Origin of the sequence: Pseudomonas sp. MWU12-2319 (assembly GCF_023242525.1) — a bacterium.
In the GTDB taxonomy this organism is placed as follows: Bacteria; Pseudomonadota; Gammaproteobacteria; order Pseudomonadales; family Pseudomonadaceae; genus Aquipseudomonas; species Aquipseudomonas gingeri_D.
In genome coordinates this window covers 171,583-229,253 of the sequence record NZ_JALJES010000003.1, presented here as the reverse complement: position 1 = coordinate 229,253, position 57,671 = coordinate 171,583, and the positions used below count along the sequence as shown (strand labels likewise).

The following is a 57,671-nucleotide window of genomic DNA, read 5'->3' as shown; positions in this document are numbered from 1 at the left end:
GTCGGAAAACGAGCTGATGCCGACTGAGCCGGTAACGGTCGTTTTGTCGGAAAAAGGTTGGGTTCGCTGTGCAAAAGGCCATGATATTGATGCCACGGGCCTTTCCTACAAGGCCGGTGATGGCTTCAAGACCTCGGCGGCGGGGCGCTCCAACCAGTTCGCGGTGTTTATCGACTCCACCGGGCGCAGCTACTCGGTGGCGGCCCATACCTTGCCTTCGGCCCGTGGCCAGGGCGAGCCGCTGACCGGTCGTCTGACGCCGCCGCCAGGGGCCAGCTTCGAATGCGTGCTGCTGCCTGAAGACGAGGCCTTGTATGTCATCGCTTCCGATGCCGGGTATGGTTTCGTGGTCAAGGGTGAAGACCTGCAGGCCAAGAACAAGGCGGGCAAGACCCTGCTGAGTCTGCCCAACGGCTCCAAGGTGATGCCACCCAAGTCGGTGGCCGACCGTGAGCAGAACTGGCTGGCGGCGGTGACCACCGAAGGCCGGCTGCTGATCTTCAAGGTCAGCGACCTGCCGCAACTGGGCAAGGGCAAGGGCAACAAGATCATCGGCATTCCCGGTGAGCGCGTGGCCAGCCGCGAGGAATACGTCACTGACCTGGCGGTGATCCCGGACGGTGCGACCCTGGTGTTGCAGGCGGGCAAGCGTACCTTGTCGCTCAAGGCCGATGACCTGGAGCACTACAAGGGCGAGCGTGGCCGGCGTGGCAACAAGCTGCCACGGGGCTTCCAGCGGGTTGACGCGTTGTTGGTAGAAGGCCTCGGTTAAAGCGGTTTAGAGCGTTCGTCCAGCGTTTTAGCAGGAAGAACGCTACCGTGGCACTGGAGTCATGGCGCATATTCACGGATGATATGCGCCACTTGCGGCACCCGCGTGGCGGCGTGCCCAAACGAATTTTTGGATCAGACTGTGGCAGGGCCTTATGGCGGCCACCTGGATGGGATGATGACTGTTCTGCGCCTTCCTTTTATTCTGCTGCTGACGGGCCTGCTCGGCCTGGCCGGCTGCAGCGTGCACCAGCCGGTGTCCTTGTATCAGCTGGACAGCGGCACGCCGGGCCAGCCTCAGCAGAGCTCGGGGATGTCGGTGGTGCTCGGGCCGATTTCCCTGGCCGATTACCTGCAACGCGAAACCCTGCTGCAGCGCCAACCTGATGGCAGCCTGACCGCGGCGACCGACGGTCGCTGGGCTGGCAGCCTGTCGTCCGATATCAATCAGTTGCTGGTTCGCCAGCTGGCCTGGCGCCTGGACAGCCAGCGCGTGGTCCTGGCCCCGGCGATTGCCGGGAGCACCCCGGATGTGCAGGTGTTGTTGTCGATTACCCGACTGGATTCCGGCACCCATCAACCGGCGATTCTCGACGCGCAGTGGCGTTTGCTCGACCGTCGTGGGCAGGTACGGGATAACCGCATCGTCCACTTGGAACAGCAGCACACCGGCACCTCGGCGGCACAGGTCCAGGCCCAGGGCGAGCTGTTGCAGCGCCTGGCCGAGCAACTGAGCGTGGCGCTCAAGCCATTGGCCAATCAAGCGCCGCTGGTTGAAAACCGCAAGGCGGCGGCTCCGGCACCGGCCAAACAGGCCGGGCCGGAGAAGCCGAAGATCCCGATGGCTTCGCCGATTCGTACGGATATGGAAGTGTTTCGCTTCTGATTCGACACTTGGTCAGAGCCTCCGCGCCTGGCTGTCAGTGCCAGCCGCCCTCGCTACCAGTAGTCCGGTTTGATGATGGCGGGTTTCTTTGGTAGCGGGACTTTTGGCGGTAGCTGACAAGCCGTTAATTCAGTATCGCTTATAGATCGGCGTATCCAGTGCGAATGGAGTTTGAGTGATCCGGGGGCTTCCCGGGCCAACTCACCATTCTCGCTCCTGTGGGGCACGATCACTCCCAGCGCGAGCTGTGCAAAATCTGTTCTGATGGCGGCTAACGCTGGCGCGAGATCGGTATCTCCTGACACTAGAACGATTTGTCCGATTTGTAGCGGCTCTGCTTGGCAGGCCGCTCGATACATGCCCAGTGCCAGGTTCACATCCGTCTCTTTTTCCTCAAGCTGCCAGATAGCCACTTGGTCAGAGCGTGACGCTTTTTGTCCTTTGACGAATCTGGGGGCGAACCCTCTGGCAAGGCGATGATTACCGAGTACGACCGTGACCCCTTTTGTTTGCAGTGCTCGGATATAGCGGCTTTGAGCGTCATTGGATGCCTGGCCACGGGTTGCCAGTCGAGCAATGACAGGAGAGGTATAGTAATGAACCGACGCCGTTTCACAGGCCGGGTTCTGAGCCTGCAGAATGTGGGAGAGGATGGCCGGCAGGTCCAGCCACTTATAGGGCGAGCCGTGAAGAGCTCCGTAGTAGAGGTTGTACCCGTCTACGAAAAAAGCGGTACGCACAAATTCAGATCCTTGAAAACGAAAAAACCGGCTATTGGGCCGGTTTTTTCACCTGAGGCTGAGGCTGAACTTAATCGGCCCGCCAGAGGTTGAGTCGTGCGCTCAGACTACTCATTTTCAAGCAGTGGAGCAACAGCGCTTGAATCCAGGAGTGATTCAAGTTTTTTCACTGCGTCTTGGCCCGCGTCTCGTGCATCCGCGCCAGTTGCCGTTCCAGCATCGACGGATACGGCTCCATCAAGCGTTCCACGCAGCAGGCACCCTCGGGGCTGGCAATCGGCCGAATACGCGCACGCTGGCGAATCAGCGGGTCATCGCTGATGCGTCGTTCCACCAGCAGCAGGTTGCGGCTGTGTTGCGACAGCGCCAGGGCGTCCTGGGCGGTTTCCGTCAGCAGCAGGTCGATCTGGCTCAGGCCGAACAACTCATCGCCCAACGTAAGACCCAGCTGCAGTTGCAAGGTAATGCCACTGTCGGCCACCTCGATCTGCAACTGATGGCCCAGGGCCCGGAGCAGCTCGCCACAGCAGATGGCGTTGGTCAGGTAGTCATCACCGCTGTCTTCGGTGTGGAAGAGCATCAGGGTGCTGCCGTCGTTCAGCGTGTGCAGATCGCTCTCATACAACGAGGCGGCTTGGTCCAGGCAGTCGCGGTAACGGTCCAGCAGTTCCGTCAGGCGCGCGCGTGGCAGGCGCCGCAACTGGTCCTGGGCACCCAGCTGTACCGCCAGCACCGCGCTGTGCTGTGGCTGGCTCGGTGCTACCGGCTGTGGCTTCACTGCCGCGCCGCTCGCGGGCCGTGGGCTTTCCCGCAGGTCGGCGAACGGGTCTTCGTCGTCGTCCAGTTCGTCTTCCACGTTGCTGACAATATGCCGCGGAGCCGGCTTGGGTGTCGGCGCCGCCGCGGTCTCGTCGAAGCTCGGGTCGCGCAGGTTGCGGACCTGGAACGCCGGCTCGACGTCCTCTTCTTCCTCGACGTAGTCATTCTCGTCGTAGTCGATTTCCGGCTCCGGCTCGGGCTCCGGTTTGACCGGGGCGAAGCGCGAATGCAACTGGCGCGCGAGATCGCCGATTTCATCCTGGCGCTGGGTCGCCGGGGTGTGTTCGTCCATGTCCCGCAGCCAGACCCGCAATTGCAGCAGCGGCGTGGAGATATGCCGGCCCAGGCGCAGGCTCAAGGCCAGGGCCAAGGCCAGCAGGATCGCACTGAGAATGCCCATGCTTTGCAGGCTGATGGTCATCGGCTGTTGGAATTGCGCCATGTCCAGGCTGATGCGCAGATGCCCGGCGGTCACGTCCTGGAAGGTGATCTTGGTCTGGTACAACCCTTCGGCTTCACCCAGCAGGCCGTTTTTCGGACGCTGGCCGGCTTCGGCGAGGATGCGGTTATCCACGCTGTAGATAGCCGCGTGGGCCACCAGCGGGTTCTTCGTCAGGTTGTTCAGCAGCACGTTGAGGCTGAGGATGTCGTTGGACACCAGCAGTTCCGTGGCAGAGGTGGCCGTCTGGGTGGTCAGGCTCTGGCCGAGGGCATCGGCCTGCTGGTGCATGGCTTCCTTGAACTGCAATCCCATCACGCAGGCGTAGATGACCAGCGCCAGCGCGACGAGGATCACGTTGTGGCTGGCGATGCGCAAGGCGAGCGGTACACGGCGGTGACGCAAGGCCCGGAAGATCAGCAGGAAGAAGTTATCGGTTTTGACTGGCGTGGGCCGGTTCACTGAGCGCGGCTCTTTTGTCCGTGAAGTTGACGCGCAGTATAGCGAGAGGCCCTAGACCGGCAAAGCGCTGGCTGTGCCCGATGGTCAGTGAAAGTGGGTAGAATGCGTTTTTTTTAACGAGCGGGGGTGCGCTTTGCGCGAAATCGTCCTGATCAGCATCACCGGAGAGGACCGTCCGGGTCTGACCGCAGCCATTACTGGCGTGCTGGCACAAGGTGCTGTGAACATTCTCGATATCCGCCAGGCGGCTATCCACGGCAGTCTGGCGTTCGGCATCCTGGTCGAGTTTGCGGACGCCGCGCGGGCCGCGTCGATACACCTGGACATTGAGGCCAGCCTTCCCGGGCGCGCGCAGCAGGTGCGTTTCAGTCGGTTTTCCGAGGCTGAGCATCAGGACTGGTTGGCGACATCGGGCGGCAAGCGCCATGTCGCGACCCTGATGAGCCGCCAGGTCACCGCCGAGCAGTTGCAGCGGGTGATTGCGATCACGGCGCGCCACGGTCTGGAAGTCGAGCGGATCGACCGTTTGTCGGCGCACACGCCGTCCGCCGCACCATCGGCCCTGAGCAAGAGCTGCTTCGAAGTCTCTCTGAACGGCGAACTGACCGATCCGCAGGCCTTGCGCCGCGAGTTCCTGAACGCGGCCCAGGAGCTGAATGCCGATATCGCCCTCCAGGAAGACTCGCTGTTCCGTCGCCACCGTCGCCTGGCGGTGTTCGACATGGACTCGACCCTGATCGAGGCCGAAGTGATCGACGAACTGGCCAAGGCGGCCGGCGTGGGCGAGCTGGTCTCGGCCATCACCGAGCGGGCCATGGCCGGCGAGCTGGATTTTCGCGCCAGCTTCAAGGAGCGCCTGGCGCTGCTCAAGGGCCTCGACGTCAGTGTGCTGGACGCCATCGGCGCCTCGCTGCGCCTGACCGAAGGCGCCGAAGTGCTGTTCGCCGAGTTGAAGCGCCTGGGCTACAAGACCGCAATCCTGTCGGGGGGCTTCACCTATTTCGCCAGGCAATTGCAGGCGAAGCTGGGTATCGATTATGTCTTCGCCAACGAGCTGGAAGTGGTGGACGGCAAATGCACGGGCGTGGCCATCGAGCCGATTGTCGATGCCCAGCGCAAGGCCGATCTGCTGCGTGAGCTGGCCGAGAAGGAAGGCCTGAGCCTGGAGCAGACCATCGCGGTCGGTGACGGCGCCAATGACCTGCCGATGCTGGCGATTGCCGGATTGGGCGTGGCGTTCCGCGCCAAGCCGCTGGTCAGGCATTCGGCCAAACAGGCGATCTCGACACTGGGCTTGGATGGGGTGTTGTATCTGCTGGGCGTGCGGGATCGCTGAAGCCGGCTACAGGATTTTCCACAGCGAGCCGAAGTCGTCTTCGGCAACGCCCAGGCCACCGGCACTCGGATCGGTCTTGGGTGTCACCGGCTGTTCGAGCAGGCGGTACTCGAACTGATTGAAGCTGCCGGTGCTGGCCAGACGCTTGTTCAGCCCGGCCCGGCGTTCTTCACCGTTGCTGTTGATGATCACCTTGTGTCCTTCCTGGAACGGCAGGCGTGGCGCCAGCAGCGTGGCCGGTACGCCGATGGCGCTGATTTCCGGCAATAGCAGGGCCCGCAGGTACTGACTGTGGCCTTCGCCGCCGCGCAACAGTTGCAGGCCGCAAGGCTGGGCATGGGGCGCCACCAGCTCGATGCCCATCTGCGTGCCGCCGCTGCGCACCTGGCGGATCCAGCGCACCACGGCGACACTCCAGCCCTGGCTTGAGGGGTCCTGGACCCCGACCATTTCCCCTGCCTGCAATTGCGCGGGTACTTCCTTGGGCCAGGCCAGGCAGTAGCCGCCGGGGCTGTGGTTGATGATCTGCAGGCCATGGGTCGGGAAATCTTCGGCGCTATTGAAAGCGGCCTGGCTGCTGTCGGCATCACTGACGTGATACTGGATTTCCTCGTAAGGCAGCAGGGTGTCGGCGCTGCCGGCGCGCTGGGCGTCGAAGGCGTGGTTCCAGGCATCCTTTTCCGCGCTGTTGGATAACTGCACGGTGAATTGCGCGGCCTTGCTGGCCGTCGGGATCTTGAGGATATCGCTGAAGGAGCGCTGGCCGCCGAGGTAAAAGTGCAGCGCGCTCATGCCGACACACAGGGTCACGGTGCCCTGGCCCGGGGTGCGCTGGAAGGTCCGTTCGGCGGCTTCGCCCCAGGCGGCGCTGAGGTGTTGCAGTACGTCGAGGCTCAAACCGCTGGGGACTTGCAGGCGCGACTGGCCGCGCAGGTCGGCGGGCAGCGCGAGGTAGTCCTTGATGGCCTCGACCAGGGGCAGCGTGTCGATGCCGATCAGGTTCGGCAGTTGCTCGACCGCGAACAGCGACGTGTAGCGTGGCGGCGCGTCGCTTCCGGGGGCGACGGAGAACAGGCTGGACGCCTGCTCGGCACCTTGCAGCCGGACCTGGGCGCTCCAGGGTTCGAGCACCTCTGCCAGGCGGGCAATGTTGTTCTGGCGCATCTGGTTACTGCGCGCGCACCCCAGCAGCAGGGCGACAATATAGGTATTCTCGACGCTCAGGGGCAGCGGCTGACTGGCCTGTTCGTCGAACACCGGCGTGTTTTGCACTTGATGGGCAAGGGCCACCTGATAGAGCTGGTGCACCTCGAACCAGAGGCCTTCCGGTACCGGGCAATAGAGTTGGCTGGCGCGCACCAGCGGGCCGTTGAGGCAATGCAGCGCCCGTTGCAGGGCGGTGGTCAGCAGGGTGCGGTCCTTGCCACCCTTTGAGGCCACGCGCATGGCGATCTGCTTGTAGCCGATGGCCAGGTGGTTTTGCAGGGCCTGGCAGAGATTGGCGACTTTTCTCGGGCGTTCGTCGAGGACGATGGACTGGTTGAGAAAGTGTCGTTCCAGGTGCTTGCAGACGTAGTACACCTCGGGGCGCAGCAGTTCCAGCAGCTGCAGGCGGTTTTCGCTGGGGGTGAGCAACAGGTTGAGTTCGCCCAGGCCCTGATACAGCAGGCGAGCGGTTTCCCCGAGATTGGCTTTCGGCAGGCCGGCGATCCAGCGCTTGAGGTCGCGCGGTGTCGCATCGCAGAAAGACAGGCTCAACTGCGTAGGCGTCGGTGCGCGCAACAACAGATGGGGACTCGGATTGCTCATGTAGCGGTCCAGCTCCGGCAGCGAAACAACCCGGGCCCACTACAGGCCAGGATGACAAAAAAACGATAGCAAAATAATGCCACACCTCTAGCAGGGCCGCGGGACATTTGCAGCCTTACCGGTCCAATCCGACTGTGACCCGTTGTCCCTGACCTGGTCTTTCGGGCTTGCGAAGGCAGCTCGCAAGCCGTAAAGATCCAGTGTACATCAGGCCTGGACGGGAGCGCCGAGGCCTTGGCCCATGCGCACGGGCGAGCCCGCGACCAGCCCTTCAGTCCATTGTACCTGCTGTGGCCCGAACAGCACGATGGCGGTGGAGCCCAGTTTGAAACGACCCAGTTCGGCGCCTTTTTCCAGATGAATGGGCTGGCGCGCGGCTTCGTCGTAGCGCACGGTTTTCAGTTCGCGCTTGGGCGGTGTGACCAACCCGGCCCAGACGGTTTCGATCGAGGCGACGATCATCGCACCGACCAGGACCACGGCCATCGGCCCGCGCTCGGTATCGAACAGGCAGACCACACGTTCATTACGGGCGAACAGCTCCGGGACGTTTTCCGCCGTGGTCTGGTTGACCGAGAAAATCCGGCCCGGCACGTAGACCATTTCCCGCAGAGTGCCGGCCAGGGGCATATGCACCCGGTGGTAGTCCTTCGGTGACAGATAGATGGTGGCGAAGTCGCCGCCCATGAACGGTGCGGCGGCGACCGCGTCGCCACCGAGCAGTTCCAGCACGCTGTAGCTGTGGCCCTTGGCCTGGAACACCCGGCCGTGTTCGATCGGACCGAGCTGGCTGACCGCACCGTCCGCCGGGCAGAGAATCGCCCCCGGGGTTTCATCCAGCGGCCGCGCGCCGTCTTTCAAGGCGCGGGTGAAGAACGCATTGAAGTGCTCGTAGGCGGTCAGGTCTTCGACCAGCGCCTGGGACATGTCCACCTGATAGCGCTTGGCGAACCAGGCGGTAAAGGCGTTCTTGAACCAGCGCACGCGGCATTCGGCGATGCAGCCGGCCAGGCGCGACAGCAGGTGATGGGGCAGCAGGTACTGGCTGAGGATGAACAAACGCTTTTTCATCAAGAATCCTTGGAAATTTCAAATCTCTACGGGGGTGTCGGGGTGGTTGCCCCATTCGCCCCAGGAGCCGGCATAACCTTTGACGCGCGGGTAACCGAGCGACTTGGCGACCAGGTAGGTAAAGCCAGAGCGATGGTGGGTCTGGCAGTGGGTGATCACTTCCTTGTCCGGGGTGATACCCAGGTCGGTGAGGATCTGCGGCATGTCGCGGCGGATGCGCAACTGGCGCTCCTTGTCCATGCCGGCGGTCCATTCGAAGTTCACCGCGCCGGGGATGTGCCCACCCTTGGCCGCGAGGACTTTCTCGCCGCTGTATTCCAGCGGGCCGCGGGCGTCCCAGATGGCCAGGTCGGCGGCACCGAGGCGGCTTTGCAGGTAGTCGCGGGTGGCGGTGGGTTCGTCGTGCAGGGTCAGGGTGACGGGGCCGCCGACGCTCGCGGGGATGTCGCTGTCGACGGGCAGGCCTTCGCCCAACCAGGCGTGCAGGCCGCCATCCAGATAGTGGTAACGGCTGTGACCGATCACGTCCAGCAGCCAGATAAAGCGTCCGGCCCAGCCGCCGCCTTCGTCGTCATAGACCACGTAGACCGCGTTCGGGTTATGCCCCAGTTCGCCGAACAGCGCTTCGAGCAGTGCCTGCGGCGGCATCAGGCCGGGGGCCGGTGGCTGGCCCAGTTGGGTGCGCTTGGGATCGACGAAACGGGCACCGGGAATATGCCCGCTGGCATAACGGGCGCTGCTGGTCAGGTCCACCAGGATCAGCTCGGGGGCGCCGAGGCGGGGCAGCAGGTCGCCGGGCTCGATCACCAACGGCAAGCCAGAGAAGTCAGGCATGTGAGGTCTCCAGGGCGCAAAAAAGGGAAGATTGTAACGCAGCGTCAGGCGCCACGGTTGGTAAAGGCGTGCAGCGCCTTCTCGATGCACTGTGCGGTTTTGCCGAAGGCCTGCACGGTCATTTCCGAGAAGGGCCCGCCGCCCTGGTCGGCCACCACCAGCATGATCACCCGGCCATTGTTGCTCAGGGAGCGTAGCAGCAGGTGTTCGCCGGGAAACTGTGCCCGCAGGTTGCCGGGCAGCAGGGCGGAGAACTGGGCGTTATTGGCCGGGGTCAGGCGAATCTGCGCCGGCTGGCTCAGCAGTCGTTGCAGGACCGGGCTCGAGCTGACCTGCAGCACCAGGCTGGCCGACTCTTTCGCCAACCCGGCGATCTGGTGCACCCGCAGGGTGCTCTGGGTCCGGTCGGCCATCAGGATCATTACCCGGCGCATGCCGCAGGTGCTCAGGGCGTCGCGGGCGATGCCGGTCAGGTGCATGGCATTGGTGAACCGGCTGGGTTCGGCGAGCAGTTCGGCACAATGTTTGCGCCAGAGGGCCAGGGCTTCGGGCGAAGGATCCACTGCCGGTAGCAGGCCGCTGTGGACGCGGCGCATGCTGCCGCGCCAGATCAGGGCTTCGGCCGGGTGCCAGAGATCCGGCATGCTGTGCTGGTTGGCGCTTTGTGCCGCCTGCTGGTGCAGTTGTTGCTGCAACTCATCCATGGGCTGTTGCAGGTACAGGCTGGTCAGGTATTGCCAGCGCAGATGGTGCGGACTGTCCCAGGCCTGTTGCGCCGAAAGGGCCAGGCCGTTGGCCAGCAGCACTGTATTGGCGGGTTGGTTCAGCCAGCGACGCAGCTCCGGATCGGCGTCGAGCTGCTGTTGCTGGTGCAGGCGGTGCTCGCTGTCACGGGCGATGTGCAGCGCCCTGGCCAGGGTACGCAATTCGGTTTTCAGCAGATGATAGCCCTGGGTCACCCAGTTCGGCAGGCGCCAGATATCAGCCATTGCCTGGCACAGGTCGAGCAGGCGTACGCCGAACAGTTCCTGTTCGACGGCCGCGGCCGATTCATTCTTGTGAATCACCCGCAGTTCCCAGTCTTCGAGCAGGTTGGGATGCGTCAGGGCCAATGGCCAGAGGGGCGAGAGAAACAACAGGCTGCCCCAATGGATGTCCTGCCAGAGCCGCGCCAGGCGCGCGGCGAACAGGCCGTTGGCCTGTTGGCTGGCGTGCTGGCTGATCAGTTGGAGCTGACGCAAGGCGATGGGAATCTCTTCCGGTGCCTTGGCCGGCAGGCGCGCCAGCAGCTCCTCGGTGCGTTTCAGGCCCAGGCGATTGATCGCCACCTCAAGGTTTTCCGCAGGCTCGGTCATGCTGCCATGGGTGTGCTGGTTGGCCTCGCAGATCACACTCAGCGCCAGGGCCGGGCTGTCCTGCATAAGCTCGGCGATATCGCGCAATGAGCTGCGATTGTCGCGGATGGCGCGGCAGACCCGGTCGTGACTGTCCTGGGGGACGGGCAAACGCACGGCTTGCAGCAGCTTGACCCAGCCCTGCAGCGTGTTGGGTTTTTGTGTGGAGACAGTCGTTTCGTTAGCCATATTCGAGCGCGATCATCATCACTGTTAACGGGCCCGTAATGGGCTGGGTAGGCGCCGCGCAATCGACCGTGCAAGCTGGCACATGGCCGGTTTTCTGGCTTTTCGCCTGAACTGGCTATAGTCTGGCGCAGATTCGCCGATAAGGAGAAGAAGAGATTTATTAACTTCCGAATATGACCTTGAACCCGACTCAGTAAGTGCTCTCTACCTATGGCTAAAATTATCGGCATCATCGTCGTATTCGCGAGCGTGCTCGGCGGGTACGTGCTTTCCCACGGCAAGATTGCCGCGCTGATCCAACCCTTCGAGGTGATGATCATCGGCGGTGCGGCCTTCGGTGCGTTCCTGCAGGCCAACCCGGGCTACATGACGATGCACGTGGTCAAGAAATCCTTGAGCATGTTCAGTTCGCGGTTTACCCACACCTTCTACCTCGAGGTCCTGGGGCTGATCTACGAGATCCTCAACAAGAGCCGTCGCGAAGGCATGATGGCGATTGAAGGCGATATCGAAGACGCCGCCGCCAGCCCGATCTTCGCCAAGTATCCGGCGGTGCTCAAAGACGAGCGCATGACCGCGTACATCTGCGACTACTTGCGGATCATGTCTTCCGGCAACATGGCGCCCCATGAACTCGAAGGGCTGTTCGACATGGAGCTGTTCTCCATGAAGGAAGAACTCGAGCATCCGGCCCATGCCGTGACCGGCGTCGCCGATGCCATGCCCGGCTTCGGTATCGTCGCGGCGGTACTGGGGATCGTGGTGACCATGGCCTCGCTCGGTGAGGGCGACCAGAAGTCCATCGGCCTGCACGTGGGCGCGGCACTGGTGGGTACCTTCTTCGGTATTCTCGCCGCCTATGGTTTCTTCGGCCCCTTGGCGACTTCCCTGACCCACGACGCCAAGGAAGAGCTGAACATCTACGAAGCGATCAAGGCTTCCCTGGTGGCCTCGGCTTCCGGCATGCCGCCGTCGCTGGCGGTGGAGTTCGGGCGCAAGGTCCTGTATCCGAAGCACCGTCCCAGCTTCGCCGAGCTGGAACAAGCGGTTCGCGGTCGCTGAGTCATGGAAAACAATCAGCCGATCATAATCAAGCGCGTCAAGCGCTTTGCCGGTGGGCATCACGGCGGCGCCTGGAAAATCGCCTTCGCCGACTTCGCGACGGCGATGATGGCGTTCTTCCTGGTGCTGTGGCTGCTGTCCACCGCGACCCCGGAACAGAAGATCGCCATCGCCGGCTATTTCAAGGACCCGATCGGCTTCTCCGAGAGCGGTACGCCCTACATCATCGACCTGGGTGGTTCGCCGGTGCTGGCACCGGACAAGACCCTCAACCCGGAAGTCAAATCCCAGCCGCAACCGGACAAGGTCACGGTCGACACCGATCAGGTCGAGAGCATGGCCGAGCAGGTGGAGAAAGAGCGCCTGGAATTGCTGATGCAGGAGCTGCATAAAAAGGTTGATGAGAGCCCTGAACTGCAGAAGTTCAAGGACCAGATCAAGTTCGAGATCACTCCGGATGGCTTGCGTATCCAGATCATGGACGCGGAAAACCGGCCGATGTTCGACTCCGGCAGCGCGCGCCTGAAGCCTTACTTCGAAGACATCCTGCTGGCCATGGCCGACACCATCAAGGCGGTGCCGAACAAGATCAGCGTCAGCGGTCACACCGATGCCAAACCCTACGCCGGCACCGGCGACTTCGGTAACTGGGAGTTGTCGGCCAACCGTGCCAACGCGGCCCGGCGTGCCCTGGTGGCCGGCAGTTATCCGGACACGCAAGTGGCGCGGGTGGTGGGTTACGGTTCGTCGACGCTGTTCGACAAGGCCAATCCATTCAATCCGGTCAACCGCCGTATCGATATCGTGGTCCTGACCAAGAAGGCCCAGAAGGCCATCGAAGGCGAGCAGGGCTCGGATGATGCCCCGCCGGCCACGACCCCGACCGAGGGCCAGGGCGCACCGGGTGAAGTGCCCGCCGATCCGAACGCGTTGCCGGCGGACAAGCAACCGCTACCGGCTCATGAGCTGCGGCAACGCTTGAACATCTTCGAGGACGGTGTGCTGAAGATGGATGAGCCGGGCAAGCCCAAGACAGGCTCATAAGTCAGACAACAAGGCCGCGATGATCGCGGCCTTGTTGTTTCGGTCAACTCAATAGCTGTCTTGCGGCAGGCTGGCGATGATCGAGCGGTAGCTGTTCATCCGCTGCTGCTGCACACGGCCGTCTTCCAGGGCCTTGAGCAGGGCACAGCCGGGTTCGCGATCATGTTTGCAATCGCGGAAGCGGCAGGTGCCGATCAGGTCGTTGAACTCGATAAAACCCGCTTCGACATCGGCACGGCTGACGTGACCCAGGCCGAATTCGCGAATTCCCGGGGAGTCGATCAGTTCACCGCCGCCGGGGAAGTGGAACAGCCGCGCGGTGGTGGTGGTGTGGGTGCCCTGGCCGGACAGCTCGGAGAGCGGGCCGACGCGGGTGCCCACCTCGGGCAGCAGGCTGTTGACCAGCGAGGACTTGCCGACCCCGGACTGGCCGACGAATACGCTGATGCGCCCGTCCAACTGCTGCTGGAGTTGTTCCATGCCGTTGCCATGGTGGGCCGACACTTCCAGCAGCGGGTAGCCCAACTGCCGGTAGACCGCCAGCAACGCATTCAGCGCCGGGGCATTCTGCTCGTCGATCAGGTCGAACTTGTTCAGCAGCAGCAACGGTCGGATACCGGCATGCTCGGCCGCCACCAGGTAGCGGTCGATCAGGTTGGCATGGGGCTCGGGCAGCGGCGCGAAGACAATCACGATCATGTCGACGTTGGCCGCCACCGGCTTGAGCTGGCCACGGCTGTCCGGGCGCTTCAGTTCGGTGGTGCGCGGCAGTTGCGCGACGATCACGCCGATGCCCTGGTTGCCGGCACGCCAGACCACCTGGTCGCCGGTGACCAGCGCCGGCAGGTTGGCCCGCAGGTGGCAGCGGAAAACCTGGCCCTTGAGCTCGCCTTCCAGCGCCTCGACTTCGACCTGCACGCCGAAGTGCGCGATCACCAGGCCCGTCTGCTCGGCCCCCAGGTCGCCGCCTTCCAGTGCCTCGACGGCCTGGGATTCGCGTTTGGCGGCGCGTGAGGCGCGTTCGCCCTGGATCTTTTCGATGCGCCAGTTCTGGCGGCGGTTGAGCTGGCGTTTGGCCATGGGTGTTCCGTGTCGTTGAATCGGCGGGGAGGGTCAAGCGGTCGCGAGTTTAGCACGCCCGGCAAGCGCGGCCTGCGCTAAACTGTGCGGCTACGCCGAGGAGCCAACCCATGCAAAACCCACAGAACCTGATCTGGATCGACCTGGAGATGACCGGCCTGAACCCGGACACCGACGTCATCATCGAAATGGCGACTATCGTCACCGACAGCGACCTCAACACCCTGGCCGAAGGTCCGGTGATCGCGATCCATCACAGCGATGCGATCCTGGCCGGCATGGACGAGTGGAACACCCGTCAGCATGGCGGTTCGGGCCTGACCCAGCGCGTGCGTGACAGCCGTATCGACATGGCCGAAGCCGAGGCGCAGACCATCGCCTTCCTGGAGCAGTGGGTGCCCAAGGGCAAGTCGCCGATCTGCGGTAACAGCATCTGCCAGGATCGACGCTTTCTCGCGCGTCATATGAAGGCCCTGGAAAACTATTTCCACTACCGCAACCTGGACGTGTCCACCCTCAAGGAATTGGCCGCACGCTGGGCGCCGGAAGTGCGTGACAGCTTCCAGAAGGGCAGCACGCACCTGGCACTGGACGATATTCGCGAGTCGATCGCCGAGCTGCAGCACTACCGCAAGCACTTCATCAAGTTCTGAGTCACACCGATGATTAGCGCGCTGCGCCCTTTTGGGGCGCGGCGCAAATCAGTAGACTGCCGGCCTTCACCTGCCCGGATCGCCATCATGTTGCTGATGCTCTACCTCGTCGCCATTACCGCTGAAGCCATGACCGGTGCCCTGTCGGCCGGACGTCGTGGCATGGACTGGTTCGGCGTGGTGCTGATCGCCTGTGTCACCGCCCTCGGCGGCGGTTCGGTGCGCGACGTGTTGCTGGGGCATTACCCGCTGACCTGGGTCAAGCACCCTGAGTATCTGGTACTGACCTCGGTCGCGGCCTTGGTGACGGTGTTTATCGCGCCGTTGATGCGTCACTTGCGTTCACTGTTCCTGGTGCTCGATGCCCTGGGCCTGGTGGCCTTTACCCTGATCGGCTGCATGACCGCCCTGGAAATGGGGCAAGGCATGATGGTGGCTTCGGTCAGTGGGGTGATCACCGGGGTGTTTGGTGGAGTACTGCGAGATATTTTCTGCAACGATATTCCCCTGGTCTTCCGCCGTGAACTCTATGCCAGCGTCTCGTTCGCCGCCGCCTGGTGTTTCCTGGGTTGTACCTATTGGCAGTTGCCCAGCGAACAGGCGATCTTGATCACACTGTCCGGTGGTTTCCTGCTGCGCTTATTGGCCATTCGCTTTCACTGGGAAATGCCGAAGTTTGTTTATAACGATCAGGCCTGATAGTGGACCTATATATCTATTGTTTGATCTCTTATTGTTGATCTGTTTCGCAGGCATCGGATCAATAAATTCCGTTTTTATTTAGAAAAGGACTGCGCGTAGCCTTGTGACTCATCAGGAGTAATAAGGATATTGCGATGCTTGAGTCTTTTCCACCTGGCAGCCTCCCTTCGCGCCCCCTTGCGCAGGGCGGAAAGCTACTGTTCGACCCGGACCTGAATCACTATGAGATTTCGGGTGGTGTCTTGAACAAAGACAGCCTGATCTATCTGGAAACGGTTCGGCGCACGTTGAAGAAGTATGATGTTTCTTTGCCGGGTCTTTATCTGCAGGATAGGGAAATCTATGCGGTCCTGGGCGAAAAGGCCTATCTCCTGGGGCGGATTTATACGCAAGGAGTGAATGAGCGGCGCATTATTTATCCTTGCTTTAGAGATGGTTTTGTATTCGATTTCATGCAGGAAATATCGACCTTTTCTCTCTGGAAAGAAATGACTGAGGAGTCAAAGGCGGAGTATGCAGATCTCAAGTCGAAATTGATAAAGGCGCCCGCCGCCGAAGAACAGCGGATCAACTTTGTGCTGACCCAGGATTTCACGACCCAGGCCAGTCTGGAGGGCGGGGATTTCAGGGGAAAAAAAGAAGAGCTGGGGTTTCTGAATGGACTGCTTTCTCTTTACCAGGTGGGCGTCGCACAGGCAAGGATGAGGGCATTGCGAGGGGTGGTCCTGACGGATGCCGGGGTGTCGGCTACGAAAAACAGTCGACGCAAGCGAGCCGTCGGGCATTCGTTGAATCTCCTGGTGGGTGATGATGTTGCCGATATCAGGCTCTATCAGGTTATCGCTTCGCAAAGTGTTACCGACCGTGCGTCCATGCAGTTGCTTTCCACGTACTATAGGCGATGGAAAGGGCGTATCAAGACACGGAAAAACTTTATTGACTTTTTGTCAGCCATCAATCTTCGCTCAATTCCCCTTGGTTACCTTAGCGAGCTTCACCAATTAACGGCATTGAGAGAGCATAACCTGGCCCAAACGCTTCTTTCTCTACCTAACGTAAACTCTGCTGAATGGCGGCGGGTGTTGCTCAGTGTCCACGAGGAGTTTACGACGGTTAGAGGAAGAATCCTGGCCGGTATACTCAGTCCTGGCGCTCGTCCTTATTTAACCTGGGACGCGGCTTATACCCTGAGCAATAGTCGTCTGCTGATAGGCTATGCTTCTTCCACCACGGGGGGCCTGCCTTTTGATGGGGTTGTCAACATTATAGGACATGGCATCGATATAGAGAGTCGTGTGCTCGGGGATGCAGAAAAGGTAGCGGGTTGGCTATACAGCAATTTACTTGCGAGCTATGCCGAGGCCGGGTTTAAAAAATTAAAGGTTGTCAATTTTCAGTCTTGCCATATTTCTCAAAGTCTGGCCACCCACATCACGCTTCTTCTTCTGGAGAAGGCGCTGCCTCATTTTGAAACGGACAAGATTCCCAATGTGCTTGTCGTCAGCAGTCCCACCGCGCCTCTTGTATTAACCGCCGAGCCACCCCTCGGACATCTGTCGAGTCGCTGGCAAGCGCAATATCTGGTTTTTCCGGGCCACGTTCTCAAGGCGTTCAGGTATCTCATCAATACCTACCCCACTATTCAGTTGGCGGTCAAAGAACATTTTGAATGGCCGGGTCATGATCCCGATTTGAGTAATCCTTCATTCATTGAGTACTTGAGGAGTACCAATGTTCTCAAGGTGAGTCGGATATCTCCCATCGCCGGTTCTGAGCTGGAAAACGTATCGCTCAGGTATTTGAGGGGGGTTGTAACGGAGTATTTTAATGTTCGGCAGCGCGGTGTTGATGAATATAACCGGCTCATCAGCGAACATTTTCCCGAAAGCGTTGACGCAATTCGCTCATTGGTCACGGTCGCCTCTATAGCGGAGGGATCACAGTTATTGCCCGTCGGTGAAGTCAAGACAATCAGAAAAGTAGTGTTTTTTCTGGCGAGTTTGAAGCTGGCCAGGGCGCGACGTGATTTCGTGGGCGGCTATAATCTGTATACAAGCACGAAATTAAAATTTCTGATCGATCCTTATGATCCTGTTGGTCCGTTAAAAATAAGGAGTTTTACGGATGTGATTTTCAGGCTGTGTGGTAGCCCGGTACCTAGCAGCGAGACGAATTACCAGCTTGCTTACAGGAAGATGTTTTTACTCGATAAACAGGATTACTTCGAGATGACCAACATCAATATCGATGCGGCCGCTCGTGAGTTTTTCAAGAATATACCCTATGTCAATTTCACTCCGGCGGTGTTCCATTCTTTTCAAGAGGCGAGTCCGCAGTCGAATACTATCGTGGTGGACGCGGCCCTGCGACAGGGCCTTGTGGGCAGCGAACAGTTTGGCGTGTCGACGCGGGACCTGAGAGCGGTGCTCGAGTCGGGCGAGGAAAACAGAATTCTTCCCGCCATCGATCAGCTGGAAAACAGCCTGAAACGCAAGAAGGCACTGGTGCAGGACTCGATGTCCTTGAGAAGCCTGCAAGAGACCCAGGAAAACCTCGGTCGTGCCAAGACCGCCATTGAGAAAAAGCAGCTGTCTCCCGTCGTCCTGAAGGCCACCGCACGCGTGGCTGCCGGCTCCAGTCGATTGCTCGGGGCCTTCGGCGTCTTCGTGGACTTCCGCACCCAGCCCTTCCACCTGGATTTTTCTTCGGTCAAATCGGGCCTGTTCACCACCAGCGACTCACTGGCGGTGATCAAGGGGGTCTTTGATTTCACCAGCGATATCGGGCCGGTGCTGGCCCTGCGCTTGGCCTCCAGCGCTTCGCGAGCGCTCTGGCAGCCCAGGCTTGATCATCTGTTCTTCAAGATGAACAAGGTGCTGCTGCCCCTGGATGTGTTGTTCACGGCTGTCAGTCTGTATCGCAACGTCGAAGGCGCGCGGTTGGCGAAAACCGCCGAGGAGCAGGCGCTCTATATCACCATGACGGTGATCGATGGCGCCTCGTTCGGTGTGAGCCTGGCGGGATTTATCCTGATTGGCGTGCCCGGGGTAGGAGTCGCTCTGATCCTTGTGGGCATGGCCCTGGCCGTTGTGAATATCCTCTTGAATGCCATCGTCAGCCTCGCCCAGCTGGAGAATTATCGCTGGGATGAGAAGGTGGGGCTGTTCTTCAGTAATCTGTTCGGCGCCTCGACGTTGCCGGGGATCCTGACCCAGCAGCAGATGCGCCAGGCGGCGGATCGGCTGTTCGAGGGGAACGCTGATCACACGCAAGGCGCCATCAGCAGCGGCTTGTCTGAAGAAGGTATCGATCTTCTTCTGACGCCGATGATCAATGATGTGGACGATCAGGATCAGACCAACCCGATCAAGGACATCGGGATGGTGAGCCAGGACACCAGCGTTCGCCAGCAGCCCAGGGGTTATACGTTGTCGCCGTCTGGGTTGACCTCGGATGACTTGACGTTCTGGACGGATGCCAAGGACAAGGAAAAGACCGAACAGGTCCATAAGGGCTGGTACCTGCGCCGTCGGGAGGCTCGCCGGGGGCGAGAGCGCAAGCTGATGGTGACGATGCCTTCCACGCCGAGCACACGGCTGGAGGTACTGGATTTCGGTCCGACACCGACGATCCTGCTGTTCGGTGCCACGCCTCATCTGCTGCTGGAGGCCAATCCGTTCGGCTGGGCAGCGGGAGAGTCTCCGCAGGAGCAGGCCCTCAACAAATACCAGGTCAGGCTGCACCCCGAGACCGCCTACACCCTGCAGTTCAAAAAGAGCGTACTGACCTCAAAAGACTTTGACTCGAACTTTGGCAGCCAAACGGAGTTGACCGTGCCCGAGGGGGCGTTCCTGCGTTTGCCTCAAGTGAGCCTGGACCTGTCCGGCCAGGAGGATGCCCGCGAAACGCTGGCGGAGTTGGACCTGTCCCTGCCTTCGCTGGAGGTCGTCAAGTTCAAGGACAAGAGTACTTTCCGGCTCGACCTGGTGAATGCCGCTGACCACGGCGCCTGCGCGCTGGAGCAGGTGGTGCGGACCGTCCAGCTGCCGGCCTATATCCGCTTCAAAAGCGGAGAAATCCACCCCGTGATGGCGGTGGTGGGGGAAGGCTCACGGATCACGCTGAGAAACTCGACGGGACGTTCGCTGCTGCTGTTGAGGCGGGAGGTTCGCCGTTGCGAGATTGAGATACAGGCATCGGTCAGCGGTTTTGCAGTTTCCGTTTAGATACGAATCTGACGGTTCAATAAAGTTTAAGCACTTTAAGGGAATATAAGTGATGAGTGACAGGAAAGTAATAAAGATTACCGGGCATGCTGCCGCGACGGACTCGAAGCTGGAAAAGGTCGAGTTGATTCTGACGGATACTTCGCTGAGATATTACGACCTCATCACCCGGCTGGATCCACGGGTAACATCTGTTAACAGGCAATCGTTCAAGGTGGAGGATCGTGATCAAGCCAAGCTGCAGGTGTCGTTGGAAGGCAATTTTTTTGTCAGCGAAGTCAAAGATGATGAGTTGATTCTAAGAAAGAACATAGAGAATAATTTAAAGCTCATTCTGCAAAACCAGACCCTTACCTTGAATCCCGATCTCTATTACGGGAATCGTTTATATAATGTTCTGGAAATGGATTTGCCGGAACTTCTTATTCCCGGGAATAACCAGCCGGTGATGTTGGGGAGCGCCGCCAGTCGGCCCTATGACTCGACAGCGCTGGTATTCAATGCAGAGAAGGAGGCGGATCTCGATCGGTATCCAGGCGACACCCTGGTCAATTACGAAATCAAGCTGACCCGGCATGACGGGCAGCCGACGATCCCGACAACAGGGTATCTGAGTTTTGAGGAGATAAAGAAAGCCAAAGCAAAAGGTTTCGTTATTCTTCCGAGTGTTCCGACGTCAGCCTTCCATTTGAGCTCCCTGCAGTTTTCCTACCGTATTACGACGCGTGGGGGCGCTCGGATCAGCTCTTTGGAGGACGAAAAGAAAGATTTCCTGCTGATCATGGCTCGCGCGTCAAGCCATCAGCTTATTGATATGAAGGCCATCAACAAGACCCATAGCCTCGACTTTTTGGAGATGAAATGTCTATTGAATGGCCAGGACCTGTTCAAGTATTTGAATATCGACTTTCCTCGGTTCAGGGTTTTTTATGATTCGGGAAGTGAGGTGTCCTATAACAGTGTGCACCACCTTGAACTTTCGACGGCAGTCAAGAAAATAGAGCATGGGCTGCTGATTGATATGGCGTCGCTCGCATCGGTCACTTATCTTGATCAGGAATCTTTTTTACGCATGAAGGGATTGGCGTATTTTGAACAGGCACCACCGGAAGTCGTCAATTTTTCCTATGAAATGCTCGACGCACATTATCAGCCGTTGGGCGAGGAGCCCTATGTAGGTCGTGGTCACTTTAGAAAAGTCATCGAAGACGCTGCCACGACGCGATTGTTCAATTTGGACAGGCAGGGCGATCCCTACTTTTTTCAGTTGGATATCAAGGACCCTTTAAAAGAAAATACCTCGGTTTGTTATTATCGAATCCTTCTGACGCCTCTCTTTCCCTCGGCGGCAATGGATCAGGTATTTTTCTCCGAAATCGACTTTTACTTTGATCGCGCGCTGACATTTTCAGCGATTGCCCAAGGGGCGGATCTCCCCCATGAGGACCTGGATATAGATCCCGTGGTCGAGGATTCCAAGCTGGAAGCGTTTCTTGAACAACATGTTTTGGCCTATACGGAGATTCCTTTCTCTTTTGAAAGAATGGCGAAAGATGTGTTCATGCGCGGGGGCTTTCCCGAAGCGCTGGCGAAGAATGTCTCTGTTCATGGCTATTCGAAAACCGGAAGAAAGCTATTCAGTAGCGCCTGGCTGAAAAAGGCCAGCCTCGAAGAAACACCCGCTTGGTGGCAGGGTGTGGAAATACTGGTGCTCTGTATCTGGATGAAAAAGAGTGCCCTTTCGGCAACCCCTTCACCTTACACATACCGCGCGGAAAGGGAGTTTGAAGGGGGCACTTATGACGCACCGTATTTTCTGACCGTCGAAGGGAAATTCAATCCGTATACCTACATTCCCTGCCTGAAAGGCAACCATGAATATGAACTGGATCCGCTCTTTTCCAACATCCTGTATGTGGGGCAGGGGCGCAGCAAGGTTCAAGGTCGCGGCTCACCGAATACGATTTATCTGATGTGGGACTCCCACACCACCTTTGATTTCGCCGCGGAGGAAGACCTTCGCAAGGGCATGGCGCCTTCTCGTCTGAAGCTGATGGGGGTCGAACTGGAGCACATCACGATGCAGGTCCCGGGGCCGGAGGATGAGCGTTGGGGGAGTATCGTTTTAGAGTGGGCCGTGCTGGTCGATCCTGAAAAGGAGCTGGCCGCGACCCAGGATTCCGTGCTTCTGGCCAGGTTGGGGGGGCGCCAGACGTCGCTCAAGGAAGGCTCGTTGACGCTGGTCAATTTCTTGAAGGAGCCGATCGGCGAGTTTCTGGAAATCGAGATAAGGGGACGCCGGTACAGCCTGGAAGTGTCGCAAAACGACGGAAAGGTCCATTGGCGGCGACACGTTGACCTCAGTCGTGAAACGCTGGGTGAGAAAACCGTTCTGCGCCAGTGGAGTGGCAAGACAGAGTACGTGTTGCGCAACAGCATTCTGGGGCAGGCCAATACACCCCTTTATCCCAGCGAAGACGGTCAGGATATTTTGATCGCACGGGGCGACGTGGCCTATCTGCATGGCGGTCTGCATGAAACCCAGCTGGTCGGAAATTTACCCGAGAACTTCTTCTACCTCAACCAGGGTGGAACCGACAATGTGATCGCCAACGGTTATAGAAATACCATTGAAATTTCCGATGTATTGGGCGGGGACAAGGTGCTCTTCCTGTCTACAAAGAAGGAGGCGGTCAACTTTATTTCAGCCCCTGCTGTCAGTTTCAGAACGGCGCAAATAAAAGAGGATGACCTGTTCTTTTTTCTGGAAACGGACGAGCACCTGCTGACGATTTGCTTGAAAGGCATTCTGGCGTGGCAACGCTCCGCGCAAAAACGACTCAGCCTGCTGCTTGAGGAGGGGATGTTCAGCGCCGATCAGTTGATTGAATTCTTGAAACAGTCGGAGTTGAGTCATCGAGAGGAGGCTTATCGGTTCCAGTCGGCTCTACCGGAGCCGGCTCTTCAACAAGGCTTTACTCAATTGGCCGATAGGGTGGCTGAGGATAAGCACTCCAAGGCGTATCTGAAGGATCAGATCAACCAGTATGACGTGGTCGAAAAGGAATAAGGAGAAGCCCTGATGTCTGCGCAAGTCAAGTTATTGGAGATGAACGAAGGCCGTTATAAGGTAGCGTGCCCTTTTTATGGAGAAAAGGACTATGCCTTCACGTTCAAATTTACCGCTGTTCACGCGGTCTGGCAGGCACATGATGCCGATTCCGCCAGTCTTGTCGCCAAACCGAATATCTGGATGGGTGAAGAGAAAGAAGATCATTATGTTATTGAACAACGGCCAGGGGCTGCTGAGGAACGGGTGCTTTCTTATCGGCTAGGCCGAAGTTTTACATTGGTCTGCCTGAACGATCAGTTGTATCTGATGCTCAGGGTCTGGGAGGAAGATAAGGAGGGCAAGGTTTCAGCGGCGAGTCGGCGTAATAAAAGCGCGGTGAAAGTCGCCACCCGCATGGTCTCGGGAAAAGTCGAGCCGCTGATGTTCTCCCATCAGGATCCCTGTGTCATTAAATTGGAAACCAGGGAGGGGCTCTCGACCGTCAAGGTATGGAACACTCAGAAAATCGGGGAAACGCCCTATATCCTGAGTGATTTCGGTGACGCGTTTAACGGTTTTTTCTCTGGTTTTAGTGAGTTTCAGTTCAATACCATTCCCGTGGCCATTAAAAATGGCCAACACTCCTTGCGCCTGGAGAGAGTGGCGGCCTGGGTGGGCAACGCCCAGCCGGAGGGGGTGGAAAATTTCAGGGATTATCTGGAAGAAAAAGATCAGGTATTGAAGTGCTTTGGATATCGGCAATTACCTCTGGAACGCTTGTCTGCCTATTATCCGTTTCAGAAAAACAGATGGGGCACACTCAATGACGAGCTGTTTTACGCCGTGGAAAATACCCATTTCGATATCGAAACGACTCAGGGGCTGTGCTTTGATGCATTTAAAAATAAAGTCTCCCTTTCTTTAACGCCTTCGGCAGGCCAAGGGGCCTCGGGCAGTTTTATGTTGAATGTGTTGTTGAAGGAGCCGAGGTTGTTTGAGATCACGACGGTCGGCTCGTTGATTGATACGTGGAGTCGCAAGGAGCCGGTCTTTTCAAAGCGGCAATACGGGTTGAACTTTAAGAAAATTGTGGAGGACGTGGAGCGTTTTGATCCGGCCGCGACGTTTGTTCCCGGTGCTCACTATAAAGATCGAACCCTTGCGGAAATGATCAAGATCGGCGCATTGGCGAGCAGGCTTCCGCTCTTTATGGAACAGCTGCGGGTGTCGAATTTTGAGGTGACGGGGCAACTGAAGGCAACCATGAGTCAGCTTCAGGTCAAACTGAACGAAGATAAAAAGGCCCTTTACACCCGTCGAGCCGATATCGGCGTTCTCACCTGCAAGACCTCCGTGCCACAGAACAGCATCGTATTCACTGTGCAAATGCTAAGGCGAATGAAGGTCGACTCAGTGACTGGGGAACTGAGTCATGAAGAGAAAATGGTTTTCCATGACGACCAGGGTAACGACCGTGGGGCGATAGACTTGAAGGATTTCCCGTGTTTCCTGCTGCTTTCTCTGAGTGATGATCGAAAGGCCTTCAACGTATGCGCTGCCCGTACTGACAGCGATCTTTCCCGCGGGCTGGACGCTTCTTTGACGTATGCGATTGCCCCCGCCGTCGATCAAACCAAGCCTCAAGACAATCAAACCATCGATGAAGTCATGCTGACGCTCGGCCTGGGAAGTACAGGGGGAGGCGGCCCGATGATCTCGATCAAGGATTTGAGTTTTTGGCGTAGTGCACTTTGGCGCCGTGAGGGGTTGCTGACGGTCGGGGATAAGGTCGACAAGGACTATAACGTGAAAACATTGGCCCACTTAAGCTTTTCCGGTTCGCTCAATCCTCTGGTCGAACAATATAAGAAATCTTTGAAGGTTTAGGTGGGTGTATGCAAAAGTTATCGTTTGACTACAGCCTGAATCAATATGAGATATCAGGCGCTGGGCTGGACAAGGAAAAGCTGGCCTATCTTGAGTCCATCCTGAAGGTCTTGAAGCGCTACGCGGTTGTTTTTCCAAGTCTTTATTTGGAGGATACAACGATCAGGGCAACGCTGGTCGGGAAGACTTACACCCTGGGCGAAATCTATACCCAGGGGAGCGGGGAGCAGCGAGTGATCTATCCCTGTTTTCGACATCAGTGGAGCTTTGATTTTACCCGGGATATTCAGTCCTTTGTGCTTTGGCAGGAGATGAATGAATCGCTGAGAGCGACTTATTCGAAGCTTGAGTCGGATTTGTTGACCGCAAGAGAGGGCGTTGCGCACGCGCGGGTCCATTTGGCCTTGCTCAAGGATTTCATCGCAATGGCCAAGGCCGAGGGCAATCACCTGACTGAAAAGCGGGAAGAGTTGAGCTTTTTGAAGGGGTTGATCTCACTCTATTATCTGGGTGTCGTCCAAAAAAAATGGCGGGTGTTTCAGGGTGTCAACTTACCGGTGAGCCCCTCCCGACCGGGTGTGCGTGTGAAACGTGCTGTGGGCACGTCGCTCAATCTGCTGATTGGTGAGGATATTGCCAGTACCCTGCTGTATCAATCACTTATAACCTATGAAAATCAACATCCGTTGACGCTGATCGATTTTTATTTTTCCTACAAAAATAGAGGTGCGTTGAAAGATCCCGATGATTTAATCAAGTTCTCCATTTCGTTTAAAGAGGTATTTCGACGGATCTATGGCAGCGAATGGCAGATCAGTGCAATCGCTTTTCCCACCATTGTCGATGTCTTGAACCCCAGTGCGGCAATCCCCATGGATCCAGAGGACGCTCATCGATATATCGGCAATCTGGATAAGGAGTTTGTACGTTTCAGAAAGGAAAATCTGGATCGGTTGATTGGGCTTGATCAGGACTTGGGCGTCCACAGCATCAGCAGCTACCATCAGGCGCGATCACATGATATCGATACGTTCTTCGGTCGCGGCCGACCCAGCCCGATTAATGTCCTATCGATTGATTACATCAGCCCACGGGCGGCAGGTGCTCCGTTTGACGGCATCATCAACATCGTCGGTCATGCGGATATTTTTGGTTTGGCCGGCGTCTCCAGTGCTGAGAGAGTAGCCGGCTGGATATACAGTAATGTTACGAGCGTATTTGGAAAGGAACCTGCCAGGTTCAAGGAAATCAGGTATCTTAATTTTGCCGCGTGTAATTTCCCCAAGGCCATGGCGGAGTATGTCGCGGCGCTTTTTGTCGAGCGCTGCCTGGAGGCGGGGCGCTTTAATGTACGGGGCGGGGACGGTGTAGAAAGACGCTGGATCCCGAATATAACCGTTATTTGCAGTCCTCACGCTTCTTTGGTGGCGTCCGCAAGCTCAGGCCTGGTACCGTTCAATGCGACGGATATCAAGGATAGAATGGCTCCTCTTCCGGGTGTCGTGCTAAGAATCATGAAGGAGATGCAATCGGCCGAGTTTATTGATTTTATATCGAAGACTGGCGCTTGGGATTTTGCTGCGCCCGCGGTTCAGCGCTTCTTGCAGGAAACCCATGTGTTTTCCGTCGCCGGTCTGGTCAAGGAGGCTTTTCAAGGCGGTGTTGTATCAGAGGCTGAGTTTGACCAGGCCAAGCAGGAAAAAGCGTCTGGTTATAGTGTTTATGAGCGCGATCTGGAAGAGGAACGAAAGAGGAGAAGGGCTGAGACAGTTGCGATTGGTGAAATGCCGTCGTTGCTGCTTGGGCCTTTGGCAGAGGCGCGGCACATTGCCCGTATGGAACACTTGGCTTATGAGATGGTTTCCATCAGGCCCAAGGGCGCGGAAGCATTTTTACGGGTCAACACATTTGAAACCATGCGCCAGTTGCACGAGTATTATGCGGAAATAAAAAATCGCTATCTCTCTCGCAAGCCGGATGGAACCATTGATGCCGATGCGAAGGTCAATAGTCAACAGTACAAGAGGGCCTTGGAGGATTTGAGAGCAGAAAACAGAATCAAGATTCTGATTGATCCGTTCGATCCTGGATATCATTACAAACGGCAGTTGATACTCAAGGGCTTTCGTGAGCATTTAGGTATTGCCTATCGGGAGTTTCAGGATTTCCCGTTCTACAGTGCGCATTATTCCCCGTTGTATGGTGTGCAACCTGATAATTATGCAACGACGTCCTACTACAGTCAGCAGTTGGCGCAGATTCTCTTTGTCGTTACCAAGCAAGAGTACGGGGAGATGACAGGGATTGAGGTGGACAGGATTCACATGTCCCCTGAAAGTAGTGTGCCGGACTCTATCTTCACTAAGGTTCAGCAGCACTTTAACGCTTTGACCATGAGGGCAATAGTGATTGGCGCACCCCTCTATCTCAGTCTTTTGGGCAGCGAGCAATTTGGCGTGTCGACGCGAGACCTGAGAGCGCTGCTCGAATCAGGCGAGGAAACCAAGATTCTTCCCGCCATCGATCAGCTGGAAAACAGCCTGAAACGCAAGAAGGCACTGGTGCAGGACTCGACGTCCTTGAGACACCTGCAAGAGACCCAGGAAAACCTCGGTCGTGCCAAGACCGCCATCGAGAAAAAGCAGCTGTCTCCCGCCGTCCTGAAGACCACCGCCCGCGTGGCCGCCGGTTCCAGCCGATTGCTCGGGGCCTTCGGGGTCTTTGTGGACTTCCGTACCCAGCCCTTCCACCTCGATTTTTCTTCGCTCAAATCGGGACTGTTTACTACCAGCGATTCATTGGCGGTGGTCAAGGGTGTCTTTGATTTCACCACGGATATCGGGCCGGTGCTGGCCCTGCGCCTGGCCTCCAGCGCTTCGCGAGCGCTCTGGCAGCCGAGGCTTGATCATCTGTTCTTCAAGATGAACAAGGTGTTGCTGCCCCTGGATGTGCTGTTCACGGCGGTCAGCCTGTACCGCAACGTCGAGGGCGCCCGCTTGGCGAAAACCGCCGAGGAGCAGGCGCTCTATATCACCATGACGGTGATCGATGGCGCCTCGTTTGGGGTGAGCCTGGCGGGATTTATCTTGCTGGGTGTGCCCGGGGTGGGGGTGGCGCTGATCCTGGTGGGGATGGCCCTGGCGGTGGTGAACATCCTTTTGAATGCCATCGTCAGCCTTTCCCAGCTGGAGAATTATCGCTGGGATGAGAAGGTGGGGTTGTTCTTCAGCAACCTGTTCGGCGCCTCAACGCTGCCGGGGATCCTGACCCAGCAGCAGATGCGTCAGGCGGCGGATCGATTGTTCACCGGGTTGCGGGAAGAGGGCATCGATCTTCTTCTGACGCCGATGATCAATGACGCGGACGATCACGATCAGACCAACCCGCTCAAGGATATTGGTGCGGTCAGCCAGGACACCAGCGTTCGCCAGCAGCCCAGGGGCTATACGTTGTCGCCGTCGGGGCTGACCTCGGATGACTTGACGTTCTGGGCGGATGCCAAGGACAAGGAAAAGACCGAACAGGTCCATAAGGGCTGGTACCTGCGCCGCCAGGAGGCTCGCCGGGGGCGAGAGCGCAAGCTGATGGTGACGATGCCTTCCACGCCGAGCACACGGCTGGAGGTACTGGATTTTGGTCCGATACCGACGATCCTGCTGTTCGGCGCCACGCCTCATCTGTTACTGGAGGCCAATCCGTTCGGCTGGGCGGCGGGAGAGTCACCGCAGGAGCAGGCTCTCAACAAATACCAGGTCAGGCTGCACCCCGAGACCGCCTACACCTTGCAGTTCAAAAAGAGCGTACTGACCTCAAAAGACTTTGACTCGAACTTTGGCAGCCAAACGGAGTTGATCGTGCCCGAGGGGGCGTTCCTGCGTTTGCCTCAAGTGAGCCTGGACCTGTCCGGCCAGGAGGATGCCCGCGAGACCATAGCGGAGTTGGACTTGTCCCGCTCTTCGCTGGAAGTCGTCAAGTTCAAGGACAAGAGTGCGTTCAAGCTTGATTTGTTGAATGCCGCTGACCACAGCGACTGCGCGCTGGAGCAGGTGGTACGTACCGTCCAACTGCCGTCCTATATCCGCTTCAAGAGCGGAGAAACCCACCCGGTGATGGCGGTGGTGGGGGAGGGCTCACGGATCACGCTGAGAAACTCGACGGGACGTTCGCTGCTGCTGCTAAGACGGGAGGTTCGTCGTTGCGAGATTGAGATACAGGCGTCGGTCAGCGGTTTTGCGGTTTCTGTTTGAATCTCCAGGTCAGAGCGGGACTGGACCCAGGGCACTGCGCTCGGAATGTTGGCGCAGCGCCCACTGCACATGCTCCTGGACCAGTTCCGACGGATGGTCCCGGCGGGTATTGAGGGCTTCAAGCACGGGGATCGTCGAGGGCGCATTCCCCAGCCCGACCGCCAGGTTGCGCAACCAGCGCTCATACCCCGCCCGGCGCAGTGGCGAGCCCTCGGTGTTTTTCAGAAAGGTCTCTTCGTCCCACAGGAACAGCTCGGCCAGCCCGGCATTGTCCAGGCTGTGTCGGGGCTTGAAGTCGCCTTCATCGGATGCGCGGGCGAAACGGTTCCATGGGCAGACGATCTGGCAATCGTCACAGCCAAACACCCGGTTGCCGATCAGCGGCCGCAACTCTTCCGGGATCGCGGTTTTCAGCTCGATGGTCAGGTACGAGATACAGCGCCGTGCGTCCAGCACATAGGGTCCGACAAACGCCGCCGTCGGACAGATATCCATGCATGCCGTGCAGCGCCCGCAATGTTCTGTGGCATGGGGAGCATCCACTGGTAGAGGCAGGTCGACAAACAGTTCGCCGAGAAAGAAGTAGCTGCCGGCCTTGCGATTGAGCACCAGGGTGTTCTTGCCGATCCAGCCGAGCCCGGCCTGTTCGGCAATGGCCTTTTCCAGCACCGGGGCGCTGTCGACGAAGGCGCGGTAGCCAAAGGGTCCGATAACCTGCTGGATACGCTCGGCGAGCTGTTGCAGGCGTTTGCGGATCAATTTGTGATAGTCACGGCCCAGGGCATAGCGCGAGACATAGGCTTTTTCCGGTTGGCCCAGGCGCTGGGCCATCTGCGTGTCGCCCGGGAGGTAGTCCATGCGCAACGACACCACTCGCAACGTGCCGGGCACCAGCTCGTCGGGGTGTGAGCGTTTGCTGCCGTGGGCGCCCATGTAATCCATGTCGCCGTGATAGCCGGCATCGAGCCAGCGTTGCAGGTGCCGCTCATGCTCGCCCAGCTCCAGACCGGCGATGCCGACTTGCTGAAAGCCCAGTTCACGGCCCCATTCCTTGATGGATTGGGCGAGGGCGGGGAGGTCGACGCTATTTACAGGCATGAGACAGGAGAAACCTAGGCTTTGGTGCGTATAATTCTGCCAGACATCAGAGCTCGACGACGCATGCCGCAGACCAAACCGCCTTTTTCCGATATTCAGTCATTGACCCTCGCCACCCTGCCGAGCCTTCCCGCACGTGAACTGGACGCCCACAAAGGGCTGTTCGGCCATGTGCTGTTGATCGGCGGCGACCGGGGTTTTGGCGGCGCCATTCTGCTCGCGGCTGAAATGGCCTTGCGCGGTGGTGCCGGGCTGGTGTCCCTGGCGACACGTCCGGAACATGTGGCGGCCTCCCTGGCTCGGCTGCCGGAGGTGATGGCGCTGGGCATCGAGTCGGCCAATCAGCTGATGACGGTGCTGGCCCAGGCGGGCGTGCTGGTGGTCGGCCCGGGGCTCGGTCAATCCGCGTGGAGCCGCAGCCTGTTGTCACTGGCGGCCAATGCCGGGTTGCCGCAAGTCTGGGATGCCGACGCCCTGAACCTGCTGGCCACGGGCAGCTTTACCTTGCCGGCGGACAGCGTGATCACCCCTCATCCAGGCGAAGCGGCACGCTTGCTGGGGATTTCCACGGCCGCTGTACAGGCGGATCGTCCCGCCGCCGCCCTCCGGCTGGCCCGGCAGTACCAGGCGGTCTGCGTGCTCAAGGGGGCGGGCAGCCTGATTGCCGCGCCGGACGGGCGCTTGTCGATCTGCGAGCGCGGCCATCCGGCCATGGCCACCGCCGGGCTAGGCGATGTCCTTTCCGGTTTGCTCGGCGCCCTGCGCGCCCAGGGCTTGCCGGCTTACGACGCCACCTGCCTGGCGGTATGGCTGCACGCCAGTGCCGGCGAGCAGTCGGGTAAAAACGGCCGAGGACTGGCGGCCAGCGATCTGATCCCGGTCATTCGACAGTTGCTGGAGGAGCAATCACCGTGTCTGAACTAACCCTTCAACTGCCGGATGAAGAGGCCATGGTCGCCTTCGGCCGGAAAATCGCCGAAGTCACCCGTGGCATCGGGGTGATTTTCCTCGAAGGCGATCTCGGCGCCGGCAAGACCACCTTGTCCCGGGGCATCATTCGCGGCCTCGGCCATGCCGGCGCGGTGAAAAGTCCGACCTTTACCCTGGTTGAACCGTACGAAATCGCTGATATCCGTGCCTTCCATTTCGATCTGTATCGCCTGGTCGACCCGGAAGAGTTGGAATACATGGGGATTCGTGATTATTTCGACGGCGCGGCCCTGTGCCTGGTGGAGTGGCCACAGCGGGGCGAGGGCTTTTTGCCAAAGCCCGACCTGACCATTACCATTAGCCCGCATAATGGCGGTCGTTCGCTGTATCTGTTGTCCCAGGGCGCCCGAGGCGACTCCTGGTGTGCCGATCTGGCATTGGAAATCAAATAAATGATGGGGTTTGGTATGCGCATTCGCGCGTTGGTTGCTGTCGTGGGATTGTTGCTGGCGGCACTGGCCGTTGACGCCGTTGCGGCGACACAGGTCAAGAGTGTTCGCCTGTGGCGGGCCCCGGACAACACGCGTCTGGTGTTCGACCTCTCCGGCCCGGTCCAGCACAGTGTGTTCACCCTGACTTCTCCGGATCGGCTGGTGATCGATATCAATGGCGCGACCCTGGGTGGCCCGTTGAATGTGCCGACCGCCAACACCCCGATCAACAGCGTACGGGCGGCCCAGCGCACACCGACCGACCTGCGGGTGGTGGTTGACTTGAAAAAGGCGGTCACCCCGAAGAGCTTCGTCCTGGCGCCGAACGCGCAGTATGGCAACCGCCTGGTGGTCGACCTGTTCGACAACCCCGCCGATGCCGCGCCACCCGCGGCGCCGACCCCGACGGTGGCAACCGTGCCAGCGGTCCCGGTGACGCCAACGGAACCGGCGATCAAGCTGCCGCCGGCGCCGGCGGGCAAGCGTGACATCATCGTGGTGATCGACGCCGGCCACGGTGGCGAAGACCCGGGTGCCTCCGGCTCCCGTGGCCAGCACGAGAAAGACGTGGTGCTGGCCATCGCCCGCGAACTGCAACGCCAGGTTGGCGGTATGAAGGGCTATCGCGCCGAGCTGACCCGTACCGGCGACTACTTTATCCCGCTGCGCGGACGTACCGAGATCGCCCGCAAGAAAGGCGCCGATCTGTTCGTCTCGATTCACGCGGACGCCGCCCCTTCGGCCGCGGCCTTCGGTGCCTCGGTGTTCGCTTTGTCCGATCGCGGCGCTACTTCCGAGACTGCCCGTTGGCTGGCGGACAGTGAAAACCGCTCCGACCTGATCGGTGGGGCTGGTAACGTCAGCCTCGACGACAAGGACAAGATGCTCGCCGGCGTGTTGCTCGACCTGTCGATGACCGCTTCGCTGACCTCCAGCCTGAACGTCGGACAGAAGGTCCTGAGCAACATCGGCCGGGTTACGCCGCTGCACAAGCAGCGCGTCGAGCAGGCCGGGTTCATGGTGCTGAAGTCGCCGGATATCCCGTCGATCCTGGTGGAGACCGGGTTTATCTCCAACTCCAACGAGGCGTCCAAGCTGGCCTCTTCGAATCACCAGCAGGCCCTGGCGCGCTCCATCAGTGCCGGTATCCGCCAGTTCTTCCAGCAGAACCCGCCACCGGGCACCTATATCGCCTGGCTGCGGGATTCCGGCAAGATCGCCGAGGGCCCGCGTGACCATCGCGTGGCACCGGGCGAGACCCTGGCCATGCTCGCCGTGCGCTACCAGGTCTCGGCGTCGACCTTGCGCAGTGCCAACAACCTGACCAGCGACGAGCTGAAGGTCGGGCAGAACCTGACGATTCCGGGTGCGGAACTGGCGGCCAAACAATGAGTGAAGCCTTGAACAGCAGTTCTCGTATCGAACTGCTCAGCCCGCGACTGGCGAACCAGATCGCCGCCGGTGAGGTGGTCGAGCGCCCGGCCTCGGTGATCAAGGAACTGTTGGAAAACAGCCTGGATTCCGGTGCCAAGCGCATCGATGTGGATGTCGAACAGGCCGGCGTCAAGCTGCTGCGAGTGCGCGACGATGGCAGCGGCATCTCCGCCGACGACCTGCCGTTGGCCTTGGCCCGCCACGCCACCAGCAAGATTCGCGACCTGGAAGACCTGGAACGGGTGATGAGCCTCGGTTTCCGTGGCGAGGCCCTGGCCTCCATCAGTTCCGTCGCCCGGCTGACCCTGACTTCCCGCACCCGCGACGCCGACCAGGCCTGGCAGGTGGAAACCGAAGGCCGCGACATGGACGCCCGGGTGCAGCCGGCGGCCCATCCGGTGGGCACCTCGGTGGAAGTCCGCGACCTGTTTTTCAACACTCCGGCGCGGCGCAAGTTCCTCAAGGCCGAGAAGACCGAGTTCGATCACCTGCAGGAAGTGATCAAGCGCCTGGCCCTGGCCCGCTTCGACGTGGCCTTTCACCTGCGCCATAACGGCAAAAGCATTCTCAGCCTGCACGAGGCCCATGACGATGCGGCCCGTGCCCGGCGCGTGGCGGCGGTCTGCGGCGCGGGTTTCCTCGAGCAGGCCCTGCCCATCGAAGTGGAGCGCAACGGCCTGCACCTGTGGGGTTGGGTCGGTTTGCCGACCTTCTCCCGCAGCCAGGCGGACTTGCAGTATTTCTATGTGAATGGCCGCGCGGTGCGCGACAAGCTGGTGGCCCATGCGGTGCGCCAGGCCTATCGCGACGTGCTGTTCAATGGCCGGCACCCGACCTTCGTGCTGTTTTTCGAGGTCGATCCGGCGGTGGTCGACGTCAACGTGCACCCGACCAAACACGAAGTGCGGTTCCGTGACGGGCGCATGGTCCACGATTTCCTCTACGGCACCCTGCACCGCGCCCTGGGCGACGTGCGCCCGGAAGATCAGCTGGCCGCGCCCGCTGCGGTGGCCGGCATGGTCCGGCCGACAGGGATCGAGGCCGGCGAGTTCGGTCCCCAGGGTGAAATGCGCCTGGCGGCCAATCTGCTGGAGCAACCCCAGTCGCAGCCTGCGTCCGCCTTTGCTCCGGCGGCCGGTTCGGGCTCGGGGGCCGGTTATCAGTATCAGTACCGCCCGCAATCGACCCAGATGCCCCCCGCCGCCGAGGCCCAGGGCGTCTATCGCGAGTTTTTCGCGCCGCTGCCGGATGCGCTGGCATCGCCGACCCTGCCCGACAGCCAGGGCGATGTGCCGCCCCTGGGTTATGCGCTGGCGCAGCTCAAGGGTATCTATATCCTCAGCGAAAACGCCCAGGGCCTGGTGCTGGTGGATATGCACGCCGCCCATGAGCGGATCATGTACGAACGCCTGAAGATCGCCATGGCCAGCGAAGGCCTGAGCGGCCAGCCGTTGCTGGTGCCCGAATCCCTGGCGGTCAGCCAGCGCGAAGCTGATTGCGCCGAAGAACATGTCGGCTGGTTCCAGCGCCTGGGCTTCGAATTGCAGCGCCTGGGCCCGGAAACCCTGGCGATCCGGCAGATCCCGGCCCTGCTCAAGCAGGCCGAGGCCAATCGCCTGGTCCAGGACGTACTGGCCGACCTGATGGAATACGGCACCAGCGACCGGATCCAGGCGCACCTGAACGAATTGCTCGGAACCATGGCCTGCCACGGCGCGATTCGCGCCAACCGGCGCCTGGCCCTGGCGGAAATGAACGGTTTGCTGCGGGATATGGAGAGCACCGAGCGCAGCGGCCAGTGCAACCACGGTCGGCCCACCTGGACCCAGCTCGGGCTGGATGATCTGGACAAACTGTTCTTGCGCGGTCGCTGATGATGGCTTCCAAGGCACTACCGCCGGCCATTTTCCTGATGGGTCCGACGGCGGCGGGCAAGACCGACCTGGCCATCGAGCTGACCAGGGTGCTGCCGTGCGAGCTGATCAGCGTCGATTCGGCCCTGGTCTACCGGGACATGGATATCGGCACGGCCAAGCCCTCGAAAGCACTGCTGGCGGAGTTTCCCCACCGTCTGATCGATATTCTCGACCCGGCACAAAGCTATTCCGCCGCCGAGTTTCGTAGCGACGCCCTGGCGGCGATGGCCGAGATCACCGCGCGCGGCAAGATTCCGCTGCTGGTGGGCGGCACCATGCTCTATTACAAGGCGTTGCTGGAGGGCCTGGCGGAGATGCCGGCGGCTGATCCGCAGATCCGTGCCGAAATCGAGGAAGAAGCCGCACGTTTGGGCTGGCAGGCCCTGCACGATCAACTGGCGGTCATCGACCCTGTCTCGGCGGCGCGCATCCACCCCAATGACCCCCAGCGCCTGAGTCGGGCGCTGGAAGTCTATCGGGTCAGCGGATCGAGCATGACCGCCCACCGCCAGCGACAATCTGCGCAAAGTACTGACGCAGCCGCTTCGGGACGGCCGCAATTGCCCTATACTGTTGCCAACCTGGCTATCGCCCCGGCGAATCGCCAGGTTCTGCACGACCGAATTGCACAAAGATTCACACAAATGCTGGAACAGGGGTTCGTAGACGAGGTCGTAGCTCTGCGTAGGAGAAGTGACCTGCATGTCGGGTTGCCGTCCATACGTGCTGTGGGCTACAGGCAAGTCTGGGAGCATCTGGAGGGCAAGCTGACGTCAGCCGAAATGCAGGAGCGCGGCATCATTGCCACGCGCCAGTTGGCAAAGCGCCAGTTCACCTGGTTGCGCAGCTGGACGGATCTGCACTGGCTCGACAGCCTGGACTGCGACAATCTGCCACGCGCCTTGAAATACCTTGGGACGATCTCCATATTGGGCTGAGTCCTTGCAATTGCCGTCTATCCTTGGGGGAAAGGCGGTACAAGCCATCCATTTACCCATTTTTTATTATTGATCCTTAAAGGAGTGCGGCACATGTCAAAAGGGCATTCGCTACAAGACCCTTACTTGAATACCTTGCGTAAAGAGAAGGTCGGGGTTTCCATCTATCTGGTCAACGGTATCAAACTGCAAGGCACGATCGAATCCTTCGACCAGTTCGTGATCCTGCTGAAGAACACCGTCAGCCAGATGGTCTACAAGCACGCCATCTCGACAGTGGTGCCGGTTCGTCCAATTCGTCTGCCTAGCGCAACCGAAACCGAACAGGGTGACGCTGAGCCAGGTAACGCCTGATAGGAGTCTCCTTTGTTCTTTGAGCGCCACGGTGGTGGTGAACGGACCATTCTCGTTCACTTGGAAGGTCAGGACCCTGAGGCGCGCGAAGATCCGCAGGAGTTTCAGGAGTTGGCAGTATCGGCAGGTGCCGAGACCGTCGCGTTCTTCAACGTGCCGCGTCATCGGCCAACCGCCAAGTATCTGATTGGCACTGGCAAGGTCGAGGAGCTTCGCGACCTGGTCAAGGCCGAACAGGTCGATATCGTGATTTTCAATCACATCCTCACGCCCAGCCAGGAACGTAACCTCGAACGTGTCTTCGAGTGTCGCGTGCTGGATCGCACGGGCCTGATTCTCGATATTTTCGCCCAGCGCGCCCGCACCCATGAAGGCAAGCTCCAGGTCGAACTGGCCCAGCTTGAGCACATGAGCACGCGGTTGGTCCGCGGCTGGACTCACCTTGAGCGGCAGAAAGGCGGTATCGGCCTGCGCGGTCCGGGTGAAACCCAGCTGGAAACCGACCGGCGCTTGCTGCGGGTACGCCTGCGGCAGATCAAGGGGCGCCTGGAAAAGGTCCGCAGCCAGCGCGAGCAGTCTCGCCGCGGGCGCAAGCGCGCCGATATCCCGACGGTGTCGCTGGTGGGCTATACCAACGCCGGCAAGTCGACGCTGTTCAATGCGGTCACCGAATCCGACGTGTATGCGGCGGACCAGCTGTTCGCCACCCTCGACCCGACCCTGCGCCGTCTCGAACTCGACGACCTCGGGCCGATCGTGCTGGCCGACACCGTGGGGTTTATCCGCCACTTGCCGCACAAGCTGGTCGAGGCTTTCCGGGCTACGCTCGAAGAGTCGAGCAACTCCGACCTGTTGCTGCACGTGATCGACGCCGCGGAACCGGACCGGATGCTGCAGATCGAGCAGGTCATGGTGGTACTCGGCGAGATCGGGGCCCAGGACTTGCCGATCCTCGAGGTCTACAACAAGCTTGATCTGCTCGAGGGCGTCGAGCCGCAGATCCAGCGCGATGAAGACGGCAAGCCACAGCGGGTCTGGCTCAGCGCCCGGGACGGGCGGGGGCTGGAGCTGCTCGAACAGGCGATTGCCGAGTTGCTGGGCAACGATTTGTTCGTCGGCACCTTGCGCTTGCCGCAGCGTTTTGCTCGACTGCGTGCACAGTTCTTCGAGATGGGCGCGGTGCAGAAGGAAGAACACGACGAAGAAGGCAGTTGTCTGCTGTCCGTCCGTTTGCCCAGGGCCGAGCTCAATCGAGTGGTCTCGCGCGAAGGGATGAAGGCGCCGGAATTCATCGAACAACACACTTTGCAATAAAAGCCTGGGAAAGCGGTTGTGCCGCGTTGACAGGCATTCTGTAGCATTGGTCGGCGCGCCGCGGGCGCGTCTTTGCTTTATCAGATGGAGAGCGCTATGGCTTGGAATGAGCCGGGTGGCAACTCGAACAATCAGGATCCTTGGGGTGGCAAGCGCCGTAACAACGGCGACCGCAAGGGGCCGCCGGATCTCGACGAAGCCTTCCGCAAGCTGCAGGAGAGCCTGAACGGGTTGTTCGGTGGCGGTAAGAAACGCGGTGACGATGGCGGTTCGGGCGGTGGCAAGGGCGGCGGTTTCGGCCTGCTGGGCATTGGCCTCGTCGTGCTCGCGGCCATGTGGCTGTACAGCGCGGTCTATGTCGTCGATGAGCAGGAGCAGGCTGTCGTGCTGCGCTTCGGCAAGTACTACGAAACCGTAGGGCCGGGCCTGAACATCTATTTCCCGCCGATCGACAAGAAGTTCCTGGAGAACGTCACCCGTGAGCGGGCGTACACCAAGCAGGGCCAGATGCTGACCGAAGACGAGAACATCGTCGAAGTGCCGCTGACCGTGCAGTACAAGATCAGCAACCTGCAGGACTTCGTGTTGAACGTCGACCAGCCGGAAATCAGTCTGCAACAGGCCACCGACAGTGCCCTGCGCCACGTGGTGGGTTCCACCGCGATGGACCAGGTGCTGACCGAAGGGCGCGTGCAGATGGCCGGCGAGATCAAGGAGCGTCTGCAACGCTTCCTCGACACCTACCGTACCGGTATCACCGTGACCCAGGTGAACGTCCAGAGCGCCGCCGCGCCCCGTGAAGTCCAGGAAGCCTTCGACGACGTGATCCGCGCTCGCGAAGACGAACAGCGTTCGCGCAACCAGGCCGAAGGTTATGCCAATGGCGTGGTCCCGGAAGCCCGTGGCCAGGCCCAGCGTATCCTCGAGGATGCCAACGGTTATCGCGACGAAGTGGTGTCCCGCGCCAAGGGTGAGGCCGACCGCTTCACCAAGCTGGTGGCCGAGTACCGCAAGGCGCCGGAAGTCACCCGTGAACGCCTGTACCTGGACACCATGCAGGAAGTCTTCAGCAATACCAGCAAGGTGCTCGTGACCGGTAACAAGAACGGCCAGAGCAACCTGCTTTACCTGCCGCTGGACAAGATGATCCAGAGCGGTTCCGGCGCCGGTACGCCGGCCAAGGTGGTGGGGTCGATGGCCAGTGGCAACACTGATGTCACGCCGCATATCACCGAGCCGCAACCCACTCGCACCCGGGAGAGCCGCTGATGAGCAATAAATCACTGATCGCCCTGATCCTCGGGGTCATCGTGGCAGTGGCTGCCTGGAACTGCTTCTACATTGTGTTGCAGACCGAGCGGGCCGTCCTGCTGCAATTCGGCCGTGTGGTCGAGGCCGATGTCCAGCCAGGCCTGCATGTGAAGCTGCCCTACGTCAACCAGGTGCGCAAGTTCGACGCCCGCCTGATGACCCTGGATGCTCCGACGCAGCGCTTCCTGACCCTGGAAAAGAAAGCCGTGATGGTCGATGCCTACGCCAAGTGGCGGGTCAAGGACGCCGAGCGTTTCTATACCGCGACTTCCGGTCTGAAGCAGATCGCCGACGAGCGTCTGTCCCGGCGTCTGGAGTCGGGCCTGCGTGACCAGTTCGGTAAACGCACCCTGCACGAAGTGGTCTCCGGTGAACGTGATGCGCTGATGGCTGACATCACCGCCTCGCTGAACGCCATGGCCGCCAAGGAGTTGGGTATCGAAGTGGTCGACGTCCGGGTCAAGGCCATCGACCTGCCGAAGGAAGTCAACCGCAGCGTCTTCGAACGCATGAGCACCGAGCGTGAGCGCGAGGCTCGTGAGCACCGCGCCAAGGGTAACGAACTGGCCGAAGGCATTCGTGCCGACGCCGATCGCCAGCGCCGTGTATTGTTGGCCGAAGCCTATCGCCAGTCGGAAGAAGCCCGCGGTGATGGTGATGCCCAGGCCGCCGCAATCTATTCCAAGGCCTACGGCCAGGACCAGGAGTTCTACGCGTTCTACCGTAGCCTGCGCGCCTACCGTGAAAGCTTTGCGGACAAGAGCGACGTGCTGGTGCTGGACCCGAGCAGCGACTTTTTCCGTTATCTGGAAAAAGCCAAGCCCTGATCCAAGACGTATCGTGTCCCCCCTCCGCCCGGCAGCTAAAATGCCGGGCGGGGTGATCCTTTCGGAAAACGGGTGTATGATGCGGCAGCCGGGAAATTCCCGGCTTTTTTGCGTCTGTATGTTTGATTGGCGGACGGCGGGTTGATCGACCCGACAGGTTTTTCGAGGAAAGTGGTAGGCGAAGCCGATTTCAGGCTGTTCGTCGCGTCGTTCTTGCGCGCGTGTTAACCATTTTCTGCTTCACTCAAGGCTCGCCTGTGGGCTTGCTGCCCAGATCATAGGGGAAAGGCGTTAATGGCAACGGTAGATCGCTGGCTTCTGCCAGATGGCATCGAAGAAGTACTGCCGCCTGAAGCGGCGCGCATCGAAGTGGCGCGGCGTCAGGTGTTGGACCTGTTCCAGAGCTGGGGCTATGAGTTCGTTGTCACCCCGCATATCGAGTATCTGGAATCCTTGTTGACCGGCGCCGGCCAGGACCTGGACCTGCGCACCTTCAAGGTGATCGACCCGCAGTCGGGTCGGCAGATGGGGTTTCGCGCGGACATCACGCCGCAGGTGGCGCGTATCGACGCCCACACCCTGCGTCGCGAAGGCCCGAGCCGCCTGTGCTACGCCGGCAGTGTGCTGCATGCACAGCCGCGGGCCCTGTCGTCCTCGCGCAGCCCGATCCAGTTGGGCGCCGAGTTGTACGGCGATGCCAGCCCGAGCAGCGACGTCGAAGTCATCAGCCTGATGCTGGCGATGCTGCAACTGGCCGATGTGCCGGATGTACACATGGACCTCGGTCACGTCGGTATCTACCGTGGCCTGGCTCGCGCCGCCGGTTTGTCCGGTGAAGTGGAACAACAGTTGTTCGATGCCCTGCAACGCAAGGCGATCGATGAAGTGATCCAGCTGACCGAAGGTTTGCCGGCCGATCTGGCCGCGATGCTGCGGGCGCTGGTGGATCTGTGTGGCGGCCGCGAAGTGCTGGTGGCGGCCCGTGAGCGCCTGGCGGGTGCCCCGGCGCAGGTCGCTGCGGCGCTGGATGACCTGCTGGCGATTGCCGAGCGGCTGTCCACGCGCTTCCCGCAATTGCCGTTGTATTTCGACCTGGGCGAGTTGCGCGGTTACCACTACCACACCGGTGTGGTGTTCGCGGTGTTCGTTCCGGGTGTCGGCCAGGCCATCGCCCAGGGCGGTCGCTACGACGATATCGGCGCGGACTTCGGCCGTGCACGTCCGGCGACAGGCTTTTCCACCGATTTGAAAACCCTGGTGACCCTGGGGCGTGCCGAAATCGAGCTACCGTCTGGCGGTATCTGGATGCCTGACAGCACGGATGCGGCACTCTGGCAGTTGGTCTGCCAGTTGCGCGGCGAGGGTCAGCGTGTGGTCCAGGCCTTGCCCGGACAACCATCGGCCGCCGCCCGCGAAGCGGACTGCGACCGGCAATTGATTCAGCAGAACGGGCTTTGGCAAGTATTGCCGCTGGCTTCTTGAGTTTTCCCGCCGGCGGCTGCCGGCACCAAGTTTGCGCGAATGAGGACAAGTGTTATGGGTAAGAATGTCGTAGTCCTGGGCACCCAGTGGGGTGATGAGGGCAAAGGCAAGATCGTTGATCTGCTGACCGAACATGCTGCCGCCGTGGTGCGCTATCAAGGTGGCCACAACGCTGGCCACACCCTGGTGATCGACGGTGAGAAAACCGTCCTGCACCTGATCCCGTCGGGTGTACTGCGTGAAGGCGTCCAGTGCCTGATCGGCAACGGCGTGGTGGTTGCACCGGACGCCCTGCTGCGGGAAATCACCAAGCTGGAAGAGAAAGGCGTACCGGTGCGCGAGCGCCTGCGTATCAGCCCATCCTGCCCGCTGATCCTGTCCTATCACGTCGCCCTGGACCAGGCGCGCGAAAAAGCCCGTGGCGAGCTGAAGATCGGTACCACCGGTCGTGGTATCGGCCCGGCGTACGAAGACAAGGTCGCGCGTCGCGGCCTGCGTATCGGCGACCTGTTCCACCGCGAGCGTTTTGCCGCGAAGCTGGGCGAGTTGCTCGACTACCACAACTTCGTGCTGGTCAATTACTACAAAGAGCCGGCCATCGACTTCCAGAAGACGCTCGATGAGTGCATGGAATACGCCGAGATGCTCAAGCCGATGATGCTTGACGTCACCGCCGAGCTGCACAACCTGCGTCGTGCAGGCAAGGACATCATGTTCGAAGGCGCCCAGGGTTCGTTGCTGGACATCGACCACGGTACCTACCCGTACGTCACCAGCTCCAACACCACCGCCGGCGGCATCGCCACCGGTTCGGGCGTGGGTCCGATGTACCTGGATTACATCCTGGGCATCACCAAGGCCTACACCACCCGTGTCGGTTCGGGTCCGTTCCCGACTGAGCTGTTCGATGACGTCGGTGCCTTCCTGGCCAAGCGTGGCCACGAATTCGGTGCAACCACCGGTCGTGCCCGCCGTTGCGGCTGGTTCGATGCCGTGATCCTGCGTCGCGCCATCGACGTCAACAGCATCTCGGGCCTGTGCCTGACCAAGCTGGACGTGCTCGACGGTCTTGAAACCATCAATATCTGCGTGGGTTACAAGAACGAAAACGGTGCGGTCATCGACGCGCCGACCGATGCCGACAGCTATATCGGCCTGGAACCGGTGTACGAAGAAATGCCGGGCTGGACCGAGTCGACCCTGGGGGCCAAGACCCTGGAAGAGCTGCCGGCGGCCGCTCGTGCTTACATCAAGCGCGTCGAAGAATTGGTCGGTGCACCGATCGACATTATTTCGACGGGTCCGGATCGCAACGAAACCATCGTTCTGCGTCACCCGTTCGCCTGATAAGCCGTTGATGTAGATCACAAAGACCCCCTTTTGGGGGTCTTTGTCGTTTCTGCCTGTTGTTCGGCACGGGCCTTGCTGGGATTATCCTCTAAAAAGGGTGCTATCAAATTAATGGCGCCAAAGTCGAGGAATCTCCAGTGTCGGCCATTCTCTCACTGTTACAAAGCCGTCTATTGCGGCCTGTGTTCGTTACTCTGGGTATCGCTCTTTTGGTGCAGGTGCTGGTGGCGGTCGCTCTGACCCGAAGCACGGTCACTGCGCTGGAGGCTGATCTGGGCGCTCGCCTGGGTATCGACAGCCAGAAGCTGTCCGGGGAGCTGGAGCAGGCGGGCAAAGAGGTGACGTCGAGTCTCGACAGCCTTTCGGTCAATACGCGCCAGCGTCTGAACAGCGGCTTGTCCTCGCGACTGAAGGATGAGCAGGCCCAGTTGCGTACGGCGTTGGAGAAGGATCTGCAGGATTCGGCCAACGACATGGCGCAGCTATTGGCTTCCGTGGCCCCGCGAGCCATGTGGGATAACGATGTACCGACCCTTTCCGAATTCGCCCGTCGCGCCCAGCGCAATCCGAATGTTCTGTTCGTGGTCTATGACGATGCGGCTGGCGAACACCTGACCCGCTACCTGAACCGTGAAAACCCGATCAACCAGGCTCTTTTGGCCAAGGGTGAGGGTGAGCGGGCGCTGGACAAGGTGCTCAGTGCGGCGAAGAACGATCCATCGGTCTACTACGTCGAAGCGTCGATCAGCCCTAACGGTGTGGAGATCGGCAAGGTGCGGATGGGGGTTTCCACAGCCTCGGTCGAGACCGAGCTGAAGGCGTTGGACCAGCGTTTCACGGCCTTGATCGCCAGCAGCGACAAGCTGGTGGGCGATAGCCTGCAAGGGGCGTCGGCGGACAGTTCCAAGGCCATGCAGGCGCGCTTGCAATCGGCTCAGGCCACCGCTTCGCAAATGCAGGCCAATACCACTGCAACCGTGCAGGATGCGGCGCAGACCCTGCGTTGGCGGATCGGCATGGGTCTGGCCCTGGTCGGTCTCGGCGTGCTGCTGTTACTGGCGGTGGTGCTCGGGCGGCGGGTGGTCAACAAGCTGCATCTGCTGATTGCAGCTTTGAATGACCTGGCAGCCGGGGAGGGTGATCTGACCAAGCGCGTCCAGCTCAACAGCAATGATGAAATCGGTGATATGGCTTCGGCGGTGAACCGTTTTGTCGAAAAGCTGCAGCCTATCGTGCGGGAAGCGGGTGATGTGGCCCAGCGTACCGGCGTGGAAATCGGCCAGATGACTTTGCGCAACGCTGGTGCCGATGCCGCCGCGAATTTGCAGCGTGACGAAGTGGCGCAGAGCTTGCGCGAATTGTCGAAGATGGCCGATGACGCGCAGACCGAAAGCCATGCGATGCAGGCGGCGTTGAAGCAGGTGGTGGATATTCGCCAGGCGACCGATGAAAACACCCGGACTTCGAATCAGGTCGGCAATCTGATCGAGGCCCTGGCTGGACAGGTGGATACCGGTTCCAAGGTAATCGAGCGGCTGGCGCAGCAGAGTGAGCAGATTGAAGTGGTGCTGACGGTGATTCACGGGATTGCCGAGCAGACCAATCTTTTGGCTCTGAACGCGGCCATCGAGGCGGCGCGGGCGGGTGAAACCGGTCGCGGGTTTGCCGTGGTGGCGGATGAGGTGCGAGCGTTGGCGAGCAAGACGCAAAGCTCCACCGGCGATATCCAGGCGCATATCGGTGCTTTGCAGCAGGGCGCGCGGGAGGCGGTGGCGGCTATTGGGCAGGCGGGGCGTCAGGCCAGTGAAGGTTTGGCGGTGTTGCGCAGCAGTGTGAAGTTGCAGCAGAGCGTGCAGTCTTCGGTGGAGCAGGTGCATGCGGCGATTGGCCTGGCGACCAAGGCGGCGGCCCATCAGGCCGAAGGCGCGCATGCGGTGCGTGGGCGGGTCGAGGTGATCCATGCCCAGGCCGAGCGCGCGGCGCAGGCGGTGGTGGAGACCACGGCCAGCGGCAAGGTGCTCGACAGCCTGGCGGGGCAGCTCAAGGCGAGCCTGGGGCAGTTCCGGGCCTGATGCGGGGTGTCAGTGCTGGCCTCTTCGCGGGCAAGCTCCGCTCCCACGGGATTTGTGCCGCGCCGCCAATCTACGGCCAGGCGCGGACACTGTGGGAGCGGAGCTTGCCCGCGAAGAGGGCCTCAAGAGCGCCAAAGTACTTTCAGGCATGCTCCTGGCCTTAGCCGCGCCATCAATGCCGCTGAGAGTAGGGGTAAGAGTGAGTTGAAATGATTGAACCCCAGAAACGCAAAAACCCGCTTTCGCGGGTTTTTGTGAGATTTCAGAGTGATACTCTGAAACTTGAATTGGTGCCCAGAAGAAGACTCGAACTTCCACGACCTTGCGGTCACCAGCACCTGAAGCTGGCGTGTCTACCAATTTCACCATCTGGGCAGCATCAGCAGCGTTGCGCGCCGTTGATGGGTCGCACTATACGGAGAGCCTTTTGATCTGTAAACCCCTGTTTTTGCTTTTAATTAAATCTCGGGTGCGGCTCGGTATCCGCCAGGGGCGGGTGGTGGAGCCGGAAGATTTGCAGGAGGCAGAAACGCAAAAACCCGCTTTCGCGGGTTTTCGTGAGATTCCAGAGTGTTACTCTGAAACTTGAATTGGTGCCCAGAAGAAGACTCGAACTTCCACGACCTTGCGGTCACCAGCACCTGAAGCTGGCGTGTCTACCAATTTCACCATCTGGGCAGTATCGTCAACGTCTCCGTCGTCGATGGCGCGCACTATACGGAGGCGCCTTTTAACTGTAAACCCCTGTCATGAAAAAAACCAAAAAAAACGCTTCAATGTGCATCAGCCGGCATTTTTCACGCGGACAAATGGGTTTTAAGGCCGCCTGTGTGCCTGAAATTTCCCGTTTCAATACGCGTATGCCAAACTAACCCGCATATAGACAAGGTGAAATTTATCTAATGGCCGATTGGCAGTCCCTCGATCCCGAGGCCGCTCGTGAAGCGGAAAAATACGAAAACCCCATTCCTAGCCGCGAGCTTATCCTGGCGCACCTGTCCGAGCGTGGATCGCCGGCCAGTCGCGAGGAGCTGGTGGATGAGTTTGGTCTGACCACTGAAGATCAGATCGAGGCTCTGCGCCGCCGCCTTCGTGCCATGGAGCGCGATGCGCAACTGATTTACACCCGCCGCGGCACTTACGCGCCGGTGGACAAGCTCGACCTGATCCTCGGCCGCATCGCCGGCCACCGCGACGGTTTCGGTTTTCTGATCCCGGACGACGGCAGTGACGACCTGTTCATGAGCCCGGCGCAAATGCGTCTGGTGTTCGATGGCGACCGTGCCCTGGCGCGGGTGTCCGGCCTGGATCGGCGCGGACGCCGTGAAGGCGTGATCGTCGAAGTGGTGTCCCGTGCTCACGAGAGCATCGTCGGGCGTTACTTCGAAGAGGGCGGTATCGGCTTCGTGGTCGCGGACAATCCGAAGATCCAGCAGGAAGTGCTGGTGACCCCGGGCCGCAACGCCGACGCCCGTGTCGGTCAGTTCGTCGAGGTGAAGATCACCCACTGGCCGACGCCGCGCTTCCAGCCCCAGGGCGATGTGATCGAAGTGGTGGGCAACTACATGGCGCCCGGCATGGAGATCGATGTCGCGCTGCGCACCTACGACATTCCCCACGTCTGGCCCGAGGCCGTGCTCAAGGAAGCGGCGAAGCTCAAGCCGGAAGTCGAGGACAAGGACAAAGAGAAGCGCGTCGACCTGCGCCATCTGCCGTTCGTCACCATCGACGGCGAAGATGCCCGCGACTTCGACGATGCGGTCTACTGCGAAGCCAAGCCCGGCAAGCTGCGCCTGTTCTCCGGCGGCTGGAAGTTGTACGTGGCGATTGCCGACGTTTCCAGCTATGTGAAGATCGGTTCTGCGCTGGACACTGAAGCCCAGGTTCGTGGCAACTCGGTGTACTTCCCCGAGCGCGTGGTGCCGATGCTGCCGGAGCAGCTGTCCAACGGCCTGTGCTCGCTGAACCCGCATGTCGACCGTTTGGCGATGGTCTGCGAGATGACCATCAACAAAAGCGGGCAGATGACCGACTACGTGTTCTACGAAGCGGTGATCCACTCCCATGCCCGCCTGACCTACAACAAGGTCAGCGCGATCCTGGAACAGCCGAAGACCACCGAGGCGAAGAAGCTGCGTGGCGAGTATTCGGAAGTGGTTCCGGACCTCAAGCAGCTCTACGCCCTGTACAAGGTGTTGCTGGCGGCCCGTCATACCCGTGGCGCCATCGACTTCGAAACCCAGGAAACGCGGATCATCTTCGGTTCCGAGCGCAAGATCGCGGAAATCCGTCCGACCACCCGCAACGATGCCCACAAGCTGATCGAAGAATGCATGCTGGCGGCCAACGTGGCCACCGCCGAGTTCCTCAAGAAGCACGAGATTCCGGCCTTGTACCGGGTGCATGACGGTCCGCCGCCGGAACGCCTGGAAAAACTCCGTGCCTTCCTCGGTGAGCTGGGCCTGTCCCTGCACAAGGGCAAGGACGGTCCGTCGCCGAAGGATTACCAGGCGTTGCTGGCCAGTATCCAGAGCCGCCCGGATTTCCACCTGATCCAGACCGTGATGCTGCGCTCGTTGAGCCAGGCGGTGTACAGCGCTGATAACCAGGGCCACTTCGGCCTGAATTACGAGGCCTACACCCACTTCACTTCGCCGATCCGTCGTTACCCGGACCTGCTGACGCACCGCGCGATCCGCAGTGTCATCCACTCCAAGCAGGACACCCCGCACGTGCGTCGTGCCGGCGCGATGACCATTCCGAAGGCGCGGATCTATCCGTACGACGAGGCGGCGCTGGAGCAGTTGGGCGAACAGTGCTCGATGAGCGAGCGGCGTGCCGACGAAGCCACCCGTGACGTGGTGAACTGGCTCAAGTGCGAGTTCATGAAGGATCGCGTGGGCGAGTCGTTCCCGGGTGTGGTCACTGCCGTGACCGGTTTCGGCCTGTTCGTCGAGCTGACCGATATCTACGTCGAAGGCCTGGTGCATGTCACCGCCTTGCCGGGCGATTACTACCATTTCGATCCGGTTCATCACCGCCTGGCGGGCGAGCGCACCGGTCGCAGCTTCCGCCTCGGCGACACGGTGGAAGTGAAGGTCATGCGCGTCGATCTCGACGAGCGCAAGATCGACTTCGAAATGGCCGAGAAAACCCTCAGCGCGCCGATCGGTCGCAAGAAACGTGGCACTGAAGCCACCGCACCTGCCCCCGCGCCTGTCGCGAAAGCGCCGGAGCCGGCCAAGGCCGGGCGTCGTGGCGCGGTGGCGAAGAAGTCGGACGAGGCTTATCGCCCCAGCGATGCAGCGGCGAAAAACGCCGAAGTGCGCCGCAGTCGCGAACTGAAGCAGGCGTTGTTGGCCGAAGCCAAGAACGGCGGTAAAGGCAAGACCGAGGGAAAGCCCGCGCGCGGGACGTCGTCGGAAAAACCGAGCAAGCATCGTAAAGGCCCGCCAAAAGCGGGCGCTGGTCCCGCGAAAAGCGGCGGGGCGCGTAAACCCAAGGGCAAGTCATGAGTCAGTTGGAAAAAATCTACGGCGTCCATGCCGTAGAGGCGTTGTTGCGTCATCACCCGAAACGCGTCAAGCAGATCTGGTTGGCCGAAGGCCGCAGTGATCCGCGGGTCCAGGTGTTGCTGGGGCTGGCCGCGGAAAACCGCGTGTCGGTCGGCCAGGCCGAACGCCGCGAGATGGATGCCTGGGTCGAAGGCGTGCACCAGGGCGTGGTGGCGGACGTGAGTCCGAGCCAGGTCTGGGGTGAGGCAATGCTCGACGAACTGCTCGATCGCACTGAAGGCGCACCGTTGATCCTGGTGCTCGACGGCGTGACCGACCCGCACAACCTGGGTGCTTGCCTGCGCACCGCCGATGCGGCGGGTGCGTTGGCGGTGGTGGTGCCCAAGGACAAGTCGGCGACCCTGACGCCGGCGGTGCGCAAGGTGGCTTGTGGCGCGGCGGAAGTGATTCCGCTGGTGGCGGTGACCAACCTGGCGCGGACCCTGGAAAAACTCCAGCAGCGCGGCCTGTGGGTTGTCGGCACGGCGGGCGAGGCAGAGCAGGAGTTGTACCAGCAGGACCTGACCGGCCCGACCATCCTGATCATGGGCGCCGAAGGCAAGGGCATGCGTCGCCTGACCCGCGAGCATTGCGACTACCTGGTGCGCCTGCCGATGGCCGGTAGCGTCAGCAGCCTCAACGTCTCCGTGGCCACCGGCGTGTGTCTGTTCGAAGCGCTGCGCCAGCGCAGCGTCAAGGCCGCCACCAAAAAGGCCTGATCCGCACCTCCCTTGCAGGAGCCGGCTTGCTGGCGATGAACGATTACGCGGTCTTCCTGAAGCACCGCGGCGTCTGCATCGCCAGCAAGCCGGCTCCCACAGTGATCGCATTCACCTCGGTTGTGATTCAAGGGTCAAGGCGGCGGTGCTTGTTGCGATGGGTTGTTCAAATAATCACCAATTGTCTTGCGCCCCTCGCCCCCCTTCTCTACAATTGCGCCCCTTGCCGTGATGGCTGGCGCATCCGTGCCTACTCCAGGCAAGACACACAAGTGTCATTCACTCCTTGTCTGACCGTTTTTGAGCGGCAGGCTACAACCCGTAAGGAGCATTCATGCGTCATTACGAAATCATCTTTTTGGTCCACCCGGATCAAAGCGAACAAGTCGGCGGCATGGTAGAGCGTTACACCAAGCTGATCGAAGAAGACGGCGGCAAAATCCACCGTCTGGAAGATTGGGGCCGTCGTCAACTGGCCTATGCAATCAACAATGTTCACAAGGCTCACTACGTGATGCTGAACGTTGAATGCACTGGCAAGGCCCTGGCCGAGCTGGAAGACAACTTCCGCTACAACGATGCTGTGATCCGTAACCTGGTCATCCGTCGCGACGAAGCCGTTACCGGCCAGTCCGAGATGCTCAAGGCTGAAGAAAACCGCAGTGAGCGCCGTGAGCGTCGCGACCGTCCTGAGCACTCCGACGCCGATGGCGTTGAGGGTGATGACAGCGACGCCAGCGATAACGCTGACGAGTAATCCACGGACCTTTTGAGGAGCCAATTACATGGCACGTTTCTTCCGTCGTCGTAAATTCTGCCGCTTCACCGCTGAAGACGTGAAAGAGATCGATTACAAAGATCTCAACACCCTGAAAGCCTACGTATCCGAAACCGGCAAAATCGTTCCAAGCCGTATCACCGGTACCAAAGCTCGTTATCAGCGTCAGCTGGCCACCGCTATCAAGCGCGCCCGCTTCCTGGCCCTGCTGGCCTACACCGACAGCCACGGCCGCTGAGACCGGGCAGTCGACACGCAGTAAAGGATTGAATGCATGCGCGCCTTAGCTGGTTTCATCATGCGCGGACGTATGCAGGCCATGCTCGTCGTGGCCGGATCTGCGGCATTGCCGCTGTTGTTCTGGTTGAGTGCCGCCGCCGGGTGCCTTGTGCTCCTGCGGCGTGGTTCGGACGCCCTTGGCGTCATTGGTCTGGGTGTGTTGTCGGTGCTGCTGTTCTGGCACTTCAACATCCAGAAAGACCCCACGGCCCTTCTGGTGCTGCTCGGGTCTTGCAGCCTGGCGCTGGTTTTACGCGCCGGCTACTCCTGGAACCGCGTGCTGCTGGTCAGCATGGCAGTAGGGTTGGTATGTGCGGTGAGTCTGGGGACGATTTTCAGTCCCTTCATCGAAGGGTTGGCGCAGACGTTTGAACAAGTCGTGCCGCTGGCTCTCGGTGAGGTCTACCAGAAGTTGTCGGTAGATCAGCGAGCGTTCCTCGCGTCACTGGCCGTGCCCCTCTTGATCACCTCGACGGCGATCTCGCTGCAGGTCTTTAGTGTGATGTGCCTGATTCTTGGGCGCTATTGGCAAGCGTTGTTGTACAACCCCGGTGGTTTCGGACGCGAGTTTCGCGAAATCCGGATCCCCAAGAAGGTGGCGCTGTCGCTGCTGGCCATCATGTTTGTCGCGCCGTTTATCGGCCTGCATGCATTGATTCTGTTGCCGCTGTGCAGTGTTCCGCTGGTCTTCGCCGGCCTGTCCCTGATTCACGGGCTGGTGGCGAAGAAGAAACTGGCCAGTTTCTGGCTGGTGGGGATGTACGTCACGCTCGTGCCATTCATGCACTTGCTCGGTCCGTTGCTCATGGTATTGGCCATTGTCGACAGCCTGATTGATTTTCGCGGACGCCTGGCGTCGAAAGAGGCCGATAACGGTTCCGCGAACGGTGAAGGTTAAAAGTTAAGAGGATTTCCACATGCAACTGATCCTTCTGGAAAAAATCGCCAACCTGGGCAACCTGGGCGATAAGGTAAACGTTAAGGCCGGTTACGGTCGTAACTACCTGCTGCCATTCGGCAAAGCCACCGCTGCGACCGCTGCCAACCTGGCTGCGTTCGAAGAGCGTCGTGCCGAGCTGGAAAAAGCCGCAGCAGACAAGAAAGCTTCGGCTGAATCGCGTGCCGCCCAACTGGCTGAGCTGGAAGTGACCATCACTGCCACCGCCGGTGACGAAGGCAAGCTGTTCGGTTCGATCGGCACCCACGACATCGCTGATGCCCTGACCGCCTCAGGCGTTGAAGTGGCAAAAAGCGAAGTTCGTCTGCCGAACGGCACCATCCGCAACGTGGGTGAATTCGACGTGGCCGTGCACCTGCACGCCGAAGTCGAAGCAACCGTACGCGTTGTCGTGGTGGCTGCTTAAGCAGTACCCAATCGTCTGGCGACTTGCGCGCCAGACGGTTAACATCGGGCACGACTCTGTTCATTCAGGTCGTGCCCTTTGTTTTTTGGGCAACGCCCTTTTGCAAACCCCCTGATTCCAAGTGGCCATGAACGATATCTCCGCTCCCGAGCAATACGACCTGCAAACCGCCGCGCTGAAAGTGCCGCCCCATTCCATCGAGGCCGAACAGGCCGTGCTCGGTGGTCTGATGCTGGACAACAACGCCTGGGAGCGCGTGCTCGATCAAGTCTCGGACGGCGACTTCTATCGACATGACCACCGCCTGATCTTTCGCGCCATCGCCAAGCTGGCCGATCAGAACATGCCGATCGACGTGGTGACCCTGGCCGAGCAGTTGGACAAGGAAGGGCAGACCTCCCAGGTCGGCGGCCTGGGTTACCTGACGGAACTGGCGAAAAACATTCCGTCGGTGGCCAACATCAAGGCCTACGCCGCGATCGTTCGCGAGCGGGCGACCCTGCGCCAGTTGATCGGCATCAGCACCGAAATCGCCGACACCGCGTTCAACCCGCAAGGTCGGACCGCAGCGGAGATTCTCGACGAGGCCGAGCGGCAGATTTTCCAGATCGCCGAAGCGCGGCCCAAGACCGGCGGTCCGGTCAGCGTCAACGACCTGTTGACCAAGGCCATCGACCGGATCGATACGCTGTTCAACACCGACAATGCCATCACCGGCCTGTCCACCGGCTACACCGACCTCGACGAGAAGACCAGCGGCCTGCAACCGTCCGACCTGATCATCGTCGCCGGTCGTCCGTCCATGGGCAAGACCACCTTCGCCATGAACCTGGTGGAGAACGCGGTACTGCGCAGCGACAAGGCGGTGCTGGTGTACTCCCTGGAGATGCCAGGCGAATCGCTGATCATGCGTATGCTGTCCTCCCTCGGCCGGATCGACCAGACCAAGGTCCGTGCCGGTCGCCTGGAAGACGACGACTGGCCACGGCTGACCTCGGCGGTCAACCTGCTCAACGACCGCAAGCTGTTCATCGACGATACGGCCGGTATCAGCCCGTCGGAAATGCGCGCGCGGACCCGTCGCCTGGTGCGTGAACACGGCGATATCGCCCTGATCATGATCGACTACCTGCAGTTGATGCAGATCCCCGGCTCCAGCGGCGACAACCGGACCAACGAGATTTCCGAGATTTCCCGGTCCCTCAAGGCCCTGGCCAAGGAATTCAACTGCCCGGTGGTGGCCCTGTCCCAGCTCAACCGTTCCCTGGAGCAGCGGCCGAACAAGCGCCCGGTGAACTCCGACTTGCGGGAATCCGGAGCGATCGAGCAGGACGCCGACGTAATCATGTTCGTGTACCGCGATGAGGTCTATCACCCCGAGACCGAACACAAGGGCATCGCCGAAATCATTATCGGCAAACAGCGGAACGGCCCGATCGGCTTTATCCGCCTGGCCTTTATCGGCAAGTACACGCGCTTCGAGAACCTGGCGCCGGGTAGCTACAACTTCGACGACGACGAGTAAGGGCGTTATGCCGAGGACCGGACTTGGGGGCGTTGTCCCTTTGGCGCTAATGGCTGCGCGGTAAAATCTCCAGCGTACGAATCTGTTCCCAGGTGTAACCGTGATTCAGGCGTAATTCGTCGAACTCGAAGATGGCTTGGCTGGCGAACAGGGCCGTGATGAAGTAGCGATTTTTTTCGATGCGCCCGTCACGGCCCTTGACGTCAACCGCAAATGCGACCGACTCCACGTTGTAGCCTGTCGCGGCTTGTCGAATGGGAACCCCGTTGCGGTATTCGTAGCGCGTATTGATTCTCGACAGGATGTTATCGCCGGACAGGCAGGGTGCGGCCGGTTCTGGTCGGTCGTCGCGAAAGCGGATCAGGTCATGCGTGGAGTCCTGCCGGACCGCGGTCGCGAAAGGGTCCCGGCGATGGTGGCTGACGATCAGCGGAATCAGCATGCCGCCATAAACCCCCAGTATTTCACCTCTGCGTAGGTAATGCCTGGCGGAAACCAGAAACCTCCCGACCAGATGCTCTTCTTGCGCAGAGCGCAGGTCGTCGTGTTCGAATCGGGCTATTTCCAGCTTGTCTTCGTAGAGTTGTGCGACCTTTTCATAGCCTTGCCATTGCAGATAAGGAACGATTTGTTGAGCGCGAGCCTTTGACTGGCGGCTCCCTTCAGCCTTGGAGTAGTGAATGGCGAGAATGGTCATGGGGTACCCGTCCAGGTCGCGCAAGGGATAGCGACCGTTGTCGACGCGGTCGTAGGTGAGGGGGGAGTTCAAATGGGATCGGTAGGATTTTCGGCTGCGCATGCGCTGTCGTTCAGCTTCCGTGAAGGTCTTGTCATCGCCCGGGCTGGACGGCGTAGCGCCGTGTTTCTGGACCGACAGGCTGCCTCCCGGTGCGAGGTCGGGGGGCTCAGTGCCTTGAGGCAAGACCCACTCACCGTCAGTCTTGCGTTGCAGTAACGGTTGATAAAAGCTGTAGGGCGTCTTGGCGTTCAACAGTCGCCAGCCCTCGGGGGCCTGCCTGACCGGATAGTAGCGGTCACCGTTGCGGATGTAGTGCAAGTGAGCATGGGCGGCCAGGGGCTTGGTGTGGAGATTCCAGTAAATGCCGCCGTTGCGCAGCTCCAGGCCCGACACTGTTGTTCCGCGCACGGCGAAGCTCTCCGGGACCCGCGTGCTGGTGTTTGGCTCTGGCTGCCCTGGTGCATGGTTCGGGACGCGCAGGGCCGGCGTCTGGCTGCGTAATGTCGAGGCGTTCCTGAAGACGGCCTGTTTCAGGTCCATCGCCGCGCGCTTTTCGTCCAGGCTTATATCGAGTGTGCTGTTCAGGGCTTGCTGCGTCAGTTTCGGCATCGCCAGCCAGGCACTTGTGTACAGGTCCTGCAGACCGGATAGCGTACTGCCCTGCTGGTCTTGAAGTTGGTAGAAAGCGCCCGTTTTCTTCAGGCGCCTGTAGGTCAGGCTGTCGTGCTCACCGATGGCCTCCAGGGCGGTGTCGATGTCTGGGTCCCACAGTTCAAGACGAATATCCTGCGGCCAGGTTTCCAGGGTTTCCAGCAGTGAGAAAGCCAGTCGATCACTTTGCTGAGTGTGTGGCCAGCCCGGATAAAGGCCTTCGAACACCCGTGAGATGCGAACCTGCTCCAGGGCTCGCTCAATCTCCCTTTTTAGCGTCGGCTCTGTTTCGGGCGCGCCTTGTGCCTGTATGTCCAATGAGAAAATAACGTCGGCCAGATGACTTTTGGGGAGTTCGGCGTGCACTTGGCGTATTTGTCGTTGCGGCGCTGTGTCGGGTTGTTCTGTCTCGATATACAGGTGTTCGAGCAGGGCCAGGCTTTTCAGTTTCGCCTGGGCCACCAGCTTCAGCGCCAATTGGTTCAGTTGCTCAAGAGGCGCAATAGTGTTCTCCAGCAACGAGTCGATTTCTTCCTGGTCGAGCGCCTCGAGCACCACGTTGAGCAGCGTTCCAGCCATTCTCATACCCGCGCCATACTGGACAGTCACCTGCGAACCACTGCGCAAGATCTCCAGCATTTTGTCCCTGGGCCATCCGGGCAGTCTGGTCAGCAGATATAACTGGATCCTGGGAGACAATTCCGAGACCACGTTGCCCTTGGCCCGCTCGAGATCGAAGTGCTCGATTTCCTGGAGGATCCACAGGCGCTTGAGGCTATCGAGCAGCAGGGGTGGTGTCCGACGGCTGTAGTGATGAATCTGTCGCAGCGTGTAAAGGTGTGTGCCGCTGAACGTCAGGGCAGCGTTCGCAAGCGATTCGGACAGTCTGGCGGCGCGTGGCCCCAGGCGTGCGATCAACTGCTGTTTCGACCAGGTCGGGACTTTCTCGTGGATCGTCCGCCAGGCGCCGACGCCGTTGTGCCGCAGGGGGGGCGAGTAAACGTCCGGATAACCGATCAGCACGATATGCCAGCGGTCGGTGTCTTCATTGTGCTCGACCTTGTAATACTGCTGGTCCAGTTTCAGGACGGTAGCCTGCGCCCATGGGTACAAGCCCAGTGAGTTTGCCTGCCAATGCTCATCGGATGGCTTGATCGCTGATTGATAAGGTGTCAGGTCGGGCTTCCAAAGGCGCGTGCGGCCCTGAAAACGGACACGGATCAACTCGGGCAGCCCGTCTACCACGGTGGCTGTCCGGCTGTTTGTCACCGTCTCGGCCACATTCAGCAAATGGATCAATCCGGCGTTCACTTCCCTGGGGCTCCAGATAAAGAGGTCCTGATAGACAGTGGCGGCGAGCTGGCTGCCTGGCGGTGTCAGCAGGGTCTGGCGGAATCGGGGAATGAAGTCCTTCAGGCCGAACAGCAGGTCCAGGCGCGCCGTGTGGTATTCATCCAGCAATTGTTCGCGTGTTGTGGCATTGGCCTGTGCGCTGGGGGGCGCCAGTCTGCCGACGTCGCTTTCAAGGCGTTGCAGTCGCTGCCAATGAATCTCTTCGAACAGCTCGCCTTCAATCCTTGAAAGACTGATGAGACGCCTCAACTGGGCAGGCGAGCGTCCACTGGCGGCTTTGCTGATCTTTGCCGTCAACAGGCTGCCCTGATAGTCAATCGGCATGAGTCGGCTGATCCATTGCCGGAAATCCGCCGAGCGCATGTGTTCCAGGTAATCCTCTTGAAACTCGACAAGGGACGGATATTCCTTGAGCGCGGACTCGGGGTGTCCAGGACAGTAGATGGCGCAGGGGCCGGTGTTGTCGTCCGGATCGGAAGCGAAATGAATGACTCCGGGTAACGTGTGGCCGAGCCATTTGACTTGTTGATAGCGCGGGAGCTTCCCGGTTCTTTTTCTGATGGGCAGCAGAAAGTATTTCAAGCGGGCCGCACACGCGTCGGAGATGTCGTTTTTCATGAAAGCCATCCATAACGAAACGTTGAATCGGCTCCACTCATGGTGCACAAAATGCTCGCGCTTGTTATCGAAGAGGATGATCTCGTCGGCTGGGCGGTCCAGGTCCAGTATCTGCTTGAGGTGATGGTGGTATTTCAACCCGAGGTCGAGATGGCGGCAGAACCGGGCAAACGTCTTGGGAGTGAGGCTGCTTTTCAGGCCTGCTGCTTTTCCCGAGGGGTAGATGGCCGATCCGCTGCCGAAAGCGTTGTCGTGGGTTTCCCATTCCTCGAAGTTGTAAAGCGCGGCTTCCAGCAACGAGTGTTCGGGACTGGCGTCGTAGATGGGGATACCCAGAAAGCTGTCCTTTTTCCAGCGTTTGGCCAGGGTGGCGACCTGCATGTCGGTGAGATCGCGGGAGAGGGGGCTTATGCCGAGTTCCAGAATGGGCTCGGCAAAGATCTCCAGGCTTTTGAGTGGGCTCAGTATGTTCCTGACAAGGAGCCTGGACGCATTGTTTTCCTGCATGGCCGAACGCAGTCTGGCGTATTGTTCGGCGGTGGCGTTTTTCAGCCAGGCCGGCAGGCGGGACCTGATGAAGGTGGCGTGGGGCAGCGCCTCGGGATCGTTTTCTTCCGACGTCGTGGGCATGGCGCGGCTCATTCCTGGCTTGACGGTGGCTGGCTGGGGCTTGGGGTTTCCAGGCTCGTCTCGGGCGCGGCGAAGGTGATGCGTGTCCCCGCTTCGCTATAACCGTAATTCCAGCGCAGCTCTTCATCGGCGGGAACGTCCCGGGTGGTAAAAAAACCGCTCAGGACGAAGGGTTCCAGACGTCCCTCGGCGATCTCCACATCGACGGGGAAGGTTGCCCCTTCGACGTTGTAGCCGCTGCCGGCTTGCCGGACCGGGAGGCGGCCCTCGTATTCGAAAATGGAATTGATGCGCGAAATGATGTTGTCCCCTGTCAGCACCAGCCGGTCCCATGTCGGCTTGTCGGGAAGGGGGCCGGGCAGCACATCGATCACGAACGGATCCCGGCGGGCATTGCTGACGTGAAACGGGATGAAGTTACCGCCATACACGCCGATCGCCTCCCCGGCGCTCAACGGCTTTCTGGCCACCACCATGGCTTGGCCGATCATGCTGCTTTCCTGGGGAAACTTGGCATCTTCCGCAGTGAACTGCCGCAGCAGCAGCTTCTCCTCGTAGAGCTGGGCAACCGCTTCATGATTCTCCCATTTCAAGTACGGCAGGATATCCTTGGCCTGGTAACGCACTCCCGAGTCGGTGATTTCGCTCATGTGCTGGATTTTTCTGATGCGCAGCGGATTACCCGACAGGTCCCGCAAGGGATAGCGGCCATTGTTCACGCGGTCATACTCACCCATCCGGTTGGGCTGACGCTGATAGGACTTGATGGCTTTCATGCGCAGCAGGTCTTCACGGGTGAAGGGCTCTGGTTTGACGTACTCAAGTGCCGACACCATGCTCGTTTCGCTCAACTGGATCTTGCTGTGCCCCGGCCCCGGGGCACCGCCTTTCAAGCCGATGGCGGTGTTGATTTCCCAGTGCCCGTCCCTGCGCCGCAGCACCGGGCGATAAAAGCGAAAAGGGTTGCGGGCGTCGATCAGTTTCCAGCCAAGAGCTGAAGGCTCGACCTGGTAATAGCGCTCGCCTTCCTCGATGTAGTGTCGGGAGAAGGCTCCCCGATACAGGTCGTCGCCCAGCGCCGTCAGGTCGCTCGGTGGCGTTTTCTGCGCGAAGTGAGTATCCAGTGGGCGGCCGGGTCGGTAAGGCGGTGAGATCGGGGAGGCCGGAATCCGCCGTACGCTCGTCGGCGAAGCCCCCAACTGAGTGATTTTTTGAATCAGCGATTGCTTGAGGGGGCGGGT

At 60.0% G+C, this 57,671-nt stretch carries 41 protein-coding genes and 2 tRNA genes (2 of these 43 only partly in view); 31 read left to right on the top strand and 12 right to left on the bottom strand.

The features are described 5' to 3' along the window. Positions 1–772, top strand: partial view of a DNA topoisomerase IV subunit A gene (gene parC, locus M5C01_RS06530; protein ID WP_152737700.1) — the 3' end only. The gene continues 1,487 nt to the left of window position 1, outside the view; 772 of the gene's 2,259 nt are visible here — the last part of the coding sequence; its start codon lies beyond the left edge, outside the window; the stop codon is at positions 770–772. Between the two features lie 177 nt (positions 773–949). Continuing rightward, positions 950–1,657: a PqiC family protein gene (locus M5C01_RS06525; protein WP_177101388.1), complete on the top strand. Its 708-nt coding sequence runs from the start codon at positions 950–952 to the stop codon at positions 1,655–1,657. A gap of 53 nt (positions 1,658–1,710) precedes the next feature. Here M5C01_RS06525 and M5C01_RS06520 read toward each other — a convergent pair whose 3' ends face one another. Both M5C01_RS06520 and M5C01_RS06515 read right to left on the bottom strand, forming a co-directional pair. Continuing rightward, on the bottom strand, positions 1,711–2,397 hold the full coding sequence (locus M5C01_RS06520; RefSeq protein WP_178129788.1) for an NYN domain-containing protein: 687 nt from the start codon (positions 2,395–2,397) through the stop codon (positions 1,711–1,713). Positions 2,398–2,563: 166 nt separating this feature from the next. Next, on the bottom strand, positions 2,564–4,117 hold the full coding sequence (locus M5C01_RS06515) for an AhpA/YtjB family protein (protein WP_178129787.1): 1,554 nt from the start codon (positions 4,115–4,117) through the stop codon (positions 2,564–2,566). Positions 4,118–4,250: 133 nt separating this feature from the next. Between M5C01_RS06515 and serB the strand changes: the two genes are divergently transcribed. Then, the gene (serB, locus tag M5C01_RS06510; protein ID WP_152737699.1) at positions 4,251–5,453 is read left to right on the top strand and encodes a phosphoserine phosphatase SerB; all 1,203 of its coding nucleotides are present in this window, start codon (positions 4,251–4,253) and stop codon (positions 5,451–5,453) included. Positions 5,454–5,459: 6 nt separating this feature from the next. On the opposite strand, the gene M5C01_RS06505 is transcribed toward serB, so the two are convergent. The 4 genes from M5C01_RS06505 to M5C01_RS06490 all read right to left on the bottom strand — a co-directional run bounded on the left by M5C01_RS06505 (position 5,460) and on the right by M5C01_RS06490 (position 10,750). Beyond that, on the bottom strand, positions 5,460–7,262 hold the full coding sequence (locus tag M5C01_RS06505; RefSeq protein WP_103496867.1) for a molecular chaperone: 1,803 nt from the start codon (positions 7,260–7,262) through the stop codon (positions 5,460–5,462). Positions 7,263–7,469: 207 nt separating this feature from the next. Next, a complete protein-coding gene (gene asd, locus M5C01_RS06500) occupies positions 7,470–8,333 on the bottom strand; it encodes an archaetidylserine decarboxylase (protein ID WP_152737698.1) in 864 nt (287 codons plus the stop codon). A gap of 18 nt (positions 8,334–8,351) precedes the next feature. Continuing rightward, positions 8,352–9,167, bottom strand: coding sequence for a thiosulfate sulfurtransferase (gene rhdA, locus M5C01_RS06495; RefSeq protein WP_152737697.1), 816 nt, complete (start codon positions 9,165–9,167; stop codon positions 8,352–8,354). Between the two features lie 44 nt (positions 9,168–9,211). Then, positions 9,212–10,750 (bottom strand): HDOD domain-containing protein, encoded by a 1,539-nt coding sequence (locus tag M5C01_RS06490; RefSeq protein WP_152737696.1) that lies wholly within the window; start codon positions 10,748–10,750, stop codon positions 9,212–9,214. A gap of 210 nt (positions 10,751–10,960) precedes the next feature. On the opposite strand from M5C01_RS06490, the gene motA reads away from it, so the two are divergent. Further along, positions 10,961–11,812 carry a flagellar motor stator protein MotA gene (motA, locus tag M5C01_RS06485; protein WP_103496863.1) on the top strand — a complete coding sequence of 284 codons (852 nt, stop codon included), beginning with the start codon at positions 10,961–10,963 and terminating at the stop codon, positions 11,810–11,812. A 3-nt stretch (positions 11,813–11,815) separates the two neighbouring features. Beyond that, positions 11,816–12,856 (top strand): flagellar motor protein MotB, encoded by a 1,041-nt coding sequence (gene motB, locus M5C01_RS06480; RefSeq protein ID WP_152737695.1) that lies wholly within the window; start codon positions 11,816–11,818, stop codon positions 12,854–12,856. 48 nt (positions 12,857–12,904) lie between these two features. Here motB and rsgA read toward each other — a convergent pair whose 3' ends face one another. Further along, positions 12,905–13,936, bottom strand: a complete 1,032-nt coding sequence (rsgA, locus tag M5C01_RS06475; RefSeq protein WP_152737694.1) for a small ribosomal subunit biogenesis GTPase RsgA — start codon at positions 13,934–13,936, stop codon at positions 12,905–12,907. Between the two features lie 110 nt (positions 13,937–14,046). Here rsgA and orn point away from each other — a divergent pair, with 110 nt between their 5' ends. From orn to M5C01_RS06445, 6 genes are all read left to right on the top strand, one after another. After that, positions 14,047–14,589 (top strand): oligoribonuclease, encoded by a 543-nt coding sequence (gene orn, locus M5C01_RS06470; protein WP_103496860.1) that lies wholly within the window; start codon positions 14,047–14,049, stop codon positions 14,587–14,589. Between the two features lie 84 nt (positions 14,590–14,673). Continuing rightward, positions 14,674–15,288, top strand: coding sequence for a trimeric intracellular cation channel family protein (locus M5C01_RS06465; protein WP_177101505.1), 615 nt, complete (start codon positions 14,674–14,676; stop codon positions 15,286–15,288). Between the two features lie 137 nt (positions 15,289–15,425). Further along, positions 15,426–19,517, top strand: coding sequence for a hypothetical protein (locus M5C01_RS06460; protein ID WP_248764291.1), 4,092 nt, complete (start codon positions 15,426–15,428; stop codon positions 19,515–19,517). Positions 19,518–19,569: 52 nt separating this feature from the next. After that, positions 19,570–22,587, top strand: coding sequence for a hypothetical protein (locus tag M5C01_RS06455; RefSeq protein ID WP_152737693.1), 3,018 nt, complete (start codon positions 19,570–19,572; stop codon positions 22,585–22,587). Between the two features lie 12 nt (positions 22,588–22,599). After that, positions 22,600–24,456 (top strand): hypothetical protein, encoded by a 1,857-nt coding sequence (locus M5C01_RS06450; RefSeq protein WP_152737692.1) that lies wholly within the window; start codon positions 22,600–22,602, stop codon positions 24,454–24,456. An 8-nt stretch (positions 24,457–24,464) separates the two neighbouring features. Beyond that, positions 24,465–28,703, top strand: coding sequence for a hypothetical protein (locus tag M5C01_RS06445; protein ID WP_248764290.1), 4,239 nt, complete (start codon positions 24,465–24,467; stop codon positions 28,701–28,703). Positions 28,704–28,712: 9 nt separating this feature from the next. On the opposite strand, the gene queG is transcribed toward M5C01_RS06445, so the two are convergent. Beyond that, the gene (gene queG, locus M5C01_RS06440; RefSeq protein ID WP_152737691.1) at positions 28,713–29,801 is read right to left on the bottom strand and encodes a tRNA epoxyqueuosine(34) reductase QueG; all 1,089 of its coding nucleotides are present in this window, start codon (positions 29,799–29,801) and stop codon (positions 28,713–28,715) included. A 63-nt stretch (positions 29,802–29,864) separates the two neighbouring features. Here queG and M5C01_RS06435 point away from each other — a divergent pair, with 63 nt between their 5' ends. The 12 genes from M5C01_RS06435 (at position 29,865) to M5C01_RS06380 (ending at position 44,220) form a co-directional block, all read left to right on the top strand. After that, positions 29,865–30,725 carry an NAD(P)H-hydrate dehydratase gene (locus tag M5C01_RS06435; protein WP_152737690.1) on the top strand — a complete coding sequence of 287 codons (861 nt, stop codon included), beginning with the start codon at positions 29,865–29,867 and terminating at the stop codon, positions 30,723–30,725. Continuing rightward, positions 30,713–31,183 (top strand): tRNA (adenosine(37)-N6)-threonylcarbamoyltransferase complex ATPase subunit type 1 TsaE, encoded by a 471-nt coding sequence (gene tsaE / locus M5C01_RS06430; RefSeq protein WP_178129786.1) that lies wholly within the window; start codon positions 30,713–30,715, stop codon positions 31,181–31,183. The genes M5C01_RS06435 and tsaE overlap by 13 nt, the downstream gene beginning before the upstream one ends. 3 nt (positions 31,184–31,186) lie before the next feature. Then, entirely contained in the window at positions 31,187–32,614 is a 1,428-nt protein-coding gene (locus M5C01_RS06425; protein ID WP_218586074.1) for an N-acetylmuramoyl-L-alanine amidase, read from the top strand. Positions 32,615–32,622: 8 nt separating this feature from the next. Beyond that, on the top strand, positions 32,623–34,530 hold the full coding sequence (gene mutL / locus M5C01_RS06420; protein WP_178129785.1) for a DNA mismatch repair endonuclease MutL: 1,908 nt from the start codon (positions 32,623–32,625) through the stop codon (positions 34,528–34,530). Then, on the top strand, positions 34,530–35,510 hold the full coding sequence (gene miaA, locus M5C01_RS06415) for a tRNA (adenosine(37)-N6)-dimethylallyltransferase MiaA (RefSeq protein ID WP_152737688.1): 981 nt from the start codon (positions 34,530–34,532) through the stop codon (positions 35,508–35,510). Before mutL ends, miaA begins: the two co-directional genes overlap by 1 nt. Positions 35,511–35,603: 93 nt before the next feature. After that, the gene (gene hfq, locus M5C01_RS06410; RefSeq protein WP_040063849.1) at positions 35,604–35,864 is read left to right on the top strand and encodes an RNA chaperone Hfq; all 261 of its coding nucleotides are present in this window, start codon (positions 35,604–35,606) and stop codon (positions 35,862–35,864) included. 12 nt (positions 35,865–35,876) lie between these two features. Further along, entirely contained in the window at positions 35,877–37,178 is a 1,302-nt protein-coding gene (gene hflX / locus M5C01_RS06405) for a ribosome rescue GTPase HflX (RefSeq protein ID WP_152737687.1), read from the top strand. A 96-nt stretch (positions 37,179–37,274) separates the two neighbouring features. Further along, positions 37,275–38,447, top strand: a complete 1,173-nt coding sequence (hflK, locus tag M5C01_RS06400; protein WP_152737686.1) for an FtsH protease activity modulator HflK — start codon at positions 37,275–37,277, stop codon at positions 38,445–38,447. Next, complete coding sequence (hflC, locus tag M5C01_RS06395) at positions 38,447–39,316, top strand: protease modulator HflC (RefSeq protein WP_152737685.1); 870 nt, start codon at positions 38,447–38,449, stop codon at positions 39,314–39,316. Before hflK ends, hflC begins: the two co-directional genes overlap by 1 nt. 294 nt (positions 39,317–39,610) lie before the next feature. After that, the gene (locus tag M5C01_RS06390; RefSeq protein ID WP_103498402.1) at positions 39,611–40,798 is read left to right on the top strand and encodes an ATP phosphoribosyltransferase regulatory subunit; all 1,188 of its coding nucleotides are present in this window, start codon (positions 39,611–39,613) and stop codon (positions 40,796–40,798) included. Positions 40,799–40,852: 54 nt separating this feature from the next. Continuing rightward, complete coding sequence (locus M5C01_RS06385) at positions 40,853–42,145, top strand: adenylosuccinate synthase (RefSeq protein ID WP_103498401.1); 1,293 nt, start codon at positions 40,853–40,855, stop codon at positions 42,143–42,145. 140 nt (positions 42,146–42,285) lie between these two features. Beyond that, the gene (locus M5C01_RS06380; protein ID WP_178129784.1) at positions 42,286–44,220 is read left to right on the top strand and encodes a methyl-accepting chemotaxis protein; all 1,935 of its coding nucleotides are present in this window, start codon (positions 42,286–42,288) and stop codon (positions 44,218–44,220) included. A 288-nt stretch (positions 44,221–44,508) separates the two neighbouring features. Here the strand turns inward: M5C01_RS06380 and M5C01_RS06375 are convergent. Beyond that, positions 44,509–44,595 (bottom strand) — tRNA-Leu (locus M5C01_RS06375). On the opposite strand from M5C01_RS06375, the gene M5C01_RS06370 reads away from it, so the two are divergent. Next, complete coding sequence (locus M5C01_RS06370) at positions 44,570–44,809, top strand: hypothetical protein (RefSeq protein WP_152737684.1); 240 nt, start codon at positions 44,570–44,572, stop codon at positions 44,807–44,809. The two genes, M5C01_RS06375 and M5C01_RS06370, sit on opposite strands and share 26 nt — an antisense overlap. A gap of 2 nt (positions 44,810–44,811) precedes the next feature. Here the strand turns inward: M5C01_RS06370 and M5C01_RS06365 are convergent. Continuing rightward, positions 44,812–44,898 (bottom strand) — tRNA-Leu (locus tag M5C01_RS06365). Positions 44,899–45,122: 224 nt separating this feature from the next. On the opposite strand from M5C01_RS06365, the gene rnr reads away from it, so the two are divergent. The 7 genes from rnr to dnaB all read left to right on the top strand — a co-directional run bounded on the left by rnr (position 45,123) and on the right by dnaB (position 52,439). Beyond that, positions 45,123–47,735 (top strand): ribonuclease R, encoded by a 2,613-nt coding sequence (rnr, locus tag M5C01_RS06360; RefSeq protein ID WP_103495654.1) that lies wholly within the window; start codon positions 45,123–45,125, stop codon positions 47,733–47,735. Continuing rightward, positions 47,732–48,493 (top strand): 23S rRNA (guanosine(2251)-2'-O)-methyltransferase RlmB, encoded by a 762-nt coding sequence (rlmB, locus tag M5C01_RS06355; protein WP_100939697.1) that lies wholly within the window; start codon positions 47,732–47,734, stop codon positions 48,491–48,493. The genes rnr and rlmB overlap by 4 nt, the downstream gene beginning before the upstream one ends. Before the next feature lie 334 nt (positions 48,494–48,827). Continuing rightward, complete coding sequence (gene rpsF, locus M5C01_RS06350) at positions 48,828–49,250, top strand: 30S ribosomal protein S6 (RefSeq protein ID WP_040063859.1); 423 nt, start codon at positions 48,828–48,830, stop codon at positions 49,248–49,250. Positions 49,251–49,278: 28 nt separating this feature from the next. After that, a complete protein-coding gene (gene rpsR, locus M5C01_RS06345; protein WP_002551829.1) occupies positions 49,279–49,509 on the top strand; it encodes a 30S ribosomal protein S18 in 231 nt (76 codons plus the stop codon). Positions 49,510–49,545: 36 nt separating this feature from the next. After that, complete coding sequence (locus M5C01_RS06340; RefSeq protein ID WP_103495656.1) at positions 49,546–50,448, top strand: hypothetical protein; 903 nt, start codon at positions 49,546–49,548, stop codon at positions 50,446–50,448. Positions 50,449–50,467: 19 nt separating this feature from the next. Then, complete coding sequence (gene rplI, locus M5C01_RS06335; protein WP_017125059.1) at positions 50,468–50,914, top strand: 50S ribosomal protein L9; 447 nt, start codon at positions 50,468–50,470, stop codon at positions 50,912–50,914. Positions 50,915–51,041: 127 nt separating this feature from the next. Further along, the gene (gene dnaB / locus M5C01_RS06330) at positions 51,042–52,439 is read left to right on the top strand and encodes a replicative DNA helicase (RefSeq protein WP_103495657.1); all 1,398 of its coding nucleotides are present in this window, start codon (positions 51,042–51,044) and stop codon (positions 52,437–52,439) included. Positions 52,440–52,485: 46 nt separating this feature from the next. Here the strand turns inward: dnaB and M5C01_RS06325 are convergent, their stop codons facing one another. Together M5C01_RS06325 and M5C01_RS06320 are read right to left on the bottom strand one after the other, a co-directional pair. After that, positions 52,486–56,430, bottom strand: a complete 3,945-nt coding sequence (locus tag M5C01_RS06325) for a DUF6543 domain-containing protein (protein ID WP_152737683.1) — start codon at positions 56,428–56,430, stop codon at positions 52,486–52,488. Between the two features lie 8 nt (positions 56,431–56,438). Next, positions 56,439–57,671, bottom strand: partial view of a DUF6543 domain-containing protein gene (locus tag M5C01_RS06320; RefSeq protein ID WP_152737682.1) — the 3' portion only. Its footprint extends 2,442 nt past the window's final position; only the last 1,233 of its 3,675 coding nucleotides appear in the window; its start codon lies off the right edge, out of view; the stop codon is at positions 56,439–56,441.

What these genes read in the sequence shown, in the direction of transcription:
- M5C01_RS06525 (WP_177101388.1), top strand. Translation starts at nt 950, where the DNA reads ATGACTGTTCTGCGCCTTCCTTTTATTCTGCTGCTGACGGGCCTGCTC.
- M5C01_RS06505 (WP_103496867.1), bottom strand. Translation starts at nt 7,262, where the DNA reads ATGAGCAATCCGAGTCCCCATCTGTTGTTGCGCGCACCGACGCCTACG.
- asd (WP_152737698.1), bottom strand. Translation starts at nt 8,333, where the DNA reads ATGAAAAAGCGTTTGTTCATCCTCAGCCAGTACCTGCTGCCCCATCAC.
- rhdA (WP_152737697.1), bottom strand. Translation starts at nt 9,167, where the DNA reads ATGCCTGACTTCTCTGGCTTGCCGTTGGTGATCGAGCCCGGCGACCTG.
- M5C01_RS06490 (WP_152737696.1), bottom strand. Translation starts at nt 10,750, where the DNA reads ATGGCTAACGAAACGACTGTCTCCACACAAAAACCCAACACGCTGCAG.
- motA (WP_103496863.1), top strand. Translation starts at nt 10,961, where the DNA reads ATGGCTAAAATTATCGGCATCATCGTCGTATTCGCGAGCGTGCTCGGC.
- motB (WP_152737695.1), top strand. Translation starts at nt 11,816, where the DNA reads ATGGAAAACAATCAGCCGATCATAATCAAGCGCGTCAAGCGCTTTGCC.
- rsgA (WP_152737694.1), bottom strand. Translation starts at nt 13,936, where the DNA reads ATGGCCAAACGCCAGCTCAACCGCCGCCAGAACTGGCGCATCGAAAAG.
- orn (WP_103496860.1), top strand. Translation starts at nt 14,047, where the DNA reads ATGCAAAACCCACAGAACCTGATCTGGATCGACCTGGAGATGACCGGC.
- M5C01_RS06460 (WP_248764291.1), top strand. Translation starts at nt 15,426, where the DNA reads ATGCTTGAGTCTTTTCCACCTGGCAGCCTCCCTTCGCGCCCCCTTGCG.
- M5C01_RS06455 (WP_152737693.1), top strand. Translation starts at nt 19,570, where the DNA reads ATGAGTGACAGGAAAGTAATAAAGATTACCGGGCATGCTGCCGCGACG.
- M5C01_RS06450 (WP_152737692.1), top strand. Translation starts at nt 22,600, where the DNA reads ATGTCTGCGCAAGTCAAGTTATTGGAGATGAACGAAGGCCGTTATAAG.
- M5C01_RS06445 (WP_248764290.1), top strand. Translation starts at nt 24,465, where the DNA reads ATGCAAAAGTTATCGTTTGACTACAGCCTGAATCAATATGAGATATCA.
- queG (WP_152737691.1), bottom strand. Translation starts at nt 29,801, where the DNA reads ATGCCTGTAAATAGCGTCGACCTCCCCGCCCTCGCCCAATCCATCAAG.
- M5C01_RS06435 (WP_152737690.1), top strand. Translation starts at nt 29,865, where the DNA reads ATGCCGCAGACCAAACCGCCTTTTTCCGATATTCAGTCATTGACCCTC.
- M5C01_RS06425 (WP_218586074.1), top strand. Translation starts at nt 31,187, where the DNA reads ATGGGGTTTGGTATGCGCATTCGCGCGTTGGTTGCTGTCGTGGGATTG.
- miaA (WP_152737688.1), top strand. Translation starts at nt 34,530, where the DNA reads ATGATGGCTTCCAAGGCACTACCGCCGGCCATTTTCCTGATGGGTCCG.
- hfq (WP_040063849.1), top strand. Translation starts at nt 35,604, where the DNA reads ATGTCAAAAGGGCATTCGCTACAAGACCCTTACTTGAATACCTTGCGT.
- hflK (WP_152737686.1), top strand. Translation starts at nt 37,275, where the DNA reads ATGGCTTGGAATGAGCCGGGTGGCAACTCGAACAATCAGGATCCTTGG.
- hflC (WP_152737685.1), top strand. Translation starts at nt 38,447, where the DNA reads ATGAGCAATAAATCACTGATCGCCCTGATCCTCGGGGTCATCGTGGCA.
- M5C01_RS06390 (WP_103498402.1), top strand. Translation starts at nt 39,611, where the DNA reads ATGGCAACGGTAGATCGCTGGCTTCTGCCAGATGGCATCGAAGAAGTA.
- M5C01_RS06385 (WP_103498401.1), top strand. Translation starts at nt 40,853, where the DNA reads ATGGGTAAGAATGTCGTAGTCCTGGGCACCCAGTGGGGTGATGAGGGC.
- rnr (WP_103495654.1), top strand. Translation starts at nt 45,123, where the DNA reads ATGGCCGATTGGCAGTCCCTCGATCCCGAGGCCGCTCGTGAAGCGGAA.
- rlmB (WP_100939697.1), top strand. Translation starts at nt 47,732, where the DNA reads ATGAGTCAGTTGGAAAAAATCTACGGCGTCCATGCCGTAGAGGCGTTG.
- rpsF (WP_040063859.1), top strand. Translation starts at nt 48,828, where the DNA reads ATGCGTCATTACGAAATCATCTTTTTGGTCCACCCGGATCAAAGCGAA.
- rpsR (WP_002551829.1), top strand. Translation starts at nt 49,279, where the DNA reads ATGGCACGTTTCTTCCGTCGTCGTAAATTCTGCCGCTTCACCGCTGAA.
- M5C01_RS06340 (WP_103495656.1), top strand. Translation starts at nt 49,546, where the DNA reads ATGCGCGCCTTAGCTGGTTTCATCATGCGCGGACGTATGCAGGCCATG.
- rplI (WP_017125059.1), top strand. Translation starts at nt 50,468, where the DNA reads ATGCAACTGATCCTTCTGGAAAAAATCGCCAACCTGGGCAACCTGGGC.
- dnaB (WP_103495657.1), top strand. Translation starts at nt 51,042, where the DNA reads ATGAACGATATCTCCGCTCCCGAGCAATACGACCTGCAAACCGCCGCG.
- M5C01_RS06325 (WP_152737683.1), bottom strand. Translation starts at nt 56,430, where the DNA reads ATGCCCACGACGTCGGAAGAAAACGATCCCGAGGCGCTGCCCCACGCC.